This window comes from Pseudobutyrivibrio sp. JW11 (assembly GCF_900115355.1).
Classification (GTDB): Bacteria; Bacillota; Clostridia; order Lachnospirales; family Lachnospiraceae; genus Pseudobutyrivibrio; species Pseudobutyrivibrio ruminis.
On the sequence record NZ_FOWB01000014.1, the window covers coordinates 1 to 57,671 of the forward strand.

Below are 57,671 nucleotides of genomic sequence, written 5' to 3' on the forward strand. Positions count from 1 at the left end.
AATCTTCGTTTATTTGTTTTGCTCTGTGTGACTTGCTGTCCCTCAGTGCTCGATTATAATATCACCTGTATCATCACTTGTAAAGCCTTTTTTGATGATTTTTTAAAGTAAATCTATTCACCCTAAAAGCACCCTTTTGTTTGAATTGCACTAATTGTTTGTACAATATTTGTAAATACCCCACAATACCAATTATAATCCCTTTACTTGCACCTCAAATTTACTTTACAGGCACGCAATGCTTATCGTTGATATCGCAAACCTTCTGTACTCTTCTTCTATACTTTTCTTCCATCAATGGTTCAGTATTAAGCCATGTCTTAACTACTTCCATTGCCATCAAACCACCAATGATTTTTGCGCCAAGGCAAAGGATGTTTGAATCTGTATGCTGACGAGCTAATGTTGCACATAATGGATCCTGGCATACTGCTGCATAGCATCCGTTTATCTTGTTTGCAATAAGTGCGCTACCATAACCTACACCATCGCAGAATATTCCTCTGTCGCATTCACCTTTTGCTACTGCTAATGAAGCTGGATACACAAAGTCTGATAAGTCGCAGCTGTTATCATCGTATGTTCCAAAATCTTCTACTTCATATCCCTGGCTTAATAAATAAGCTTTAATTTCCTCCTTCATTTGAGTGCCAGCATGATCGTTAGCCATTGCAATCTTCATATTTATTTCCTCCTATATTTAATATACATAACAATAATCATCTTTTAGTAGATAACATGTCTAACTTAAATGATAAGAAGGTATTTACTTAATTGCAACATATTCTTAATTCCGTCACAGATTGTTCATTGGAATTAGACGATATAATAGCATACAATTATTTGTAGGGAGAGGTATAGATTTTATTTGAATGAGGGGCTTATGTGGGATTATAGTTTCGCTATACCTAGCATCTTAATACTGGCCATATTACTAATCAATTACTTTATGCTGCAAAGGTTGCCTATCCGCGTCAACAAAAACTTTGTCAGCCTTTTATTAATTGAAACTGCAGTAATTACATCTGATATATTCTCCAGCTGGGCCTGTGAGAACTATCAAGATTTGCCCAAATTCGTAGTTGTTTCCAGCAACATGTTTTACTTTATTTTCTTCATCTTACGAGCATACGCATTCTTTGTGTTCACTTGTAGCATTCTTGAGTTGGAGCCAACAGAGAATCAATTTAGAACATTTTTATGCCGCTTACCTATGATTATTACAGAGGTAGTAACGCTGTCTTCCCCATTTACAAAAGCTGTATTTTTTATAGGAAGTACAGGTTATCAGCGTGGATCTTTATATAATATTATTGTTTTAAATTTCGCTATATATCTATTCTTGAGCACACATGCTACTGTAACTTTTAAAAGCAGGCTTAAAGCTAAGAGAGATTTTTTCGGTATTCTTTTCTATTTATTAATCCTCATCGTTGGCTTAATATTTAGAATCATGTTTCCTAGATATCTACTGATGGATACTTTCTGCGTAATGACAATAATCTCTATAAATCTTCTTTTTATGAATCCAGAGTATTTTATAGAAAGAAGGACGCGTTTATTCAATAGCGAAGGACTACGAATCATTCTTCAAGATACAACTAGGCAAAAATATAACACTATATTTGCATTTGTGATTAGACATTATCAGGAAGCTATAGAAATCTATGGTGCAAAGCAGATGGATGTTGGTATCCGTCTCATCGGTTTATACCTAAGACGAATTCTCCCAAAAGAAAAGCTATTCTATTATCGATCAGGCAGATTTGTCATTATGACAAAATCCAGCGTCGATGTTTCAGCTGTAATTAAAAAAATCGAAGAACGTTTCAAGTCCCCTTGGTTATCCGACAACGTTGAACTGTATTTGGAGGCAAGATTTGTTGAAGTAAGCCCTGACTATGAAATGTATGATTCAGATATCGTCATTAATACTTTAGTAAACGCCCTGAGTAAGGCCAACAATAGTACTGACAAATCTCATATACTTGTGGGCCGAGACATGTTTGATGCAGTACAAAACAATACTGCCATCAAGCGAGCCCTTGAAAAAGCAATCGAAAACAATAAAATCGAAGTATTTTTGCAGCCTATTATGGATGCCCAGACAAATACTTTGGTAGGTGCCGAAAGTCTATGTAGAATTAGAGATGATAAAGGCGAAATAATATCTCCTAACAAGTTTATTCCAATTGCTGAAAGCAATGGTCGAATAAATCAACTAGGAGAACAGGTTTTTGAGAAAACCTGTAAATTCATCAGCGAAAATGACATGAGTGCATTGGGATTAGAGTGGATTAATGTAAATCTATCTGCTGCACAATTTATGAAAAAGGATTTAGCATCAGATTTCAGCAATCTCATTGAGAAATATAATCTTCGCCCTTCCGACATTCATCTTGAAATAACAGAGGCGGTAATCGTTGATGATGATATTACGAATAATCAAATTCAAAGTCTTCGTCAAAAAGGGTTCCTGTTTTCTCTTGATGATTATGGAACAGGCTATTCAAACATTAGTAGGCTTAAGCATTCACCATTTTCCAACGTCAAAATCGATATGAGTATTGTATGGGACTACTGTGATAATCCAAATTTACTTTTACCTATGCTGATAAAAGCATTCAAAGAAACTGGGTATAGCCTTACTGCCGAAGGAATAGAAACAAAAGAAATAGCAGATACAATGAAATCTATTGGATTTGATTATCTACAGGGAATGTACTATTCTCCTCCGATTCCAATGGATGAATTTATAAAGAAATATACTAAAAGCTCTTAGCCATGACTAAGAGCTTTTCTTGTTATCAATATTAATAATTTAGATGCATTAAAAGGCCTTCGCAACCAGCCAATACATCCCTATAACAAACATCAAACTTTCGAGTGTACCAAGGATCATCAATATCACGTGGTCTATCGGTAAAATCAAGAAGCCTGTAGATTTTATTATCCCGGTCTTCACCAAATTCATAGCGTAAGTCACGCATGTTTTCTGCATCCATTCCAATTATATAATCAAAATCTCTATACTCGTCCTTTCTAATATGACGAGCACCGTAACCACTACAATCTATCCCCTTTTCATTAAGTAATTGTCGAACAGGAGGATAAACCGGATTACCAATCTCTTCGTATGTCATGGCTGCACAATCAATATAGAAATCCGCCGCAATTCCCCGCTTGTCTACCATATCCTGCATCACATATTTGGCCATAGGCGAGCGACAAATTGAACCATGGCAAACAAAAAGTATTTTAGTCATTATTATCCTCCGCTAAGACTGTAAATCCAGAGTAGGCATAGAATCTATTACTTCTTGTAAAGGAGACCATGCCATAACATCAAAATCATCTTCTCCTATACTAGCATTTTCATCCTCGTCCTCCAAGCCCTCGCCTTTGTTTCTATTAGTTTTTCTTGCCTCTTCTATTTCATCATTATTGCTGGGCAAACTAGCATATGCATCTGTCTTTTTGAATTCCCTTACTACTTCATCCAAGGCTGCAATTATAGCTGTTTTATATTCATCTTTATCTGAAATACTGTTGTAAGCAAAGAAAATAATGTCATTAACCTCTTCTTTAGACTGAGCAGTCTTCAGCTGATGCTCCAGATTTTCAGCCATTCTTCTGATTCTGAGATATTGTAGATAGAGTTCTGGATTGTGCTCTTTTAAATATGACTCTTCCTTTTTAGTTAGCCTCTTCCCGCTTTTTATTTTTGCCTGTATTTTTTCCATCAGCTTAGGATCTTCCTTGCTATTTGAATCAGAGGCTTCCTCCTGTAGTTTTCTAACCACATTCGTCAAATGAGCTGATACCGTTTGGCCATCTATACTATTATTTTGAAAACTCATGTTTCCTAAATCAAATGATATCTGCATAGTCTTCTCCTATACCTTACAAATAAAAAGGTTCATGAATGATTGTTATTTCATCCATGAACCTTTTGATATCCTTAATATCGTTTAAAGCATCAAGCCACTCGAACTATAAGTTCCTGAGCTTAGCGCCATAGCCTTATTGACTATTGTGTCAATAGAATCAACTGTGCTGGCAATGTTTTTGTAATATGAAGAGGTACTACCAAGTAGAGCTTTGATATCCTCTGGATTTGCAGCTGCAAGCTTTTCCTGATCAATTACAAGCTTGTTATCGCTGCCCATTGAAATTCCGATATTTGCAAAATCCTCAGCCTTCGCTTTGTAAGCCTCCAAGAACTCTGATTGGAATGTGTTGTATAATGTGCCTCCACATGAAGTCAGATTTGTAATAGTGCTGTTGTAAGCAGTTACAAAATTAGTAACTCCCTTTAACAAGTCAGCATTATCATATTCTTTTCCTGACTCTGCCTCATATAAAGACTTATCATCAAGCTTTGAAAGAGCATCCAAAAGATTTGTAGCAGCCTTATCAACATTTTTGTATTTGCTGTTGGAGCTACTAGATGATAGTCCCATGGATTCCATCTTCTGCTGATATTTCAAATCATTGTTTGAGATGATTTGGTCGATAAGCGCATTTCCACTTTTTTTGCTATTTAACATTGAAAGCAGACCTTGACTACTCTGATAATACTCATAAGAATTATTAATCGTACTCATCAAAACCCTCCTTTTTCATTCTCCATGTTTTATATCGGACAGGTTTTGCCACAAATTAACAGGTTAAGTTTATTATTTTTATTCTTCTGTTTTAAGCTCGTCAAATTCAACTATTGCTTTAAACAAATCTCCATCAATCTCAAGAGTCAATGAGCCTCCCATTGATTCTGTTAAGCTCTTTGCTATGGAAAGACCTAAGCCATTTCCGTCTGTGAAACGAGACTTGTCGCCACGAACAAAACGCTCCATAAGCTCATCTGCCGAAATGTTTAACTCATTTTTTGATGTGTTTCTAAAGTTAAATCTGACTTTGCCGTCTACTCTCTTCAAATCAATATACGCTCTTGTATCCGGTTGCGCATATTTTACGATATTTGACATAAGGTTATCAAAAATTCTCCAAAGATATCGATTGTCCGCCATAAGGAAGATGTCATCTGCTGGAAAATCTGTTACCACTGTAATCTTGCCAGTTTCTAGTCTTTCGCTAAATTCACCTATTGATTGATTTAAAAGAACAACAGCATTTATTATTTCCATGGTAAATTTAATATTTCCCGTAGATGCTTTTGATGCTTCTATTAAATCTTCTATTAGCTTTTTCAGACGTGCTGACTGGCGACTAAGGACTCCTAAATATTCCTTTGCCTTTTCATTATCAATCTTTTCTTTGTCAAGCAAATCCACGTAGTTGATGATTGATGTAAGCGGAGTCTTAATGTCGTGAGAGACATTAGTTATAAGTTCAGTCTTCATTCTCTCGCTTTTGGTTCGTTCATCAAGAGCTACATTGATACCATCACCAATTTGATTCATAGCAACGGCATGCTCCTCTAAAAACAGTGGCATCCCCTTTAAATCAACCTTTGCTGATAAATCTCCTGCCGCAAGGGCTATGGCTGTCTCCTTTATTCTGGCATAGCTATATAACAATTTGCGAAGCACAACGACATAAGCTATTTTTTCAAGTACCCAGAATGGAGCAATTCCTCTAGTATCGTACGACATCATAATTACAAAATATTCAATTATCGTAATTACGATAAAGATAAACCAAATTCTTCTAGTCCATTTAATATTTTTACGAATCTTTATTGACTGCTGATGAAGGATAGCAAGCCGACCCTTCCCCCAGACGATGATTTTGTAGGCACATGTATGCTTAAAGAATCGATGTAGTTTTACATTTACCGCTAAGTTTGCAGACCACATAAGACCTACTGCCATCATAGCTGCTGTAACTATTCCAAATATAAATATAGACATGCCTAGAGACAAATTGCTATCTCTCATTGTTCTTACAATCCAGCAAAATATTGCAAAAATGATGTATTCTACAATAACGGCACACCAGAAAAATACATCAGTCCAAACTTTACCAATCCAATTAACGCTAATTTCATCGGAATCTTTTTTATGACCAATTGCGCACATAAACAGAACATAACATAGGATTGAAAGTATAAATGAAAGTACCGCTGCTATCGGAAATACGTATTTTGTATCCTCGGCAAATCCGATGAACCATTTAGCCTGTGCATAAAAATCATTTACTCCATTAAATGTATCTTTAGGGAAGCATACAAAAACATAATTTTCTGTTTCAGGATTTAAAGTTGCAACCTCAACTGTAGAAGCAGTTTCTAAATATGCTTCATAATTTATTTCTGAAAGTGTGTTATGTATAGTAGAAAAGTCAGCAATATATTCACCCATTGGTGCTTCCTCTCCGTACCCGTCCACATAAATATTAATAGCAAAATCTTCTATACTATCTGTGATTGGAGAAAACTGGGTATCTTCAATATACAAACCATCTGTATTTTCTACAGGAGCATTAGGCAGAGCACGTTCTGCCGGCAAATAATCAACTTCATATTCTTCTGTTGTTTCATCTGTTGTTTCTTCTTCTGTAGATTCATCCGAATCCTCATCTTCTATTGTATATGTTGTCTCATCACTATCTCCCTCTTCTAAAGGAGTATAATAATCTACCGCATCCGGTTTATTGGCTTCCCAAATTTTTCTGTAAATAATATTTGCAGATGAGTTCCAATAAGCATCTTCTTTTGACTCTTCATCAGCATATGTGACTGTACAAATGTCATAACATGACTCACTAAGCTTGTAAAACTCACCGTTACTATATACGTACATGTTCTGACTTATAGGATCATAACCAATACCATTGATATCATAAGTTTTCCATTCAGTAGTATTTACATCAATAATCTGATTGCCACCCCATATGTCCAGGAAATTATCACTAAGCACAAATTCTGTATCTGGATTAATACTGTAATCTCCTACATAAGCATTATCTGGAACAGTTGTGGTGAAATTTTTATATAAATACAAAGATTCATCATCAAGATCAATGTTTTCAGCATTTGTCCCTTTGATAATGCCATAATAGCAGTTCATTTTATCTAGCTTGTCTTTATGAAAATCATCCTGATTATCAGAAAGAGCTAAAGTAGCATAACTAGTGCCCGCGTATCTATAAGCAAAATCTGAAAATGCATCTTTATCATTCGAATATAACTTCCAGCTTTGGAAGAACGCGCATATCACCAACGATAAAACGCAAATAAATGCAAAAATAGTGCATCCCACTGCAAGAAGTATCTTACTTGCATTACTGTATAGTCGTTTCATAATCATCCTCCTGATGAGCTAGTCATCAATCTTATATCCGTGCCCCCAGACAGCCTTTAGGTATCTTGGATTGGCACTGTCATATTCTAATTTTTCCCTGAGATGGCGGATATGAACAGCCACAGTGCTTTCTGCACCAAGTACTGTATCATTCCAAACCTTCTCATAAATGTCGCGTGGTGAGAGAACTTCCCCCTTATGTGTCATAAGAAGTTTTAATATGTCATATTCAAGCGGAGTGAGATTTACCAGATTGCCATCAAGTGTAACCTCTTTAGATTTATCATTTAGCTCGATGCCACCAATTTGAAGAATACTGTCATTGTCAGAAGCTTCCTCTGTTGATGCACCAAGTAGCGTGTATCTTCTAATCTGAGATTTAACTCTAGCCATCAGCTCTACTGGATTAAAAGGCTTTGTTACATAATCGTCAGCGCCTATTGTTAGCCCCATAACCTTATCAGCATCTTCGCTTTTGGCAGTAAGCATGATGATTGGCACATTTGAAAATGTTCTTATTTCAGCCATGGCCGCAATACCATCCATTACAGGCATCATCACATCCATAAGAATCAACTTAATATCAGTCTGAGTTTTAAGAATATCAACTGCCTCTTTTCCATTTGAAGCACTAATCACTTCAAAACCTTCACTTACAAGATAGATTTTTAACGCTGAAATGATATCTGGTTCGTCGTCACATATTAGAATTTTGTTCATTTTATCTCCCATATTTTTGGGACCTTTCGGTCTCCTATGATTAATCACAAATATATATTATTGTATATTATCTTAAGTTCCAATGGGGTAAATTATTAAGATTTGTTTAAGAAATAGGATTAAAATAAAAAACTAGGAGCCTTTACCTAAGACTCCTAGTTGAAAATCATATTATGGCACTTCTAAATACTAATACTACAACGACAAATCAACATGGGCTACAGTTCCCGCAGCTCCTGTGCTTTCTTTTAGATATATTCCTGATTTTCTAAGAACTGCATCGGTCTGACCAGCCACATTCTTATATGAAAATTCAGTATCTATATTACCAAGGTAAATGGCTCCCACATCAGCCTGCTTCAGATTCAGAAGTTTGTCATCTCCCTCTGCATCCTTGGTCCAAACTTTAAGTTTGTTGAAGATAGAATCATTTTCGTCAATCCAGCCATTTTTGTCTTCATCATATTCTGACAAATCTCTGAAACCATCACCTGACTTAGTTCCAAACAATTCTGAACCGTCGTTAATCTTGCCATCCTCATTTTTATCCAACGCCAGAAAGCCGCTTCCCTGTCCAACAAAAGAAATGTCATCTTCCTTTCCATCTGAATCAATATCAAACTTAAACTTTTGGTCTGATATTGATGTAGCATTTGTATCCATATTTATTACAAGAGGGTCTGTTAGAATTCTTGTGTACGTCTCTTCTGATATGGAATCAATCTTTTGAGACAAGCTGCGGCCTAGCTGAACTTCCACATTAAAGTTTATGCTACGGCCATCGGAGGTTTGCACCGTTCCTGTGCTCTTAAATCCTGTATTTTCATACTCCAAATGAGAACCGGATGTTGCAGTAATGCGCTGCCATACCTGGGTGGAAGTTCTACCACCTGACGATAAATCCAGTGTATTCTGCTGCGCGCCATTTACACTAAACTTAACTCCATCCACTTCGCATTTTGAAAATACATTTCGTTGCCAATCATTAAAGGCTCGCACTTGATCAGACAACTTTTTGTCGTTAGGGCTTGTTTTTCCATTGAGAAGATCAAGAATCTTCTTCACAAGACTAATTTGCAAATCTTCTAAATCCCACTGGGACATCTGAGCATTAGCCTCTCGAATCTGCTTATCATGCTCAGCCATTTGGTTAATCATGCTTTGAAGATTCTTTTGTTGTCTTTCCTTTTCCTGTTCCTTTTCAGTTTTCTGATACTCTTCTAGTGATTCTTTTAATGATTTTTCCCCATCCTTTGATAACTCAACAATCGCACCAAGCGTATCCACATTCGCTCTCTGTTCAATTGTAACGGTTTCAATATGGGTGTAAGAATAAGAATTGTGTTGAGATGCCATGTTTACATGGCTGTTTTCAATCTTCATAGCGGACTCCTTTCCACAAATAAAGAATATAAAAGTGCCAAACGCCGAAAACTGTTGCACATCCATGTGCCTAGTCTTCGTATTTTATATCGGATAAAAAACTGACAATTTATAGCTCCAATGCTAAAAAATGTGATAAAATATTTCTATAATGTATTAAAGGGGCTCACGTTATGGACAATAAGGTAATTTCAAAATCTGGAATCGATCCAAAAAAGCAATATTCTGAATATCTAATTATTGCTTATCTGACTTACATGTCGCTGTACATCATTTTTAATTCAGCCATCGATTATTTTTATGAATCAACTTCCATCTATCGAATTGGAAACTATGTTGGTCTGATTCTAGCGATTGGCACGCTGGTGCCGCTGGTACGAAAAGTGCCTACAGACTTCCTAATCGAACCACTAAAAGTTAATAAAGCAAAAATATGGAATGCTATCACTAGAGGTTTCTTGGTTTGTGCCTTTTTCGGTGGATTAATGATTCTATTGAAGTTTGCAATACTTCAGCTGAATCCAATTATGCTTAAGCGCTGCCAGCCATTCTTTTATCTTGATAGATTGACTCCAGGAAAAATCACAACCAACACAATGTTATATCCATTCACTGCATTTTGGCAGGAATATTGTATGAATGTCATGGGTTATGACGGAATGCGTACACTGTTAGTCGGTAATCACAGAAAACATAAATCGGTTTCTGTTGTAGCACTCTTCTTTGGAGCCATGCATTACACCTACGGTTTTCCAATGATAGCGCTGACAATTCTATTTGTTTTATTTATGAATTATATTTATCGTCGTACTAAAAACCTTTGGGTTTGCATGCTGGTTCATATTATTCTTGGTCAGTTGTTATTTACTTTACAGCTGCAAAAAATAACCTTTTCTTTTTAATTGAAAATATACAAGCATTTGCCTATAATAGATTGCGTACAATTTATTTCATAAGGAGGATATTTTCATGAAAGAAGTTTGTCAGTTTTTAAAAGATGCTGGTATTTACTACCTTGCAACAGTAGAAGGTGACCAGCCAAGAGTTCGCCCATTCGGCACAATTGAAATTTTCGAAGATAAGCTTTACATCCAGACAGGAAAGTCTAAAGATGTTTCAAAGCAGATTCAGGCTAATCCAAAGGTTGAAATCTGTGCATTCAAGGATGGACAGTGGATTCGTATCTGTGGAGAGCTTGTAAGAGATGACCGTGTAGAAGCTAAGGCTCATATGCTTGATAACTATCCTGACTTAAAAGCTCAGTACTCTGCAGAAGATGACAACACCGAGGTTCTCTACTTCAAGAACGCAGTAGCTACTATCTCATCATTCACAGCAGCTCCAAAGACAATCAATTTCTAATATACTAAAAGGGAGGTTCAAACCTCCCTTTTTACATGCTTTTCTTACATTCTGGACAGATATGCTTTCTGCCATCAGCAATATATAACTTCACATCATTAAAATTCAAATAAACCTTCTTTTTGCATTTCGAGCAAACATACATATATAAAGCCATTACGCTTCTCCCTTTAATATAGTGACTTCTAGCATTCACCATAAATATACGAGAATTATAAGCGCTTTTATGTTATGTATCAAGAGGTTTCGTGAAATATTTATCGTTTTATAACTAATTTTACAACCGTCTCAGCTTGACTTCCATTTATAGTTTAGCCCACGGAATCATTCGTACACATATCTAATAATAATTTACCATTATATTGTTGTGTAATAAGTAAATTTATGTAAACTTTCTGTGAGATGTTTATGGAATGTGATAGGTTCTAAAAGGTTACTCGTTTCTTTTTTTATTTATACAATCTAATCTTAGATAATTCCTCTTCCAACTCTATTCTCGCGTTTCTAAGGTTTATATCATTTTGCATTTTCAAAAAATAATCGTCACTTACTCCAAAGAACTTTCCAAGTCTCAGTGAGGTATCAACTGTTATCTGTCTACGGTCATGAATTATATCCTGTATTCTAGAAACAGGCACAAATATTTCGTGTGCCAACCTGTATGCAGAAATACCTAATGGGTCCATGAATTCTTCTTTTAGAATCTCACCCATTGTTGGTGTCTGAATAATTACTGCCATTTTCTTTTCCTCCTAGCAACAGAAAATCCTAATGATAATCTGTTATCTCAACATCATAAAAATCTCCATCCTGTTCCTTGAAGCAGATTCTATATTGATCATTAATCCTAATGCTATATTGTCCTTCTCTATCTCCCGAAAGTTTTTCCAATCTATTTCCAGGAGGAACTCTCAAATCATTAATACAATTAGCATTATCTATCATTATAAGCTTTCGCAATGCTATTCTCGCCACGTCATTTGGTATCGATTTAACAAAATGTTGCTCATACACTCTTTTTGTGGCTATATTTTTAAATTCTAATATCATAAATCTCTATAAGCAAATTATACACGCAGCGCAGGTATATAGCAAGTATATTTATATCTGACTACCTAATCTTTACCATTAATCCTTTCTATTAGATTAGCCATATTTTCTTTTTTTATCATAATATAGTATAGTAACCATTGGATACAGATTATCATATATTATCCATTGGTTACTTGTCAACTTCGGAGGTATTAATATGGCGGACGAGATAATTGCAAAAAGAATAACTGCAGCAAGAGAAAACCTTGGCATAACCAAGGCTGAAGCATCTCGCAGATTAAATTTGTCCAAAATTGGATATTGTAGATATGAATATGGGGATAGAACCCCTTCTATGCAGACATTAGAAGTAATTGCACAGTGTTTTAACACATCAGTTGATTATCTCACAGGTAAAACTGATGATATTTCTCCAGATAGAATAGTAATAGATAAAAATGATAATCCTGAAATTTTTTCTCTTGTTCAAAAACTCTCAGGCTATGACAATAAAACTATCCGTAGAATCATTACTTATGCCTCTCAAATTCTAAAATAAATGACTGAAAATCTTATAATTAGAACTCCTTCTAATTTACTTAACACTTTTTCTTTATATGTTGAATTCAATCAAGAATTAAAATAACTACTACCTTAAATTAAGGTAGTAGTATTTTATGCCACCAATTAAAATTCTAAATCTAATTTTATAAAATGTTCTAATTCATCAGCTGGATAAGCATTTGTCCAATGATAGGGCTGTAATTCATGTAATGTAATAAATTTAAGAGTGCCATCATCAGTTGTTACACCAACTTTTACATCAGTTCCCCAATAACGCAAACGTTCTTGGCAAACGCCACAAGGCGAAAGTACTTTAAATGGCGAGTTTTCATCATCTCGTACTACACACAAACAATGGGTAACTTTTTCATTGAATTTGTGTGCTTCGCAAATCGCTCCAGTTTCAATGCATAATAAAACAGAACCATTAGCACTTTCAACAGCCACGCTAGTATAAAAATTACCTTCTTCCGTATGAATGATAGCTGCACCACCCCAATCCTCAGGGAAACGCTTTGCAACGAATTCGGTCACTCTGTCATACATTTCTTGCTCAATATTCATGTTGTTCCTCCCTTAAACAAGCCTCTTTTTTGCTGTATTGTGTAAAATTGTACTTTATTTTTTTATCATAATCAAATTAAAAATTATTGACGAAAGTTCATGCTATATGTATATAAAAAAGATGTAGCCAATCTGACTACATCCATCATAAATCTAAGTTATCATAGAAGTTCCATGTTTACAGAAAAAAATTCAAAGGCTCAACTTGTGGTGTTAATCTTAAGGTATATACTGATGAAGAGCTTAATACCTTGGTTTATTTAATTAAAAAGGGCTGTAAGCATCCTATTTTTAAGAACCCTCATAAGGGTAGAGGAAAGAGAAAATAATTTGCTATAACATTTATATAACTCTTCATTTGTCCACTAAAGTTCCCACTTCATAAGCTGATACTATACTAGCCATCTTTGGATTTATTGGCATCTGGAAGAAATCGTTGGATTCTGAAATGTTATTTGTCTTAAACGACGTCTTACCACTCAGAAAATCAATGTATGCCTGTCTCTTCTCAGCCGCTTCCTGTAGCCATTTTTCTTCCAGCTGCTTCTTTTCAGAAGCCTCTTTGTCTATCCTGTTTTGAATCTTTTTCTGTTCTGCACGTTTTGTCCAAAAGCTGTCCCTCGACTTTTCTTCCCATACCTTTTCGCCGTTTCCATTCTGATAACCATTCGACCAACTTAAACACCGACATTCCGCTTTAGATGCCCCAAAACTACAAACACAACAGAGAGGACCTGTTAATGCTCGGTTGCCACTTGAATACTCATTGCCAAGCATCCCCTTAATGCTATCCATAACCCATTTCTCATACTCAGGATCTGCCTGCATTGCCTTGAAGCCCTCATCAGAAATTGAAATAGCATAGCTGTCGCAAGAATGGGATGAATGTATGTTATATTTAGAAATCGTGTCATTAATATATTGCTTATATTCTTCCAATGTCATATCCTTTGTGGAAACAGCTGCTGTTTCCTCTAATGCACCAGCTGTTTCCACTTTTGAACTTAGCGTAGAAATGAAAGAATCCTTTTCACCGTTCACAGTTCCACTATTAATCTTCGAACCATTATTCACCGATGTCTTAGCTGTAACAGATTTGATAAAGCTGCTATAATAACTCGTCATTCCATTTACATCAATAGTATTGTTCATATCATCACCGACCTTTTTCTATAAATACAAACTATTAGGGAGTGATACTCCAGCTCCATAAGCTGTTAACACACTTTCTGGGGTATCTCCAAAAGCAAATGTCCCCAATCCAAGCATCTGCTCATTAAGAACAGCTTCTATACTTCTCCTGTGATAAATCTCTTCCTGAATACGTCTACGTTCATCTGCAGCCTCTTGGCTCTGTTCTATATTCTCACGCTCTTGCTTTGCTTTTTTCTCCCTCTTTGCTTTCTGCTCTTCTTCGAACTGTCTTAATTCTTCTTCTGAAGGACCAGATATGTGACCTCCGCCACCTGTTACTCGAAAATGTGCAATGTCTCCATTTTCGTCCAATGCAATCAAGTATGATAATACCCGTCCCGGTCTTGTAGGATGGTTTGCAATAAAACTATCAACTTTATCCATGACCTTTTGAGCCAGTTCAGGATTATTCTTCATTTTCTCTTCCAACTCTTGCGGAACAACTATCGCCTTTCCACCTAATGTAGAATCTAATCTAGCCTGAACACAAGAATCTACCATATCTGGATTTTTTCCCGTTGGTGTCCAGTTCAGAACAGATTCATCAATGTCGTCCTCAAAAAATTTTTCAAAAGGAAAATCATTACGCTCCCATATTCCCTGGGAGATTTTAGAAGCATCCATTACATGGTATTTAGCTCCGGGATATTTAGCTTTCAATGAGTCTTCAAAACTCAGTTCTATAGATACGGCATTATCCAAGGAATAGGTCTCTTTCAATGTATTCACAAAACTGGATGATGAGACCGACTTATTCATAATCTGATTTACGTAACTGTACGCACTTGCCACTCCGCTCAAACTGCTAATATCCATATTCCACCTCCAATACAAAAAAGGCATCTGAACCCAGGGTATATCAATCCCTTGATTCAGACGCCTTCATGGCTTCAATATAATACTTCATATATTATATCGGTCATATATATAATTTCTTTATTTTTTCATTCAAATTTAGCATTTGATTCAAAAAAGAGATAGGCTCGAATACCTATATGTCCATCTCTGCCAAATCTACTTTTACATCTATATAATGCTCAGCTTGTGACCAATTCTTGGACAATAACGCAACCGTTTCTGTGTGCATGGTGTGGCCAAACTGATCGCAGACAGTGTACTTCTGCAAATAATATCCATTTTCTTCTAAGTGCTTCAGGTCGCGGGCCAGTGTGGCGCTGTCGCAGCTGACGTATACGATACGGGATGGCTGCATTTTTATCATGGTATCAAGAGCAACTACATCGCAGCCTTTGCGAGGTGGGTCTACCATGATGACATCCGGATGGGACATCTTCTCATAAATCTCTGGAAGGACCACTTCTGCCTCCCCGCAATAGAACTCTGCATTATCGAGTCCATTTAGCTTTGCATTGGCCTTGGCATTTTCGATGGCCTGAGGTACTACCTCGATACCGATTACACGGCCTGCTCGCTTTGCCATAGAAAGCGAAATGGTACCGATGCCGCAGTAAAGATCCCAGACCTCCTCTGTGCCGTGCAAATCTGCATATTCAAGTGCCTTACTATAAAGTCTCTCCATCTGGTCATGGTTCACCTGATAGAAGGAATTGGCACTGATATCAAAGGCTATTGTATCACCGCTAGTGAGGGTGATTGTATCGCGAATTGCTTCTTTGCCATATAAAGCTTTTGTCTCATATCCCATGATGACATTGTCACGGCGAGTGTTTACATTAAGCACAAGTGATGCAAGCTCTGACTCTACTGTTTTGATATGAGCCACCAGTGAATCAACCTTAGGTAGTGAATCTCCATTAACTACTACACATACCATTGTCTCACCTGTGGCCTTACCCTCGCGGACCAGGACGTGACGAATCTGGCCTTTTCCAGTAGCCTCGTCATATGGCTTGATGCTACATTCATTCATATAATCGATTACCGCATATACGATATCCATGCTCTTCTTCGAGCAAATCTTACAATCATCTGATGGAACAATTCTATGGCTTCTGGCTCCGTAAAAGCCTGCAATAATATTGCCATCTTTATCAAGTCCGATTGGAACCTGGGCCTTATTGCGATAGCGAAGTGGCTCGGTCATGCCAATAATAGGCTCACGTATAGAGTCCACAAATGCTCTATCGTATCCGCCGATTTTGACAAGGTTGTTTGCTACAATATTATCCTTAATCTCAAGCTGCTTATCATAGGATACCTGCATAATCTGACACCCACCGCACTGCTTTGCATTTGGGCAGGCAGGCTGCACTCGATATGGGCTGGCCTCCACAACTTCCTTAAGAGCAGCAAAACAATAGGTCTTTTTAACCTTTGTGATGATGACGTCACATACATCCCCAACCACGGCGTCCTTCACAAAAATGGTCACACCATCAGTGTGACCAATTCCTGCTCCCTCCAAGGACATATCTTCAATTGTAAGTCTTACAATATCATTCTTATTCATTAATTCTTTCCTGTTCTACGGATGTTTGAATCCAATAAACGATTGAATCCCTGCCATGTGAGGTTGTTTTCTTCAACATTTTCGAGAGCTTCAAAGATTGTTTCCATCTTGGCATCGATATTGTCAGCAAATGAAAGGGCGATAGCCTCTGCAATAGCTGGCTTCTTTGGTGAGCCAAACTCCAGCTCGCCGTGGTGAGAAAGAATACAGTGGATAAGCTCTTTACGCTTAACCTCTGGGAAATTTGGGATGTCGTCGATAGCTCTGTCTACCATGCTGGCACCAACAAAAATGTGACCAAGGAGCTGGCCTTCGTCAGTGTAGTCATTTCTAGGGAATTCTGAGAGCTCTCTCACCTTTCCTATATCATGGAAAATAGCTGCTGTGATGAGCAAATCTCTATCTAAAAATGGATACTGATTGCTGAAGTAATCACAGTTTGTAGCAACTGAAAGAGTGTGCTCTAAAAGGCCCCCTGTGAAACCGTGATGAACAGATTTTGCAGCTGAGTGTCCCTTAAATGTCTCGATGAATTCTTTATCCTCAACGAAGTATTTGTTAAGTAATGCTTTCATATATGGTGATTTTACGGAATTGATAAGCTTGATTAAAGCACTCCACATTTCACCGATATCCTTCTTGCTAGAAGGGATATAATCAGATATTTCGAATTCGCCAGGATTAGCCTTGCGAAGTCTTTTAATATTAAACTGTAAAGCACCGTTCCAGCTTGTGATATCACCAGTAACTGTAATGAAATCAAGCTCATCATAATCGCTGATGCCTTCGGAATCTACGTCCCAAATCTTGGCATCGATAGTGCCTGTCTTATCACAAAGAGTAAGTGATTCAAATGCCTTTCCAGTCTTAGATACACCAAGTGTTTTCTTCTTACATAAGTATGTCTCTGTACCTCTGTCTCCCTCTTTGAGGGTGTTAATATATTTCATTTATTACTCCATTCTAAGGCAAATAAATTGCCACAAAAGATGTATTTAATTATAAGTGATAGCCCATCGATAATCAATGCGAATGGGATGGTCGAAAATATAAATTATTTCTCTTTTTTTTATTCATTTTTGCACTTTTCGTATGATATTATTCTTTTAAGTATAAGGAGAAGAAAATATGGAACGAAACAGGCTTTTTACAAAGATTTCTGGGATTTTACACGGGGGTGATTACAATCCAGAACAATGGCTTGATAGACCAGATATTCTGGATAAAGATATTGCCTACATGCGAGATGCCCATATTAATACTGTCACTTTAGGTGTTTTCTCTTGGGCTGTACACGAACCTACAGAAGGAAACATCAATTTAGATTGGCTTGCAGCTATCATTGAGAAACTATACAGCAACAATATCTATACTGTACTTGCAACTCCATCCGGGGCTCGCCCTGCATGGCTTGATGAAAAATATCCATCTGCTATGCGTTGCGATGAAATGGGTGTAAGAAATCATCATGGACTTCGCCATAATCATTGTATGCAGTCTCCAGAATACCGCGAGAAGGTCCGTATTATCGACACTGCCCTTGCAAAGCGTTTTGCTGGAAATCCTGCCATTCTCATGTGGCACATCTCTAATGAGTTAGGTGGATACTGCTACTGTGATACTTGCCGCAAGAAGTTCCAGGAATGGCTTGCAGATAGATATGATAACGACATTGAAAAATTGAATAAGGCCTGGTGGACCACTTTTTGGTCTCACAAATTCAATAGCTTTGATCAGATTGACCCACCTTACTCAAATGGCGAAAATTGCGTGCTCGGTCTCAATCTTGACTGGAAAAGATTTAACACCTGGTCCGCTACAGATTTCATGAAGTTTGAAATAGACACTTTAAGAGAAAACGGTGCAACCGAACCTACCACCACAAACTTTATGGAAATGTTTATGGATTACGACTATCACTATATGAGTAAATTCATAGATGTAATCAGCTGGGACAACTATCCTGAGCTCCACAATAACTGGCAGTCTGATGCAGATACTATGCTTGAGCGTAGCTTCAATCATGCTTTATTTAGAAGTATGAAGCCAGGTCAACCTTTCATGATGATGGAGTCAGCTCCTGGAGTGGTTAACTGGAGACCTTATAACAAATATCGCCGTCCTGGGGTACATAAGCTTATATCAATGCAGGCTGTTGCAACAGGTTCTGATACCGTTCAATACTTCCAGATTCGAAAAGGTAGAGGTTCTTCCGAACAATATCACGGTGCTGTTATAGACCATATTGGTACCAATGACACAAGAATTTTTAAGGAAGTAGCTTCACTTGGTGATGATTTAAATCACATATCAGAGATAACAGGATCTGTTTCAGACAATAAAGTAGCTATTCTTTTCGACTGGGACAACAGGTGGGCCATAGATGATGCTTGGGCTCTTGCAAAAGATACAAAGAACTACGACAAGACCTGTATGGAAATCTACAATGAATTTATGAGCTTTGGAATTGAGCCAGACATTATATCTTCTGATATGGACTGGTCAAATTACAAAATTATTTGTGCACCAATGCTTTATCTTCTTCATGATGGAATTGGGGATAAGATAGCTGATTTCATCGGTGAGGGTGGACAATTCATGGCAACCTACTTTACCGGCTATGTGGATAAAAGTTGTTTGAACTGGCTTGGAGGATTTCCAGGTGATGGGCTTCACAATATTTTTGGTCTTCGCTCTGAAGAAATCGATACACTTTATCCAGAAGATGTTGTAAATATTAGAATAAGACATAAAACAGGATTTACATATCACTCTGCTGCAGTTCGTGATTACCAGGAATTACTTAGAGATGTAACTGCAGATGTTTTGGCAAGATATGACAACGACTATATGGCTGGCACTCCTGCCATTACAAGAAATCAATTTGAAAAGGGATATGCATACTATGTAGCATGCCGTACTAATCAAGATGACATCGAATTCCTATATCGCGAAATGCTTGATAGAGCTGAAATTCCTTATAGCAAGCTTCCAGCAGGAATCGAAAAACACACTAGATTCGCTAATGATATTAGATATGACTTCTATCTTAACTGCACTGATAAACCAGTATGTATATCAAAGATAAATGGATTTGAACTGATTTCTTGTACATCAGTTGATGGAAAACTACACCTAGACAAATATGGCGTAGCTGTAATAAAAAATTAAAAAATGGACTGGCCCATGTGGCCAGTCCTAATTTTTACATATTTCGATTAAATGACACTACTAACACATCATCAGTTTCTTTATCCTCTACAAAGAAATCTGTAATTTCAACTCTACGAAGCTGTCCATCGTCGCCTTCCTGAATAACTCTGATTTCTACCTTATCTGCACCTTTCTCGTGCTCCTTCAGAAGGTTCTCTCTAGAAAATGTTTTCTTAAATAAATCCTTATCCATATCATGAATAGTAGAACAACCTGATTCGATTAGTTCATCGAAGGTGCCAGCAACGCTGCACTTAGTGGATGTGAAATTCTCACTAGTAAGCATGTAGTATGTGTTTTGTGTCAGATTACCCAATATTAAAAGTGGGTATTTCTTAAATACAGCCTGATTTAAAAGGCTATTTAAATGATCATCTGTTAATAATTCTTTTCTATTAGTCTCCATAATGCTCCCCTTTATTTCTCGACAACTTTATATAATATACTTCTATTGTTGAAAAATTGCAAGGATTAACATTATATAGTAAATCTTTTGAACTACTTAAACGTTACAATTGTGACACCTGCATCACCTTCGCCAAACTCTCCAAGATGGAATTCTGCTACATTTTTACACTTGCGAAGATACTGCTGCACACCTGCTCTAAGAGCTCCTGTTCCTTTACCGTGAACAACACGTACAGATGTAAGATGACTGATATATGCATCATCAAGATATTTTTCAAGCTTCGCTATACCTTCATCCACTGTACAACCAAGAAGATTGATTTCCGGTGAAATAGATGCTGCTTTGTTGAAACCACCGTAAGTCATATTCTTGACTCTGGTTCCCTTCTTTGGAACGAATTTATCTTCCTCTTCGATAAGTACCAAATCTTTGATATTTACTGTAGATTTCATAATACCCATCTGAACAGTAACATCCCCTTTGGCATTAGGCGCAGTGCATACATTACCAGTTAGATTCATAGACAATACCTTTACCTTATCTCCCACATGAAGATTTGTTGGTACATTATGATTCTCTTGAACCTCAACCTTTTCTTTTGCTTTGCTCTTTGATTTATTAATACCTTTACCAAGGGCTGCACGTTTTGCTTCCATTGCGGAAATGTTGCCGCCGCCCTTACCAAATTTATTAAAGTCACGAATAGTTTCATCCGCAATATCCTTTGCTTCCTGAAGGATTGCTGCTGCATCCTCGTGAGCCTGACGAATAAGCTCTTCGCGCTGTGATTTAATTTTTTCTTCTTTTGCTGTGGCATTAGCAAGCTTTGCTTCTGCTTCCTTTAAGTCTGCAGCTGCCTTTGCCGCATCTTCCTCCACCTGGTGACGCTTCTGCTCTAAGTCAACCATCAAATCTTCGAATGATCTATCATCCTCTGAAAGACGGCCCTGGGCGTCATCTATTAAATCCTGAGGAATTCCAAGCTTTGATGAAATTGCAAAAGCGTTGGATTTTCCCGGCACACCAATTATCAAATGATATGTAGGGCTAAGTGTTTCAAGTGAGAATTCGCATGAAGCGTTCTCTACTCCTTCTGTCGAAAGAGCATAAACCTTAAGCTCACTGTAGTGAGTAGTTGCCATTGTACGTACATCCAAGGTGTGTAATCTATCAAGAATAGACTGGGCTAATGCTGCACCTTCCTTTGGATCTGTACCAGCGCAAAGCTCATCAATAAGAATCAAGAACTGCGGAACCTTAGCTTCCTGATTAGTTCCATATATTACCTTTGAGAGATGCAAATCTTTTTGAGTCTTTGCAAGCATTTCCTCTGTCTCATGGGAATAGCTTCCACTGTTTATTGCCTCAAGAATGTGGACAATGTTTACCATATGAGATGAGAATGTTGATAAGGACTGTTCAATTGACTGCTCATCTCCAATGTCTGCGTATACATCATCAAAAACAGCAATCTGGCTTCTATCCTTTGCTGGAATGTGAAGACCAGCCTGTGCCATCAAAGTAAGAAGACCACATGTCTTTAGCGAAACTGTCTTTCCACCTGTGTTTGGACCTGTAACAAGCAAGAGATTGTAATCTTCACCAAGCTTGATATCTGTAGCTACAACCTTTTTAGGGTCCAATAGTGGATGTCTTGCACCTCTAAGATTAATGATTCCATCCTCGTTAAACTCTGGATTGCTGGCGTTAAGCTCGATTGCATAACGACCCTTAGCAAGAATGAAATCGATTTCTGTAAGAAGCTCAAAGTTTCTGATGATACCTTCTGATGATTCTGCAATTCTGTTTGAGATATTTGCAAGAATGCGGGCAATTTCATCCTGTTCACGAACCTGCAACTCTCTCAACTCATTATTTAAATCAACAGCCTGCATTGGCTCAATAAAGAATGTGGAACCTGTAGATGACTGGTCGTGTACCATTCCAGGAACTCTTGATTTAAAATCTGAGCGCACTGGTAAGCAAAATCTGCCGCCACGTACTGTAACAACTGGCTCCTGTAAATAGCCACGAGTAGTTGTATTGTTGAGAAGTGAATTCATAACTGACTTAATCTTGTCGTTTGTTCTTTTCATTCCCATACGAATGTCATACAAAGCTGTGCTGGCATCGTCGGCAATTGTCTCTTCATCAATAATACATCTTCTGATTTCATTTAAGATGGCCACCTCTGGTGAAAGGCCATTAAAATAAAATGTTAATGCATCTTCCTCTTCCATCTGCTTGCCATAGGTTGCAACTCTTTTTGTAACCTCAAGAACTGAAGCCACTGCAAGAATCTCTTCTATGGTAAGGCTTGAGCCAAGCTCCAATCTGGCAAGGGATGGACGCAAGTCTGTGGTGCCGCTAGCGCTGACATCTGAAAACTTTACAAGACGATTAAAAGCGCAAGCTGTCTCCTGCTGCATTATTTTGATTTCTTCTATATCGTTTATTGGCAATAGCTCAAGGCATCTTTTCTTTCCCGCCTCGCATGTTGCCAATTCTGCAAGTCTATTTATTATTTTGTCATATTCAAGTGTCTTTAATACTTTTAAATTCATTTAATCACTCCTGATTGGGTTAGGCTTCAAATAAGCTTTTCATATCCATTAAACTATCTAGTCGTGCATATAAAATCTTTTGCAGTTCTTCGTCTGGCTCCGATAAATCCGGAATCATTATTACATTACATCCTGCTCTATAGGCACTCATGCAACCGTTTGGAGAATCCTCAACTGCAAAAGTGTCTGCTGGATTCACCTGCAACTCTTTACACGCATAGGCGTATATATCCGGCGCAGGTTTCCCCTGCTCTACCATATCTGCGCATATAATAGCGTTGAAATAGTCGAAGAGACCAATTTTTTTAAGATATCTATGGGCACGCTCTTTATCATTTGCTGTCACAAGAGAAATAAAGATGTTATGCTCCTTAAGCCATGAAAGTGTTTCATGAACACCTGGCTTTAAAGGGATTCCTTCTTCTTTTAAAATATCCTCTACCAAAGCTTTTCGATAATCTCGAATTGCCCAATAGTCTACATCTTCGCCATACCATTCCCTAAACTTTTCGAATACGAATGGCCTTCCTAGGGAGCGAAGCTCAAGTGGCTTCTCTGGTGACATCTCATATCCAAAATGCTTAAGTGCCTCTGGCCATGCTGATTGATAGTATTTTTCTGTATCTGTAAGGGTTCCATCTAAATCAAATAGAACTGCCTTTATTTTTTTCTCCATACAAGAATCCTTCATCCTATAATCTTAACAAAAAGACTTTAACACTGCCTACCTGCAAAAGCAAGAATTACCGGGTTTAAAGCACATTAAAAGAGAGTTGCTTTGATTGCCAAAGTAACTCTCTTTAATAGTTAATCTTATCTGTTTTTAATATCGATGTATGACTTTACTACTTCGATTAATTTGTCATAATCCATAACTCCTGTATCTAAACAGAAATCATAGTTCCTAGCATCATTCCAATCATGACCTGTGTAATAACGATAGTAGTCGGCACGATGTTTGTCGATATCGTGCATACGTTTTATCAGCTCCTCATCTGTTCCACTAACCTGTTTGTGGAGTCGCTCCAAGCAATCATCCTCTGATGCATAGAAGAAAAGCGATAATACATATGGTCGATCCTTTAAAATATAATCTGCGCATCTACCAACGAAAATACAACTGCTTGTGTTAGCTATACGTTTGATAACATCCGCCGTCAGTTCGAAAAGATTGTCGTCGGAAGTAAATGCTGCATACTCAGGTGTCAATGGCATGCCTTTGTATTTGCCCTTTGCGGACATGAATATCTTTCTAACATGCTCATCAACCTGTCCGAACATCTCCTCGTTGATACCACTTTGATCTGAAGCCATACGAAGAATTTCTCTGTCGTATACAGGAATCCCCAATTCCTTTCCCAGCTTCTTTGCCAGAGTCAAGCCTCCTGAGCCATAGCTTCTGGCGATTGTGATAACTAGTTTTTTGTCATCCATGTGATGTACCCCCTACTCACCTAAATAAGCTTTCTTTATGGAGTTGTCATTTAGAAGAGTTGTTGCATCACCAGAAAGTACTATATTGCCTGTTTCAAGGACATAAGCCCTATCCGCAATAGCAAGAGCTTTTTTAGCATTCTGCTCTACTAAAAGTACTGTGGTGCCTGCCTTTGAGATAGATTCTATGATATTGAATATTTCTTCTACATAGATTGGTGAAAGTCCCATTGAAGGCTCATCCATCAAAACTATACGTGGCTGGCTCATCAAGGCGCGTCCCATAGCAAGCATCTGCTGCTCTCCGCCTGATAGTGTTCCTGCCAGCTGATTTTGACGTTCCTTAAGTCTTGGGAAGCTCTCGTAAACTCGCTCAAATGCATCTGCAATCTCACTCTTGTTACTTCTAGTATATGCTCCCATTTTCAAGTTTTCAAGTACTGTTAATCCCGCAAAAACTCTACGTCCTTCAGGCACGTGAGCCATTCCCATGGACACGATTTTATGCCCTGGAACCTTAGTAATATCTGTGCCTTCCAACAGTACTTTTCCTGAGGTAGGAGTAAGCATTCCTGAAATTGTTTGTAATGTTGTTGTCTTACCAGCGCCATTAGCTCCGATAAGGGCAATTACCTCGCCTTCATTTACTTCAAAGCTAATGCCCTTGAGTGCTTGAATAACACCGTAATTAACAACTAAATCTTCAACCTTTAACATATGTAAACCTCTAGATTTTATTCTTAATTATTCTCCTAAATATGCCTTAATTACTTCTGGGTCGTTTAGTACATCAGTTGTCTGCCCCTGTGAAAGCACACGACCAAAGTTTAAAACTGTAAGCTTCTCGCAGATACCTGAAACCAGCTTCATATCATGCTCAATCAGGAGAATTGTTACGCCGAATTCTTTTCTAATCAGCGCGATTGTGTTCATCAAGTCCTTTGTCTCGTTTGGATTCATACCAGCTGCTGGCTCATCCAATAAAAGAAGCTTTGGATTTGTAGCAAGTGCTCTGGCTATTTCAAGCTCTCTTTGCTTTCCATAAGGAAGATTTGATGCTAGTACATCTGCTTCCTTATCAAGTCCAAACACCGACAAAATTTCAAGCGCCTTTTCATCCATTGCCTTTTCCACATTGAAATATTTAGGCAATCTGAAGATTCCAGTGGCCGTTCCATAGTCAAAGGAATTGTGTAATCCGATTTTTACATTATCAAGTACTGATTGATCTCCAAAAAGACGGATGTTTTGGAATGTTCTAGCTATACCAGCTTTATTGATTTCTGCAGTTTTCTTTCCTGTAATATCTTTTCCATCAAGGAAGATTTTTCCATCTGTTGGCTGGTAAATACCTGTAAGCATGTTGAAAACTGTAGTCTTACCAGCACCATTAGGACCAATTAATCCATACAGCTCTCCCTGCTCAATTTTCAAATTGAATTCATCTACGGCTCTAAGTCCACCAAAGGAAATGCCAAGATTAGTAACTTCAAGTAAGCTCATTAGCGCACCTCCTTTGTCTTTTTAAACTTGCCAACAATTGCCGCTGTAGTAATGCCGTGTTCCTCACGCCACTTAAGAATTGCTGGAGCCCAGTTAAATAACATAAGCACAATCAAGACAATTGAGTAAATAAGCATTCTGTATGTTGAAAGTCCTCTAAGCATTTCTGGCAACATTGTAAGAACAACTGCTGCAATTACAGAACCAGAGAAATTTCCAATTCCACCAAGAACTACGTATACAAGAATCATGATAGACATGTTGTAGCCGAAGTTGTTTGTTGTAGCTGTAAGGGAGTTGATATTGTGAGCATATAAAACTCCACCTACACCTGCTATTGCTGCAGAAATTGTAAATGCAACAAGCTTATACTTTGTAACTGGAAGACCTACTGTCTCTGCTGCAATCTGATTGTCTCTGATTGCCTTTACTGCTCTACCAGTTCTTGAGTTTACAAAATTGTGTGTTACGATAAGCGCAATTATCAAAAGAAGTACTGCTATAGTAAATGTTGATTGTCTAGGTGTTCCTGTGATTCCCTGGGCACCATTTACAAGCATTTTGCCGGTAGGCTCCATACCAAGTGACATCTGGTCCTTGATTGAAAAATGAAGTCCATTTGAATCAACACCTACGTACAAAACATTGATTACGTTTTTGATAATCTCGCCAAATGCAAGTGTAACGATTGCAAGGTAATCACCGCTTAATCTAAGTACTGGAATGGCAATCAAGAATCCAAATAATGCAGCCATTATAGTTCCGATGATAAGAGCAAGGATGAAACGTGGTACATCTGGGATGGAATCCTGGAATAACTTTGAGAAAAACGCAGATGTGAATGCGCCGACGCACATAAATCCTGCATGTCCAAGTGAAAGCTCACCCAAATATCCAACACAAAGGTTAAGTCCAACAGCCACCAAAGAATATGCACATACTGGAACCAATAATCCGCTCATTAAAGAGCTTAGATTTCCAGTTCCATCCATTATTGACATTATGATGTAAAGAACAACTATTACCGCTACGGTTGTTATTAATTTTTGTGTAGATTTGTTTAGTTTCTTCATTTCTGTCACCTACACTTTCTCTTTAATCTGCTTGCCTAAAATACCAGTTGGCTTAACAAGCAATACGATGATTAACACTGCAAATACGATAGCATCTGCAAGCTGACTTGAAATATAAGCTCTAGCTAATATCTCGATTATTCCAAGTAGTAATCCACCAACAAGTGCTCCTGGAATAGAACCAATACCACCAAATACAGCAGCTGTAAATGCCTTGATACCTGGCATTGAGCCTGTGTATGGAGTAAGTGATGGATATGACGAGCAAAGCAATGCACCTGCGATTGCTGCAAGTCCAGAGCCGATTGCAAATGTAAGAGAAATAGTTGCATTTACGTTAATTCCCATCAGCACTGCAGCATCCTTATCTTCTGATACAGCTCTCATTGCCTGACCTGGCTTAGTGTTCTTTACAAACCACATCAATACAATCATGATAACAACGCAAGTGATGATTGTAACAATGGCATTTCCTGTAATCTTTAGTGCGCCGTCTGCAAATGAAAGGCCTTCCCAATTAATAACAGATGTAAAGGATACTGGATTTGAGCCAAATATCATAAGTGCCATATTCTGCAAGAAGTAGCTGACACCGATAGCTGTAATCAAGACCGCTAGGTTTGTTGCCTTTCTAAGTGGTTTGTATGCTATCTTTTCTATTATCATTCCTAAGGCTGTGCAGCATACTATTGAAATAACAATAGAAACAACAGCAGGCATGCCGGAATTGGACATGCACATAAACACCACGTATGCACCAATCATGATTACATCTCCGTGGGCAAAATTAAGCATCTTTGCAATACCATAAACCATGGTATAACCAAGTGCTATAAGGGCATAAACGCTACCAAGGCTTAACCCATTAACTAAATAAGTTAAAAAACCCATAATTACTACTCTCTTTCCCGTATAATTTAAACACGATGCGGCCTCCCCGCGGTAATGGGGAGGTTATCGCATCGTCATTGATGTACATTATTTAGATGAGGATGTGGATTACTGTACAGATACGTATCCACCATCCTGGATGATGACAGCCTTTGGTGATTTAGAAACTTCACCAGCTGCATTCCATGTCATGCCTTCTCCTGTAAGTCCATCGTAGTTTACTTCCTGGATTGCTGCGATAAGTGCTTCGCAGATTTCCTCATTTGAAGCCTCTGGAGTAAGATTTGCTGACTCAAGTGCTTCCTTAAGGATGTAGATTCCATCGTAAGCATCAGCTGCGAACTGGTTTGGTGTTCCGCCGTACTGCTCTTCATACTTAGAAACGAATGACTGTGTTGCCTCATCCTCAGCATCAGCTGCGAATGGTGTAAGAAGATATACACCTTCTGCAAGGCTTACATCGAAGTTTTCAACACCAAGTAATCCGTCGAATCCGTCTACACCAAACATTGTTGGCTCATAGCCCATCTTGTTAGCCTGTGTAAGTACGATTGAGCCTTCTGTGTAATAGAATGGAAGGAAAAGAAGATCTGCTTCTGCATCCTTACATTTCTGAAGCTGTGTTGTAAAATCTGTCTTTGAATCAGCTGTAAAAGCTTCTGTTGCTACGATTTCAAGTCCTACATTTGCTGCCTCTGTAGCGAAGTTCTGATATACACCTGTTGAATATGGATCTGAGCTATCATAGATAATACCAATTTTGCTTCCAAGACCATTTTCTGCAATGTAATCAGCTGAAACTGTACCCTGGTTAGGATCTGAGAAACAAATCTGGAATGTATTATCATGTCCCTCAGTAACACTTGTTGATGATGCAGATGGTGTAATCTGGAAGATTCTATCATTGTAAGTCTCTGCAGATACTGCTGCGCATGCGCCTGATGTTACAGTACCTTCAAGAATCTGCATTCCCCAATCCTTTAATGTGTTGTAAGCATTAACTGCCTTCTGAGGATCTGCCTCATCATCCTGGAAATTAAATGCTACCTGATATCCGTTGATACCGCCTGCTGCATTAACTTCATCTACAGCAATCTGTATTGCATTCATAACACCCTGTCCGTACTGAGCAGCTCCTCCTGTAGTTGGTCCAATACCACCAATCTTCCAAGTAAGCTCTCCTGATGTGTCAACATTCTCAGACGAACCTGTTGATGCACTATTGTCCCCACATCCTGCAAACATCGTTGCTACCATTGCACCGCAAAGAGCAAGGCTTAACATTCTTTTCTTCATACTAATCCCTCCTATGACATGAAATAGGCTTTCCCCAAAAAGCATATTCCACTTTCTTACTTCATCACTTTAAAGGCTAAAACCCCTCGTTGAAATTATATTAAACTTTGTAAATTAAATCGTCAATAAAAACTTTCACGCTTTAGTTCGATGATGTGACTTTCGGGTAGTAATTCCTCGTCCAACAAAAGTGGTCCAAACGCCGTTCTTTTCAGCTCTAGCACCTGTCTTCCAACTGCAAAAAACATTCTTTTTACTTGATGAAATTTTCCTTCATGAATTGTTATATAACATGTATTTCCACCTTCATATTTGATGGTAGAAGGTGCTGTTAAGTCTCCTTCACCAATATGAACGCCATTTTCAAGTGCATTTATATCCTCAGATGTAAGAGGGCCATCCAAAGTAACAAAATACGTTTTATCTACATGTTTTTTGGGGGATAATAATTCATGAGCCAAGGCTCCATCATTTGTGATAAGGAGCAAACCAGTAGTATCTTTATCTAATCTACCAACAGGGGCTAAGCCTTTTGGTGCATCAGGACATTCGCGGTAAAACAAATCCATTACTGTAGCTTCTTTTTTGTCCTCAGTGGCTGTAATCACTCCTTTTGGTTTATTCATCATATAGTAGTGGAACTGGGCATAAGCATAGTCTTTGCCGCCATAAGAAATAGTTACACTATTTTCATCTACCTTTGTTTCAGGTTTATTTATTTTTTCTCCGTCAACTAAAATAAGGCCCTTCTTTAGAAGAGCCTTTACTTCAGACCTGGTTCCGATATTTAATTCAACCAGTAATTTATCTAATCGCATCAATATGAAATTACCTCATAGCCTGTTTCTGTTACAAGTACCTGATATTCCCACTGAGCAGAAGGCTTACCGTCTAAAGTAGAAACCTCCCAACCGTTGTTAGGGTCAGTTTTGATTTTTTGTGTGCCCATGTTAATCATTGGCTCAATTGTAAACATGAATCCTGGAACTAATAGTAGTTCTGTGCCAGGAAGCGTGTTGTATCCAACCCATGGATCCTCATGGAACTCCAAGCCTACACCATGGCCACCGATTTCACGTACAACCTGGTATCCATTTGCATGAGCATGCTCGCAAATAGCAGCACCTACATCGCCAAGGAATCCCCATGGCTTAACCTGTGCCAAGCCTAAATCGCAGCATTCCTTTGTTACTTCAACCAGCTTCTTTGTCTCTGGATCTACATCGCCAATCATAAACATTCTTGATGAATCGGAGAAATAACCATCAAGAATTGTAGAACAGTCTACATTTACGATATCTCCACTTTTAAGAATAACATCCTTAGATGGATATCCATGACATACCTGATCATTTACAGATGTACATACGCTATATGGGAAGCCCTCGTAGTTAAGTGGTGCTGGAATACCTCCCATTTTAATTGTTGTATCGTGTACGATTCTATCGATTTCAGATGTTGGCATACCTTCGCAGATAGCCTCTGCAACTGCATCAAGACATGCCATATTAATAACTGCAGATTCTTTAATCTTAGCAACCTGCTCTGGTGTTTTGAGCATATCATGTCTTGGAACCTTGTGGCCCTTAACTGCAAAGCTTTCTATTTTTCTATCCATTGCCTCATGGCACTGCTTGTATTTACGGCCACTGCCACACCAGCAAGGGTCGTTTCTGTTTAATTTAACCATTTCTATTGCCTTTCTTCTTTTATTTCTTTTTCTTGTCCTCATCAGTTAATCCATTAATATAATTAAGTTTACCGTGGGATAGTGTAATATCACCAAGTACCAGTCTGTCCCAAAGTTTGTCATTTGTTTTGACCTGGTGTTGCTCCATTATCTGTTGATAATAGTATCCATCATACTTGTAGGCAGCCTGACTAGGGCCAAGCTCCTCTGCCAAATAGTTCTGATATTTTTCAGCTATGGCTGCAAGTCTGATTTGTTCGTTGATAGTTTCTTCTGAACATGGAAGCTTTTCCCATTGAATATCAAGCAGGTCTTCCCAAAAATCTGTAATTCGATATTCCAGTTCCTGCTCTTCCTCGTCTGTAAGGGTATCCATGCCCTCTGCCACTGCCATCTGATAAAAAAGATGGTCATGCACAGCCATCCCCAGCACAACCTCCTTCGCTTCCAATTGGATAAAGGTATCGTTTGTGTGAAGATTCCAGTAATCCTTGGTGTAATCAGGATTATAGATTCTAGCCTGCTCTTCTATCTTACCTTCTTCGTAGAGGATATAAAAAGCCAAATCTTGGAATGTGATTTCCTCTGAATCAACGGTAACCGCTGTATCCTCAAGATGCTCCTGATAGTCAAGCTTTGCTCTGTTGTTTCCCATAGTAAGAAGTGCGTAGACCATTACAGCTACGCACAGAATTAACACTATAGGTTTTACGAGTTTATTGATTCTCATAGTACCCTTCGTATAGTAATTATTGAATGGCAATTAACTGATCGGTAATTAGTAATACCTGTAGCAGTACTTTGTGCTTCCACAATTGTACCTCCACCTTGGTATATTGCTACGTGTCCTGGGTAGCAAACTATATCACCGGGTTGCATATAATTATAACTAACTTCTTGACCCACACTCCTAAATGAACCAGAAGTCATTCGCGAACCATAAGTAACGCCAAAGTTGGCTAATACCTGCTGAACAAAACCTGAACAGTCACATCCATTTGTAAGGGAATTACCTCCCCATACATAGGCATTTCCAACGAATTGGTTTGCATATGAGACAACACTGGAACCGCTAATGCCAGTAGCGTAACCAGGATTCAAGTCTCCATTAACATTGTAACTTGAACTTGCTGAAGTGTTGGCACCACCGGATGTGTTGCCATTTGCTGCCGCTGCAGCTGCTGCTCTTGCTGCTGCAAGTGCCGCTTCTCTTGCTGCTATTTCCTTTGCTTCCTTCAGCTCTTCATCCAAATCATCCATCTCACCCTGCTTTTCACTAATCATAGTTTCAAGGGCTGATTCCTGAGTTGCTAATTCTGATTTGGAAGCTTCCAAACCTGCCTTTTCCTCATCAAGGGCAGTTGCCAATTCCTCGATTTCGGCTTGTGTAGCTTCGAACTGTTCAAGCTTTTCTCTATCATAGTCGTAAACGCTGCTTGCGTATTCTAGTCTATTTAAAAACTGGCTTATGGAACCAGACTCAAGTAACATTTCAAAAACGCTAGGATCCTCAGTCTCATACATGTATTTGATTCTGAGCTTCATAGCTTCGTACTGCTCATCCCTTGCATCCTGCGCTTCCTGCAAGGCTGCTGCTGTTTCTTCTATTTCTGCTTCTGTATCTGAAATGGCTGTTTCTATTTCTGTTATCTGACTAACTAATTCGTATAAATCAGAATCCAATGTGTCGATTTCATCCTGTAAAGCATCCTGCTCCGCCTCGATTTCCGAAACAGAACGTACCGCTTTAGAAATAATTGAATCTGATGCAAGAAGACAGCCTATAAGGGCTACTCCCAAAACAGACTTAAATATTTTTTTGTATTTCATAAACACTATCTCCAAAAACCTGAGCCTTAGGCCCAATATCTAGTGCAAATTCTCATAATCTCTCTACATTATGATACAAGTTACAAGCCCAGTTTTCAATAATTTTACACAACTATTCAGATATCCTTCACAAAAAAACAAAAAAGAACCGCCGGAATAATCCGACGGTCCTACCAAATCCATATTTAGTTGTAACTAGCAAGCCAAGCTTAGCAAAGTTTCATGCGAATCTCTTTAGTAATAATATCTGTATAACTGAAAGAAAGTAACTGTGATGGGCTTGTTTCTGTGTCGTCAACTAAGATAGTGAATACACTAGGATAAGCCTCCTGTATAACACCCTGCTGGATGTCTACCTTATTACGTCCTCTGTCTAACTGAATTACAACTCTACTACCGCACTGCGATCTAACCGATTCACGTACTTTGTCAAAGTCCTCGCGTTCCATGATGTCCTCCCCCTTTTCTAGCATTTGAGTATTTAATGATATACTCTTATGTCGTTGGGGCCATTTTATCACTTTTTGTGAATTTTGTCAAAAAGTACGGCCGCTATTTTGAATAATTATTATAAAAAACTCCTGAACCACTTACTATCATCACCATTTTATGCCAAATTAAATTTAGATATAACTGATAGTTTATTAATACCATTCACTTTTTGTGAGTAATTATTCATTTTCGCTACATTGATAATTAATAGTAGCTATTCTATAATATATATATTCGGAGAAAATATCTGAATAATACATCAAAATATGGAGGACTCTATGATTAGAACCATAATAACTGTAGCTTTCGTTGTTATATTCCTAATTTGCAGTATTCCAATCTGGCTAATTCTTCTTATCTTAGGTTTGTTCAATAAACCAGCCAAGGATAAAATTGCTTACAACATTGTAGCTTGGGCATTTGGCGTAGTTGCATTCTTAGCCGGAGTAAAATACGAAGTAAAAGGACTTGAGAATATTCCAAAGGACAAAGCAGTACTTTTCATTGGTAACCATCAAAGCTTTTTCGATGTAGTACTTGGTTATCACCTTTGCCCAGCAGTCACTGGTTTCCTTTCAAAGAAAACTTTTGAAAAGGTACCACTTTTAAATGTTTGGATGTACATGAATTATTGCCTATTCCTTACACGAACAGATCCTAGACAAGATTTAAAGCTTATTATAAAAGCTCAGGAATACATTAAATCTGGCATTTCAATGTTTGTTTTCCCTGAGGGTACTCGTTCAAAGACTGGCGAGATGGCTGAATTCCACGAAGCAAGCTTTAAGATTGCTACAAAAACTGGTTGTCCTATCATACCAGTAGCTTTCACAAACACAAGAGAAGTTTTTGAGACACATCTTCCTCGTTTAAAGAAAACTCACGTTATCGTTACTTTCTGCCCTGCAATTGACACTACAGCACTTGAGGGCGACAACAAAAAGAAACCTGGCGCATACGTAAGAGGAATTCTTGAGGAACAATTAAAAAAGGACGCAACATTAATCTAAAACAAAAGGCACCTCATATGAGGTGCCTTTAATATTTATGCCAATCTTTCTTTTAACGCTTCAACTACTTTTGTAAAGTTCATAAAGTGTGATGCCTTTACTAAAATGGTATCTCCACCGCGGATGATAGGAAGTAAATCCTCAAGCATAACATCCACATCAGTATAATGATGAGCCATGCAAGAGCTATTCTTCTGAGATAATGATTTATTAATCTCTTCTGATAAATCTCCTACAGTGAATACATAGCCAATATGATTATCCTCTAAAGCCTGTCCAATTTCATAATGAAGCTCGCGCTCATCCTGTCCAAGCTCTCCCATATCACCAAGGACTGCAATTGTTCTGCCTGTAGCCTTTCCAAGGACCTCAATAGAAGCCTTCATTGATACAGGGTTTGCATTGTAACAATCATCGATGATATTGATATCACGAATAGTGATAATGTTATTTCTACCGGCAATTGTTTCAGCCTTTGATAAGCCTTTTGCAATCTCCTGAATTGTAAGACCAAGCTCTTTTCCAACAGCAGCTGCTGCAAGACCATTCATAACGTTATGGCTGCCTGGCAATGGAATTGTAACATCGATATGTTCATCATCCATATTGAGAGTAGCATCTGTTCCAGTAAGACCATTTGGCTTTACGTCAGTGGCATTGATTTGCTGACCGTTTAGACCATAGAAAATCTTTCTAAGCCCAAGTGTGTCGGCATTAATTAGCTTGTCATCATCACCATTAAGGATAACAAGACCATTCTTTGGCATGTGTTCAAATACCTCTGTCTTTGCCTGAAGAATACCGTCTCTAGACTTTAAAAACTCCAAATGACACTGGCCAATATTTGTCATAACAACAATGTCTGGCTTTGCAATATCGCCAAGTCGATGCATTTCTCCAAAATCAGATATTCCCATTTCAACAACTGCGACCTGATGATTATCTCTTATTCTGCAGATTGTAAGCGGAAGACCGATTTCGTTATTGAAGTTGCCCTCAGTCTTTAAAACAGAAAACTTTGTTTCAAGAACTGATGTAATCATTTCTTTTGTACTAGTCTTTCCTACACTACCAATAACACCAACTACTGGAATAGAAAGCTCCATTCTGTACGCTGTTGCAATTTGCTTAAGTGCAAGCTTTGTGTCCTGAACCTGAATATATGGTCCGCTAGGATTATCAAGCTCTTTTTCTGACAATGAAGCTAACGCACCCTTTGAAAATGCATCCTCTATGAAATCATGTCCATCTACACGAGCACCAACCATAGGAATGAAAAGGAAATCCTTTTCAACCTTACGATTATCATTTACAGCTCCTGCAATTTCTTGATTTTTTGCTGCTTCACAACCTGGTACTAAAACCAATTTTCCATTTGTAACTTCGGCAATCCTTGCCAATGTCATATTCTTCATAAATATCACTCTTACTTCTATATCTTAGTATTTCTTTAAAGACACCTTAATCAAATGCTCGCATAAATCTTCGAAATCCATTCCAATAACCTTTGCTTCCTGTGGAAGTAAGCTTGTTGGTGTCATTCCTGGAAGTGTGTTTGCCTCAAGACAGTAGATGTTTTCGTCTTCATCCATCATAAAGTCCATACGTGCATATGTTGTAAGTCCAAGTGCCTTGAATGCCATCTCGGCGTATTTCTTCATGGCCTGAGTAGCTTTCTCGCTAATATCTGCTGGGCATGTCTCTACTGCAGAACCAGCTGCATATTTATTCTTGTAATCGTAGAATCCCTGCTTTGGTGCGATTTCGATAACAGGAAGTGCCTTGCCTTCCATAACACCATCAGAGAACTCACGTCCCTTAATGAACTGCTCAATTACAACTTCATCTTCCCATTCAAATGCTGCATCTAAAGCTGCATCTAAATCCTCTGACTTTTCTACGATTGTAACTCCAATGGAAGAACCACCGCAGTTTGGCTTAACGATGCAAGGGAATTTATCAAACTTGAATCCCTTTCTGTTTGCCTTTTTAAGAGATGTACCAACTGGTGTTGGAACTCCTGCTCTGTTGAAGAATTCCTTTGTCATCTGCTTATCCATAGCTATGGCACTTGAAATGTAATCATTTCCTGTGTATTTAATTCCATATAAATCAAAGGCAGCCTGAACCTTACCACTTTCGCCATCTCCGCCATGAAGCGCCATAAATACAATATCAGCCTTCTGACAAATCTTTATAACGTTTGGTCCGAAAAAGCTTGGGCTTTGATCTGCTCTGCTTTTGATGATTGCATCGATATCTGGTGCCTCTGATGGGATAGTTTCAACCTTAACTGAATTGTTGATGCTGTCCTCGAAAATATCTGTGATATCACACTCTGCATCAGAATATCCCATGAAAACATCAAGTACTAATGCTCTATGTCCTCTGGCTCTAAGTGCTTCTGCTACCATTGAACCAGATTTAAAAGATACGTCACGCTCAGAGCTAAGTCCGCCTGCTAAAACTACTATATCCATAATATATCCTCTTTAAAAATGTTTTTTCCGAACCACATTATACGTTTTTTCTTTCAATATATAAAGTCACTTTTTTATTTATCTACTTTATTAGTCTGTTATGGTGTAATACTTATTAAAATAATTTATCATAGCTGCCGCCGCTTCAAAGAAGTCATTTATTATTTTCTCACCCTCAGTATTTCCCATTTCTTTAAACAATTCTTGTTGCAGACACATAACCTGGAAGAACACTCTTCCATCTATGTTTTTTATAGCTTTTGAAAAGATATATCCAATACACTTTTCCGCCTTCCTATATTCATGCTTTGCTATAAGCAGTTTAGCTAAACCAGCGGAAACAGAATTACATCTTTTTCTATAGTAATCAGTGTTGTCGTTAAAACCATTATTTAACAATAACTCATACAGCTCCTGGGCTTTTTCCAAATAGCCCGTCTCCAGAAGTGCGTTAGCTTTCAGATAAATACCAAAATGTTCTAGTTTAGTAAAATGCTGACCTGTCAGCATATCGGATTTCTCCGTCCCATTATTTGTAGGAAACAGTTCCTCTATTCGTTCAATAAATTCCTCCTTATCCATTCCGCTTTTCAGCATATAAACCAAATCACTAAGCAACACATATTTCTGATGCTCCTCGTTTTCGTGATCCATATACTTCTTAAACTTCTCTAATTTCTTCTCTATTGTCTTTTTCCCCTTAGAATTTAAGGCCAAAATCAGTTCCTCCTTAACTTTTTGGAATTCCAGGTTCTCATCCATTGTCAGTTCATGATAATCAACACCATTTACCTCGAACTCAACGCAAATTTTGTCAAATGTCTTTACACTGGGACAAGTTTTACCTGTTTCTATTCCAGAAAGGGTTGAAGGTGCACATTTCAGTTTCCACGCCATAGTCTCTTGGCTCCAACCATTAGACTTTCTGTAGCTGTGCATATTTCTTCCTAAATTCTTCAATAGCATAAAAATAACCTCCTGATATATATTTCTCGCAAAGCGGAGATTATATAATCAGGAGGTTAAAATTCCTTGAAAATTTTATTATAAAATTGCGAATTTAGAACTCTGGTTCAATTAAACCGTAAGCTCCATTTTTTCTCTTATAAACAACGTTGATTTCATCAGTATCTGCATTGCGGAACATAAAGAAGTCATGTCCTAACATTTCCATTTCAAGGCATGCATCCTCAGCATACATTGGTTTCATATCGAATGTTTTCTTACGGATAATCTGGATTGTCTCTTCGTCTGAATCCTTCTCCTCGATGAAATCCTGTGCAAATATTGTTCTAGAATCTGATTGTTTCCTATCTATAATTTTATTTCTGTGTTTCTTTAACTGAGCTTCTAATGTGTTTGTAACTGCTTCGATTGAAGCATACATATCTGAAGTAACTTCCTCTGCTCTAAGATAAGAGCCTTTCATTGGAATAGTAACCTCTATTTTCTGACGTCCTTTCTCTACGTCTAAAGTAACGATAGCTTCTGTGTCCTTATTGAAGTATTTGTCTAATTTCTTAAAACGCTCCTCCACTGCGTCCTTTAATCCCTGTGTTAACTCAATGTTCTTTCCAGTAATTGTTGTTTTCATGATGTCTACCACCTTTGCGACGTATTTGAAAAACTATAAAACAGATTAGTGACATTCACTAATTTTATATTTGCTAGGAAGTTTTTCATGTAAAAATTATACCAATAGTATTTCATTTTCTCAAGGCTTTTATCTGAAATCTTTCTTAAATAATTATTAATTGTGTATACAACAGTCTCTAGCGTATTGTGTTATACTAAGCACAGATATTACATTGGAAAGGCGTATATTTATGAAGAAAACTGCAATTATCACAGGTGCCAGCCGAGGAATCGGAAAAGCCATTGCTGTAGCCCTTGCTGCAGAAGGATATCATCTGGCATTGTTTTGTCATAACAATATAGAAATGCTGAATCAATTAGCTTCTGATTTAAAAGACCAATATAAAGTGGAAGTTTATACCTATCAAGGTGATATTTCTGATAGTAGTTTTGTAATAGATTCCTGCAATGATGCTTTGGCTAAGCTTGGCCAGGTAGATGTACTTGTCAACAATGCAGGGATTGCTCATATAGGATTATTAACAGATATGTCCGTAGACCAGTGGAACACAATGGTTAACACCAACCTTTCCCCTCTGTTCTACACTGCCAAAGTCGTAGTTCCTTCCATGGTAAACAAAAAATCTGGCAACATTATTAATATCAGCTCTATGTGGGGCACCGTTGGAGCCAGTTGTGAAGTTGCATATTCTGCCACAAAGGGCGGCGTCAATTCCTTTACAAAAGCTTTGGCCAAGGAGCTTGCGCCAAACAATATCGCCGTTAATGCCATCACATGCGGTGTGGTGGATACAGATATGAACGACATGCTTTCAGAAAATGAAAAAGCTGAACTTGCAGAAGAAATTCCTATTGGTCGATTCTGTCAACCAGATGAAATAGCCGAAACAGTTCTTGGCATAATAAAAGCCCCATCATATATGACAGGGCAAATTATTGGTGTGGACGGCGGATATATTTAATTATTCCGCCAATAATATTTCAATTTTATCCCAATCCATTCTTCGAAGTTGCTTGGTAATTTCTGCAACCCTCTTTTGAGCCTGGATTGGGAGTTTATATTTATCCAATTCCTCTAAGATCATCTCAACAGCATCGTAATCCATCAATGGACTCACTTCTTTTAATGCTGCAAAAGCTTCCTTTAATTCCTCATCAGATATAGGTTTCTTGTTTGCTTTTTGCTGCTGTTTCCAGGACATATATGGAAACAAACGTGTTTTGTAGCTAACGTAAAGCTTTATAAAATCATCTAGATTGGCCCTTATATATCCTTTGTCATTGGCCTTTCCAGCCATTTCCAATCCAAGCGCCATCTCTGATAATTGCTTAGCTCCAATCATTCTGGCAGATGTTTTTAATGCATGTGCCTTGATTGTAAAATACTCGATATCACCATTTTGAAATGCATCAAGAAGCTCCGCCTGCTTCCCGTCTATATCGTAATAGAATGCCTCCAAAAACTTATCAAATTCTCTAACACTACCGCAGAACTTCAATCCACTTTCGATTGATAGTCCTTCTACTTCCGACAGTCCCTTTAATTCTGATGGAAGACTCCCTTCAGTTATACTTCCCATTATTCTACCCCTACTTATCTATTATTGCTTTTATATAATCCTTAAACTTCCTTTCTTCCTCCTCTGGAAAGCATATCGTTGCCCCTATTCCTGTAAGCCAACCGTACAATTGAGGTGAAACTGCAACTGATATACGAGCTCTAACCAAATCTTCTCCTTCTGCTCGAATATCAATATCCGCACCAAATTTATCCAGCACAACGCCGATCAATCTTTTATCAAATCTGATGGTTACCACTCTTTCATCACCTGCAAACATACTGATGTGTTGCTTTGCGTATTCGTGAGGATTAAGAGCACCGCGCTGTTTATCACCACTTCTTTCCTCTTCAAGCATCTCGGCAGATATTATTTTATCTACGCGATAGTGCCTTATCTGCTGGCTATCATCATCGTATGCTACAAGATAGTAGTTTTCATCATTTCTAAGAAGAAATGCAGGACTTACAACATAAATTTTGCCACCGTGCCTAGGCTTCATCTCCTTCGTGAGTGTCCAGTCCTGATATTTAAAAGACATTTTTTTATTGTTATCAAGGCACTGGTAAATCACATCAATAGAATAAAAAATCTTTTCATTTCCTGTGGACCTTTTCTCTGGCACAACAACCTGACGAGTCAACTGAGTAGCTTCATCCATACTGGCCAGCGTGGTTATCTTTTCCACAAGTTCCTTTGTTTTCTTTTGAGATATGAACTTTGATGCACCTACCGCATCCACAAGTAGTTTGAGTTCCGCAAGCTCAAATACTCGTGAGCCTATGTAATAGCCCTTGTCCCCTTTTACCACATCAACACCGGCTTCCATAAGCGTAGCCATGTCTTTATAGACCGTTTTTCGCTCTGCCGAAATTCCTCTCGCCTCAAGACGTCTTGTCATTTCGATAGCGTTAATCTGGTGTTGCTCATCACTTTCATTCATGAGGATTTGGTATTCGTTTAGAATTTTATACTTCTGTCCTCCAACGTGTGGCATAACGTCTCCTTAACTATTTTTTATTAAAGTATTATGATATATTATATATTTGATTATAAAAGATTTATAGAATGTTTCAAAGGAATTATATGAGTAGAACAGATTTTTATAAAAAATGCAGATTAGATTATCCTACCTTTACTTATCAGGGATATTCGTACGATTTAAATGACGAAGGCATTAGCATGACCTTTGATTTTTCAATTGATGGCTTATCAGAGTTTCATCCAACCTGGTTCATACCTCGCATCAACGCTGTAGATTCTATTGACGAATCACTTATTGATGATATGGTATTCTCCCTTGGTATGGTTGAGCTTGTTAGCTATTGGAAAATAGCTTGCCCTCCTACCGTTATTATTAAAGATAGAAAGCTTACAGACCAGCAGATTAGCTGGTGGAAGAAGCTCTATTTTAATGGACTTGGTGAATTCTACTACACAAACGGAATTGATGAAGATTTTGACGCCTTCATGACAGTTAAATGCGAAAGCGACAAGACTACTCGCCAGTTTGCCCCAGTAGATATACCTACAGCTTCTGCTAATAAAAAGCCAAAGGTTCTTATACCTGTAGGCGGCGGCAAGGACAGTGTTGTTTCTATTGAATTACTCAAAGGACATGCCGATATCAATTGCTATGTTATTAATTCACGAGGCGCCACTGACGCCACTGTTGAAGTTGCAAATCTTACAGATAAGACAATCTACGCAAAGCGTACTTTAGATAAAAACATGCTTGATTTAAACAAGCAGGGATTCTTAAACGGTCACACACCATTTTCTGCCTTAGTTGCTTTTTCAAGCATCATCGCAGGATACCTTAACGGATTGAGCTTTGTTGCTCTTTCAAATGAGGGAAGTGCCAATGAGTCCACAGTATTGAACAGCTATGTAAACCATCAGTATTCTAAAAGCTTCGAGTTTGAAGCTGATTTCAGAAGCTACGAAAAAAATTATATCGGTTCTGGTGTATTTTATTTCAGCTTCCTTCGTCCACTTTCAGAGCTTCAGATTGCCATGCTGTTTTCTCGTTTCAAAAAATACCATGGCATTTTCAAGAGCTGTAATGTAGGAAGTAAGCAGGATATCTGGTGCGGACATTGCCCTAAGTGCTTATTTGTTTATATCATCCTTTCTCCTTATCTTTCAGTTGAGGAATTGGATGCAATATTTGGAAAGCGCTTATTTGAGGATGAAACCTTAATGGAAGATTTTGATAAGCTTTGCGGCATTCTTCCAGAAAAGCCATTTGAATGTGTCGGAAGTCGTGACGAGGTAAATGCATCTGTTACTGAAGCAATCAGCAAATACGCGGCTCGTCAAATGCCTCTTCCTGTACTACTTAAGCACTATCAGGATGAAGCTGTTGTTCCAGCTATTCCATTTGCAAAATATATAAAGCAATATTCAACAGAACATGCTTTAAATGAATACTTTGAAAAAATAATCAAGGACGCTCTTAATAATGAAAGAAACAATTAGAAATTTAATCAAAGACAAAAAAGTTTTAATTCTAGGATATGGACGAGAAGGACAATCAAGTTTTCGCATGATTAGCTCTGTAGGCGGATATCAGGTGCTTGATATTGCCGATGCAAACGCTGTTAGTTCCGATTTAACATCAAGCCACAAGGTTATTACAGGTGCTAATTATCTTGACTGCTTAGATGAATATGATGTTGTTTTCAAAAGTCCAGGAATTGTTCTTCCTAAGGATATTAAGGAATACAACTGCCATATTACCTGTCAGGCTGACCTGTTTTTACAGGTTTATGGTGCTCAGACAATAGGAATTACCGGAACTAAGGGAAAATCCACAACATCTTCACTTTTATATCATATACTTAAGGAGTGCGGTAAGGATGTTCTCTTCGGAGGAAATATCGGATTACCAATTTTCGATATCACTGATCAGATTCATCCTCGTACCATTATCGTATTTGAGCTTTCTTGCCACCAGCTTGAATATGCTCACTATTCACCATCGAAGGCAATCCTCTTAAATCTTTATGAGGACCACCTGGATCATTACGGAACAGTCGAAAAATACTGGAATGCAAAGAAAAACATTTATAGAAATCAAGGTTATTGCGATTTCCTTTTCTGCAATCCAGAGTTTTTACCAGCTCCTGGTGAATGCAAAGCTACTGTTATCAAGGTTAAATCTGCTGATTTACCATTCAATTCATTTGACGAGATTGAAGGCGTAACACTCCGCGGTACACACAATCTTTTCAATACCGCCTTTGTTTACGATATCTGCAGAAGATATGACATCACTGATGATGAGTTCAAGAAGGCATTAGCTTCTTTCAAGACTTTGGCTCATCGTTTACAGTTCCTCGGTTCTTTAGATGGAGTTGATTACTACGATGATTCAATCTCTACAACAGTAGAATCTGCTATTAGTGCAATTAAAGCCATTCCAAATGCTGGCACAATTCTTCTCGGAGGAATGGACAGAGGTATCGACTACGATCCTTTGGTTGATTTCTTACAGACACGCAGCTTAGAGCATATTATTTTAATGTATGATAGCGGAAAAGTTATTTTAGAAAAGCTTAAAGCAGCTACAAACGATGAGTTCATGACTCATGTACACTACATAGAAGAACTTGCAGATGCTTGTACCTATGTTAAAGAAAACGCATCTAAGGGTAGTGCTGTTATTCTTTCTCCAGCTTCGGCAAGCTATGGTCACTTCAAGAATTTTGAGCAGAGAGGCGATTTCTTTAAAGAACATATTGGACTATGAGGATAAAGTATGAGTAATACACGATATTCTTTTTTGAATGATGAAGGTCCTGCAGTAAAACACTGTTCTAAATGTGGTAGACGTATACCACTTAGCTCGCCTTATGACCAGTGCAAAGAATGCATGAAAAAAGAACTCTTTCCAAAGGTGAAAGAGTTCATTAATGAAAACTATGATGTCAACGAAATGATTGTTGCTCAAGAGTTTGGTATCGACCGAAGTATCATCCATGAGTGGGTCCGCGATGGTCACTTGGAATATAAAACACGTCCACAACTGTAGAATTTATATTCTACTGTCGTGGCATGTGAAATATACTGTTTGTCGTTCGTCGGCAATTTTATGAAGGAGTTTTAACGACTCCTTTATTTTTTTGTCATCAAGATTTGTAAATGGATCATCCAAAATAAGAATCGGCTTCTCATCTGGATAAAGCACGTCAACAAGAGCAAGTCTGGAACAAAGCGCTACCAAATCCTGGTATCCTTGAGATAGGTATTCCGCGCTTTTGGTGCTTCCCGAGTATGCCAGCTTTATATTTAAATCCATATCAAGCTCGAAGTCTTCAATGGCATAGCCTGACTTTGTAGCCTCTGGACCATTAATCAAGCTAAGATATTTATGAAGTCCATTTTGAAGTGGTTGCATATACTTTGACTGGAAGCTCTCCCTGGCTCTTTGAAGGAAATCCTCTGTCTTTGTAAGTAACTCTGCGTTCTTTTTGAACTCCTTTTCCTTTATCTCAAGACGTTCTATTTGCTCAGAAATATCACTTAATCTTTCAACATCCTCTAGTGCCTGCGCAAGATTATCTTTCTCCTGCATAATCTGTCTATTGAGCTCCATAATCTGCTCATCCAAAATATTCTGCTTTTGCTGAAGATCATCCACTGACTGAACCTGCTCATTCACATCGTACATTTCCTCAAATTTGGCTATTTCTTCTTTGAGGTTGTCTACACGCTCTTTTATTGCAGTGTATGCACGTTTTTTAATGCTGATGCTTTGAATCTGTTCAAGGCGCTCAAGTGATTTATCAATCGGATATCTTGAAAGAATATTGTTGATATCCTCAGTCATGGTTTTGATAGAGCTTTCATGACTGTCTATCTCTTCCTGCTCCTCAAGATATTTTGCATACTTTTCAGCATCCTTTTTGAGCTGAGCAAGGAATTCGTACTCACCACCCATTTCGTAGAGATTGATTCCATACCATGTGGCAAAAGGCTGAATCTTTGTGTATAGCTCCAGCTGCAAATCTGCAAGCTCATCAAGTGTACCTTCTGCTTCCTGATGTCTTGATTTTTCTTCTTCAAGAAGATGTCGATACTGATCCAGCTTTCTACGAATTTCGTATACATTTTCCTGCATGGTATCAGCTCTGGTAAGAAGGAAGTGAGACAGAAATTCTGAGCACTCTTCCTGTAATTCTCTAAGCTCTAATGTGCTGAGTTCAAGAGCATCCTCTTCTTCCGATACACGCTCCTCGTATTCTGCAGCCTGTTTCATTTTATTCTTGTGAGTACGTCTTCCGCTGATTGAAAGAATAACCACATCCACAATGATAGCTACAAAGCTCACTATTTCTACAATTCTTCCAACTACATCTGTCAGATAATTGCTGAACACAACCCCTGTCATAATAAAAATAGCTAAGAAGATTGTACCGATAATATGCCAAACACTAACTGTATTTTTCTTGTTGAGCTTTTCATTTGCTTCCTGCTCTGCTCTAAGGGTGATAAGTCTCTCGTTGCTTTGGCTCACCCTTGCCTCAAGGCCAGTAATCAAAGTAGTCTGGCGTTCTATATGAGAAAGCTGCTCGTCAGTAGGCTCCATTTTATCGAAGAAGAATTTAAGCTCTGTAAGCTGCTTATTTGATTCCTCTGAAAGCTTTGAATGCTCTGCCTTTGCACGAAGCTCAGAAAGATTAGATGCCATTTTATTCCACATAGCAAACTCAGAATCATCTGGTATTCGCTCTGTAAATGGCTTATCAAAAACTGGAGTCTCTCGGCTTCTATCCTCTGACAATCCTCTAAGGGCACGCTCATGAACAGCCAAATCTCGCTCTGTCTGCTCCAGCATGACTATTTCGTCATCACTTGGAATCCCTGATTTAAAGAATTCTTCTAGCTCAGACAGCTTTCCAAGCTCGCTATCAAGGTTTTCTTTATGAATCTTGTATGCGCCAAGCTCCTGCTCTTTTTTACTTTGAAGCTGGATTGTCTCAGCTAGCTTTACTTTCTCTGCATTGAGCTGATTAAGGTTGCCCTGCTTTTCTTCTACCAGGCAGCTCATAGCCTCAACGCTTTCCTCTATAGCTGGAAGTTTTTCGTATTCTTCCTTACATTTGTTTATTTCGTTTTTTACACCGTAAAGCTTGCCCGGGTTGATTTTACTATTTCTAGTGTATTCAACTCTTGCATCCTTTACGCTCTTTAGAGCTACATCAAAGTTGCTGATGTCGTCTCTAGCAGCAGTGAGATTTCCCATTTTTGCATTGAGAGAATCGGTCATTCCTGTGCCCAAAGATAGCTGTGGAATATATACACTCTTCTCGAATGAATCCCTATCTACTCGAAACAGTTCTTCACCAATATCCTCAGTGTAGTCATTTGATAAAAGCCCTGTCACATCATCGTAAAGAGCAAATGTGTCATCCTTGTCTGTCTTGCCAAAGGTACGCTCAATTCGGTATCTACGGTCTTTTGCAGTAAAGATAATATTACCTCCACAAAGACTACCATCCCATGGAAGATAATGGTTTCTTTCCAGAAGCTTTTTCTTAGTATTTGGAGAATATTCCAATCCATAAAACATAGCCTTGATGAAAACTGAAAATGTGGTTTTGCCCCATCCATTTTCCTGAAGTATTGGATTGAAACCTTCATTAAAATCGTATTTAAATTCTGTAATCTTGCCAAAGTGGGCAATATAGCATGATACTAATTTCATTCAATATCCTCCCCCATAATGGCTCTAATTCCTAGTTCGATAATCTTGGCTTTCTCCTCTTCATCCATATCCTGTGCCTGAACAAGTCGAACGAATTCCCCCTTCAAGCTCTTGTCATATTTGAAGCTGTCGTAATCAACTAATGTCTTTGTTCTGTCGTAGCATTTTACGAAGAAGTATTTATTCTCAAAGAGGCGAACGAAGCGCACAATATCAAGCTCATCATCCAGCTCACGCTCACCAATAATAACAAACTTGATAAGGTCCTGATCATCCACATCGACCAACAGCTCTTTTGCCTTTGCCACAGTATCCTGCAATGACATATCAGCTGTAACCTCTACCTGAATCTCATGAAGTCTTCTAAGAGCAAAAGGAATAAACTCTGATGTGATTTGACCATCGTTTATCTCCATCAAAACAAAACCCTTATCTCCTGTCTCATCGAAGCCACGGCCCTCCAGACATCCTGGATAACAATACACTCCTCTATCATCCAACTGCTCGTAAATGTATTTATGCACATGACCAAGAGCAAGATAATCAATAAACTTGCCCTTTAACGCAGTGGTATTGATAATTTCAGCACCATCCCTGCCATCATAATCAGACTGCTGCCCGTGCAACATAACGATATTAGTATTAGCAGAATCAAGCACCAAACGCTGAGCCATAGTTGCAACGTTTGTGGAATTAATTTCCATACCAGTAATCACAACATCATCAAGCTCATAGCTGGTCCATCCATCATCTGTAAACATATGGAAATTAGAAGGTATCTCATCTATACCCTCTTCCATAAAATCGCATCTATCATGGTTGCCCTTCAGATAATAAAACTCAATCTGAGGATTATTTACTATCTGCTCAACAACTCTTCTTTTAACTTCTTTTCTAATGTGGATTTTATCGAATAAATCTCCGGCAATAAGAATAGCACGCACCTGATTATCAAGAGCGTACTCTACCATACGTTCAAATGTCTCAATCAACTCTGAACGTCTAAGAAGCGCCTGGTCTTTATCAAGATTGCTTTCCATCTTGGAGTCTAAGTGCAGGTCTGCACAATGAATAATTCGCATACAATCTCCCTAACAATTTCTCCCTTATTCTTGCCTATAATTCTAGCACATCTCCCGCCCCCGTAACATCTTCTTTTTTCACCAAAAAGTAACGGCACCCACTATTCACTTTTTCATAGGGCCGGGCTCCCCCACCGTGGTACGGGCGCTGGCACTGCAAGGGAGTGACATTGCATGAATATTATGTTTTTCTAAGGTACAAGGAGAACACACTAATTTGTGGTGTCTTTTGCAGGTCTGTACATTTTCTGAATCTGTATGTCTATGGACGGACACACAGTTCTTGATTAGGATATGGATTTCAAAAACTATGGATACCTTTGAGTGATTTTGGAATGAGCATAGTAGAACAAAAAGAGATATTTGATATGGATGAGCAGCTGCCGCTAGGACGGCGGCAGCAGTGGTCACTTGAAACACGACGTTGAATGTGCCACGGTGCTCATACATACAAATATCTCTTTTTTAGTTCTACTTAGCGAATGTAATATGAACCCAAGGTACCATAGCTTTGGAAATCCATATTAATAATATAAAGTGTCCGTCCTAGCCTATACAGACGGCCATTTTACTAGTCTAAGTGGGTGCCGTTACTTTCGATGACTTTCTTGTACCAGAAGAAGGAGTCTTTGCGGCTGCGGGCCATGGTTCCGTTGCCTTCGTCGTCCATGTCTACGTAGATGAATCCGTAGCGCTTGCGCATTTCACCTGTGCCGGCAGATACTACGTCGATGCAGCCCCAGGTTGTGTAGCCGATTAGGTCTACGCCGTTGTCGATGGCGTTTGACATTGCCTGGATGTGTGGACGATAGTAGTCGATTCGGTAGTCATCGTGGATGCTTCCGTCAGCTTCTACTGTATCGAATGCTCCTAGTCCGTTCTCTACAACCATGAGTGGAATCTGATATCTGTCGTAGATTGTTTCAAGGTAGTACTGTAAGCCTGTAGCGTCGGTAGCCCAGCCCCAGTCGCTGTACTGAAGGTACTCATTTTTTGCACCAGCTGAGAAGTTACCGCCTACCTTTTCCTTTACCTCATGTGTAGTTACAAGCTGTGACATGTAGTAAGAGAATGTGTACATATCAACAGTGCCTCTCTTGAGGTCAGCCAAATCTTCTTCTGTGATATCGAGGTTTACATTGTGCTCTTTCCAAAGACGTTTTGCATATGTGCCGTATTCGCCTTTGCATTGAACATCTCCACAGTAGAATATATTTCTCTCCCATGCATGACGATTTGCAAGTATGTCGTTTGGGTCGCATGTTGCAGGATACCATGTGATACCACAAATCATGCAGCCGATTCTGTTTGTTGGATCGATGGCGTGTCCTATCTGAACTGCTTTTGCAGATGCAACAAACTGATAGTGTAAGTGCTGATATGAATCCTGGAAGTCCTTGTCCGATGGGTTGCCCATCATATCAAGGAACTGGATTGTATTGTTGATTTCGTTGAATGTAAGCCAGTTGTGAACTAAGCCTTTGAATTCTGTGAAACAGGTTGTTACATAGCGAACAAAAAGCTCGATTGTATCACGATTCTTCCAGTCACCTAGGTTTTGCTCTATATATAAAGGTGTATCAAAATGCCATAATGTAACCAGCGGTTCAATACCGTGATTCTTCAGTTCTGTAAAGAGATTTCTGTAGAATTCCACTCCTTCTTTATTTGGCTCTTTTTCCAAACCTGTAGGATAAAGTCTTGACCATGAAATGGAAGTTCTAAACTGCTTAAATCCCATTTCTGCCATAAGTGCAACATCCTCTTTGTAGTGATGGTATCCATCAACTGCGTTATGATTTGGATAGTGATAGTCCTCAAGAACTGCAAATTTTGCACCTTCTGGAATCTTGCCAAATTGCATTACCTTTCCAGGATTGCCATCCTTGTCTATGTATGTGATATATCTAGGTGTGTTTACTGTACCGCCTGTGGTCACGTCTGTTTTTGCTGGGCCTCTTCCATCTACATCCCAGGCACCTTCCCACTGGTTTGCTGCTACAGCACCGCCCCATAAAAAGTCTTTTGGAAATGACATAATAAATCCTCCACGTTTTAATCCATGTTTCTAATTGCTTCCCTAACTGGAAGTACCATTGCAGGGCTGACTGATAATTCGTCAAACCCCATTTCAACAAAAGTTTTTGTAAGTTCCAAGTCGGCACCTAGTTCTCCACAAATGCCAACCCAACAATCACTCTTATGCCCATTATCCACAATCATTTTCAACATCTTCAAAATTGCTGGATGATGTGGATCATAGAAGTTTTCCAAGCGCTGATTCTGTCTGTCAATGGCAAGTGTATACTGAGTTAAGTCATTGGTTCCTATAGAGAAGAAATCAACCTCTTTTCCAATTTCCTCACTCATCATTACAGCTGCTGGTGTTTCAATCATTACACCAAGCTCTACATCCTTGTACTGAATGCCATCTTCATCCAGCTCACACTTTACCTCTGCTACTATTTCCTTTATTCGCTTAACTTCATCAACAGAGATAATCATTGGAAACATAATCGAGATATTTCCATAGTAGCTTGCTCTGTACAAAGCTCTAAGCTGAGTCTTGAAAACATCTGGTCGCTCTAAACAAATTCTTATAGCTCTAAAGCCAAGAGCAGGATTATCCTCATGACCTAAATCAAAATAATCTACCTGCTTGTCAGCACCAATGTCTAGCGTTCGGATTATAACCTTTTTACCGGCCATTGTTTCTGCTACTTGACGATAGATTTTAAACTGCTCTTCCTCTGTAGGATAGCTATCTGATTTCAAATAAATAAACTCACTTCTGAAAAGACCAATACCTTCTGCGCCATTTACAAGAACAGAATTCAAATCTCCAATGCTTCCAATGTTTGCATAAAGATTTACTTTTCTGCCACTCTTAGTAACAGTGTCTTTATTCCTCAGCTCTTTAAGCAATTCCTTCTGACGTCTGTTCTGCTCGCGAACCTTTTCGTAGTTTTCCAATGTCTCCTTATCAGGTTCAACAATCATTAAGCCTTCAGTACCATCAACTATTGCCTCTTTGCCATTTATATCTTCAGATACATCTGCTGCGCCAACCAATGCAGGTATTCCCATTGTTCTTGCGAGAATAGCTGTATGAGAATTTTCAGATCCAAGCTTTGTTACAAAAGCTAGAATTTTGTCCTTATCCATCTGAACAGTTTCACTTGGAGATAAATCCTCTGCAACAACAATTACAGGCTCATCAAAGTTTGTCTCACCTGATTGATTTCCAAGCAGAATTGAGATTACTCGCTCTGCAATATCTTTTACATCTGCAGCTCTCGCCTTGAAATAATCATCATCCATATTTGCAAACATATCCGCAAAGTTATCACCAGTCTGAGCTGTTGCATACTCCGCATTTACGTTTTGAGTTTTTATCATGTTCTCAATTGAATCGCTAAACTCGTCCTCAAGCATCATGATATGAACATTGAAAATTTCAGCTTCTTCCTCTGATGCAATCTTTTTTGTTTTCTCGTACAAAGCAGTAAGCTGGGAAATTGCCTCTTCCCTTGCATCCAAATATCTTTGCCACTCTGCATCTGTATCTGTGATTTTTGTTCTTGTTACTATATTTTCTTTTTTTGCGTAAAAATATATCTTTCCAATGGCAACACCATTGAAGACTTTCTTTCCAGTGAGTTTTTTCATAATCATTACTTCCTACAAATTGTTTTTGAAATATTCTTCAAGCTTAACCAAGGTGTCAGCCTCTGTCTCTCCCTCAACCTGTACAGTAACTTCCTCCCCTTGCTTTGCACCAAGTGACAATAATCCCATTAATTTCTTTGCGTCGGCGCTCTTTTCGCCTTTAACTATTGTGATTTTATCTGCATGGCTCTTTGCCTCTGTAACCAAAAGGCTAGCTGGTCTTGCATGAATTCCTACTTCATCTGTGATTGTATAATTGAAACTTACCATTTTCTCTTTCCCCTTTAATCTAAATCTTCGCCATCTGAGGCAATTACTTTTTTGTACCACTCAAAGCTGTCCTTCTTAGAACGCTCTAGTGTACCATTTCCTTCATCGTCCATATCTACATATACAAAACCATAGCGTTTCTTCATCTCGCCTGTACCTGCAGATACTAAATCAATGCAACCCCACATTGTGTAGCCCATCAAATCTACACCATCTAGATTGATTGCATCTGACATAGATTTAATGTTCTTTCTCAAGTAATCTATACGATAATCATCGTGAACACTTCCATCAGCTTCCTTAACATCACTCCAGCCTATACCATTTTCTACAATCCAAATTGGTTTGCGATAGCGGTAATAAAGTGTATTACATGCAAGTCTTAAGCAAGCTGGATCAGTTGCCCATCCCCATGCATTTGTCTCCATGTATGGATTCTTAACTCCCATAAAGAAGTTGCCACCTGAGCCTTCCACATCTTCATGAGTTGTGAGTGTGTGTCCCCCATAGCAAGAGAAGCTAAGGAAATCTGATGAATAGTTTTTGATTAACTCATAATCCTCTGGAGTGTCATCTAATACTATTCCTTTTCTTTCATATTCCTTCAGTCTGTACTCTGGATAAAATCCTCCAGTCTGTACATCAGAATAGAATAATGTGTGCTGTGACATTTCAAGCTGAAGAATCTGATCAGCAGGATCACATGTGTATGGATAAAGTGGTGCATATGCAAGCATCTGTCCCACCTTAATTTCTGGATCAATTTCATGAGCTGCTTTTACAGCAAGAGCACTGGCAACAAATTGATTGTGTGCACCTTGGGCTTTTGCCTGGTCAGAATTATCCATCATTCCGCCGCCCATGTATGGAGCCATGTCCATAATGTTAATTTCATTAAATGTAAGGTAATATTTAACTTTTCCTTTGTATCTTTCAAATACTGTTCTTGCGTATTTTTCAAAAAAGCCTATAAGCTTTCTATTTTTCCAGCCCCCGTAGTTGATAAGAAGCTGAAGTGGGGTTTCATAATGTGAAAGTGTAACTAGTGGCTCGATACCATATTTTTTACACTCGTCGAAAACCTCATCATAAAACTTGAGACCTTCTTCATTTGCCTGATCATCATCTCCATTTGGAAAGATTCGAGCCCAGTTCATAGAAAGACGAAATGTTTTAAATCCCATCTCCCCCATGTATGCAATATCTTCTTTAAAATGATGGTAGAAATCTGTCGCAACATGACTAGGATAATATGTGTTTTCTAGTACTGCTGGAACAGCTCCCTCTGGAAATGTCATATCACTTCCAAAACCCATTCCTGTGTAACCTGTCTCACCTGTCTTTTCATTTTTCCATGTAATTCTACGTGGAACAGTGTGACTTCCGGCTGTCATAACATCAGATGTATTAAGGCCCTTGCCCCCCTCAAGGTAGCCTCCTTCATACTGATTGGCTGCTGTAGCGCCTCCCCATAAAAAACCTTTTGGAAATTTACTCATGTCTCCTCCTAAAAAGAGAACTGCCATTGATATTTATTCAACGGCAGTTCAATAGCTTTACTGATTTTCTGCTGCCTTAGCTTCTGCTTCCTTAACTGCAAGCTGGTTGTCATATACCTTGAAGAATGGATACCAAACAAGGCCAGCTGGGATAATCATAAGATAATCCCAAAGAGCATTCTGCCAACGGAATGTTCCAAGGAACTGTGCAAAGCCCATAGGCATCAATGCACCGATGTATACATGTGCTGGTCTTAAGAATCCAAACTTATATGCAAAGTATGTAAGCACCATGATTACTAAGCAGTTTAAGATGTATGGAATGCAAAGGATTGGATTGTACATTACTGGCATACCGAATGTTACAGGCTCGTTAATTCCGAACCATCCAGGAACAACACCAACCTTTGATACGGCACGAATCTGCTCTGACTTTGCCTTAAGTCCGAACAAGCAAAGTGGAAGAGTGTTACCAGTACCACCACAAATTGCGATGCAAGCAAAGAGTGCAACTGGATAGAATGTAAGAGCTGCCTGTGCCTCTGCTACTGTTCCGCCTGCTGCAATTACTGCCTCATAAGCAGCTGCATTCTCAGATGTTGCCATAATGATTGGAGCCATAAGAACTGAAATCATAAGCATTGTTCCGTGAATACCGAAGCACCACATAAAGCAAGCAAATGCACAAAGTACAAAGATACCAGCTGTTGATGTAAGTGCTGCAAGAGGAGCTGAAAGAACAGCCATAAATCCTGATGCAAGGTTGTATGCTCCGCCTGTTGCAGAGATAACAATTGCTGAAATGCCAAGCCAAATTGTTGCATTGAAGAATGATGGGATGATTGCTGCCATAGCGTTTACAAGTGATGGTGGGCAAACATCTGGCATCTTGATCTGTACGTGATTCTTCTGGCAGAAGTAATCAACATTTACACAGCAGAATGCAACTACAAATCCAAGGAACATTCCCTGTGAACCAAGATATGTAACTGAAAGATTTGCAATTGAAGAGCCCTGTGTAAGATCAAAGCAAGCTACCATTGCAAATACTGCTGATGCTTCAATTGTTGAAAGAAGTGGAGATTTAACACCTCTTGTTTTTGCATAATTGAATGCGATCATACCTGTAATCCAAAGAGCTACCAAACCCATTGTAAAATTATATGGCTGATAGAGTATTGTGTAGATTGTTGAATCCGATGATACCCCAAGCATCGACAATACTGCACATATAATCTGAAATACCGAACCAGTCATGATGAGTGACATTGAACCCATCATTGCTGCCTGTAAAGAGCTGAGGAATTTGTTCTGTCCCAATTTCTGCCCAAATTCCTGCAAGGCAATCATGCCCTTTGAGTTAAAAATACCTTCCATAAAATTTTTCTCCTTCTAGATATGTAAATAGTTTTATATTAAGAAGCCAGCATACCCTTTACTTGCTTCATAATATTTGGACAGTTAGCAACTGCATAATCAAGTGAATTTACAACGTCTGCTGGAAGACCTGTATCTTTCTTGATATCCTCTAACTTATATCTAACCTGTGGTCCTACAAGAACGCATTCATAATCCTGGAATACATCCTTATATTCAGCCAAACCAACAGCGTCGATTGTAAGTTCCTCGCCCTGCTGCTCCCAATACTCTTTCATCTTCTTCATAAGAAGACCTGTTGACATTCCACCTGCACATACTAATAAGATTTTCATAGTTTTACCTCTCCTTTTCTTAAACCCTTAAGTTTTATTTTTCGTCCAGTCTTTTATAGAGCTGGATTATTTCCCTGATTAACTCTTCTGCTAACATGCTTGTCATGAAATGATCCTGAGCATGTACTAAAAGCACATCCATTTCAGGAGCATTGCCATTTGCCTGAGCTGTAAGTAAATCCATCTGACTCTGGTGTGCCCCAACACCAGCTTCCTTGCATTTTTCTAACAGCTTATCTGCTTCCTCGTAATTCCCTTTCTTTGCTTCCTCGAGTGCTGCGAAAGCATATGAACGAGCATCACCTGCACTGGCAATTATCCCCATTGCAATCATCTCGCCATCAATTGGCTCTTGCACCTCTGCCATAGCTAATACCTCCTTGCTAGTTGTTATGTGACTACTTTACATTCTTTGTGCAATAGTGTCAATATATCAATATTTTCGTTATATTTATTTAGTGCATAATGCACAATCTTTCTTTCCTTAGTGTATAAATTCACATTTTGGACACACTTTATTTTTTATACACTAGCTGTATTCTATGGTTTGTGTATAGGTTTTTTGCCTTATTTTATTTGTGTATAAATTCTTCTGTACTTATTCCGTTTTTGTATAAATTCTGTCTAAAAAATCCGGATTTTAGTGACCTTGTTTGTATAAAATTACTGTGCTAATATGCCCCTATGAAGATATCAAGAACACTTACTATTACAACAGATGAGTTCTTTGACTACCTGGAAAACCAGCTACTGAAAATCGCTAACGATAATTTGGATGAGGAGCAGGAGGCCTATACCAATTCAGATATTCAGGAAGGTTTTCGCATTATTCAGAATCGTGATACCGATATCAATAAGGTCGAATTACTTATCAACAAGTACAAAAAAGGGGAATTTTACGAAGCGACTGCTTCTTCATTGACTGATTCATATAGGATGAGTTATCTGATTACTCCGAAAGACGATAATATCCTTGTAGATTATGAGCAAGTTAATTTAAACAATTTCCAAGCCGAAAGCAAAGGGTTCTTTGCCAAGCTCGGTGAAGCCTTATATCTCTCTCGCATGTCTAACTCTCTTTACGATGTTGAAAGAGCCGTATTGAAAGCTAGAGCAAACTAATTTTTCGCACTGAAAAAGAGTGGACACCGGTTCCACTCTTTTTTAGTTTTATCTTTCTTTTTTCAGAATGCGCATTAAGGTCGCCACCTCTTCATCGCTAATTATCACATGGAAGTTCTTTTCCAGCGCTTTTAGATAATTAGATATTACCTTATAGTCCGTAGGGTTATCTGCAAAATACTTTGAATTGTTTATTCCCTTGATTTTATAGTTTGGCGAGCTAAGAACATCCAGCATATAGACAATGTGAGCACACAATCCTACTCGCTCATCAGCATCCAAATCATAAGCCACAGCCAGCTTTTCAACTGTATCCGGTACGTATTTACGAAGCTTTTCAGCAGTAAGATATTTTGCTTCTCTGCCATAATTATCAATTACTTTTTCATAGCCCATATATTTTCTTTGAACTGTTTCAAACATCAACACATGGTCCAAATCTTCCTTGCTGCACTCAAACACATCTGCAATAGAAATAAATGGAATACCAAAAATCTCAGGATCAAATGTACCTACAAAGGCATGTATTCTGTAGCTTTTCTTGATTTCGATAACCTCTTTTATAAGCTTATCTTTATTTCCCATTGAAAGGGCAAATATCGGCATTTCAAGCTTTGAATATCTGCTGATGTAATTCTTTAGCTGCTCAGCCCCACCTTCAGATGTATGACATAAGGTTACAATTGCCATTGGACGTTTATATTCGTAGTACATATGATTCATGGATTTTCTGATTCCATGATATGCCTTATCAATATCATTTTCTTTTTTGCAATTTCGTGAGGCCACCACTCCGATGGTTGTAATCGGTATATTCATACCACGTATTTTTATATTACAACGCTCTGCTATGCTATCTAACATTACCTCCATGGAAGACGAGTCGTATATTACAACCACTCCACCACCTTGATTCACTTCTTTAATCCTCTGTTCCAAAGCTAGGTTAGTTGCAGAGGAATCTTCATTGACATCAAGTTCCAAGGCATATGCATTGTTTTCCTTTGTGGTTGTGTTGGCAACCTCCGCCAAGCCAGAAGCCACCCCTTTTCCGTGCATAGCATAAAGCAATACCGGACTATCATCAGATTCCTTGGTATCTATCAGATACATTGTAAGGATAGCCACTTCCTCTATTGAAAACTTTAAGAAGAATCGCTCATACAAAACATGAGTAAAATCCAACATAGTGGCATATTCTTTAGGATAATGAGTGATAATTGCTCTAACCTGATCATCATCAATTCTCTTTGGACTGATTTTATCCTTTTTCAGAATGCTATTAATATGCAAGCAAAGACCGCAAAACATGCTATCAGACAGCTCTTTTCCATAGTCATGCTTGTATCTTTCAGCAAATAGACTGACATAGTTTATTACATTTGTATCAACAATCTGAGCCAGCTGGCCTATATTTATGTTTGAGCCTGAAATCAGATTTTTAGGCATATCAAAGCAAATATTATCCAGATATGAGCCAATAACCTTTTTGATTGCATCAGCTGATATTCCCTTGTCTATCATTCCCTGATACTGATTCTTTAACTGACCGTAAACTTCAGTGGCCTCTATTTCACCTTCATCGCTAGACTTATCTCCAAAAGAAAAATAGTTTGCAGTACCAATAATACTGTCTATCTGTGCACCAATGGCTCCAATTGGTCTGAAATTAGCCTGGACTTCTTCTGGTAAATCCTGTCCTGTTACATACATAGTCTTTCCTTCTTCATCCAAAAGCTTTATGTATGCATTAGCACAGGCACCTTTTATTCCATTTACCATCGTTTTTATTCCATGAGGGTATTCCACATTCATCAATATCCTCACGGCATCCACGTCTACCTTAATCTGGCATCCTGAGTTTTCAGCTTCCTTTTCAAAGAAGTTTTTAATAAGCTTAAAAATCTCCTTCATTGGTCTGTCATTAAGCCGTGGTAAAGGTATAGAAACAGTATTTCTCCAGTCAACCTGTTCATCATCCCAGGATGTCATGGTAAATACAAATACAAGATTCTTTATATATTCCGTTCTTTTATCAACCGCACTGTCG

The 57,671-nt window shown here is 38.4% G+C and carries 56 protein-coding genes (1 of these 56 running past the window's edge); 11 read left to right on the plus strand and 45 right to left on the minus strand.

What is annotated here, in order from left to right:
* Positions 1 to 220: 220 nt before the first annotated feature.
* Positions 221 to 682 (minus strand): RpiB/LacA/LacB family sugar-phosphate isomerase, encoded by a 462-nt coding sequence (locus BM102_RS11210; RefSeq protein ID WP_074792266.1) that lies wholly within the window; start codon positions 680 to 682, stop codon positions 221 to 223.
* 201 nt (positions 683 to 883) lie between these two features.
* Here BM102_RS11210 and BM102_RS11215 point away from each other — a divergent pair, with 201 nt between their 5' ends.
* The gene (locus BM102_RS11215) at positions 884 to 2,782 is read left to right on the plus strand and encodes an EAL domain-containing protein (protein WP_090482043.1); all 1,899 of its coding nucleotides are present in this window, start codon (positions 884 to 886) and stop codon (positions 2,780 to 2,782) included.
* A 31-nt stretch (positions 2,783 to 2,813) separates the two neighbouring features.
* Here the strand turns inward: BM102_RS11215 and BM102_RS11220 are convergent, their stop codons facing one another.
* The 6 genes from BM102_RS11220 to BM102_RS11245 form a co-directional block, all read right to left on the minus strand.
* Positions 2,814 to 3,266, minus strand: coding sequence for a low molecular weight protein-tyrosine-phosphatase (locus BM102_RS11220; RefSeq protein ID WP_090482046.1), 453 nt, complete (start codon positions 3,264 to 3,266; stop codon positions 2,814 to 2,816).
* 12 nt (positions 3,267 to 3,278) lie between these two features.
* Entirely contained in the window at positions 3,279 to 3,887 is a 609-nt protein-coding gene (locus tag BM102_RS11225; RefSeq protein ID WP_049960313.1) for a hypothetical protein, read from the minus strand.
* An 84-nt stretch (positions 3,888 to 3,971) separates the two neighbouring features.
* Entirely contained in the window at positions 3,972 to 4,607 is a 636-nt protein-coding gene (locus BM102_RS11230) for a hypothetical protein (protein WP_044936253.1), read from the minus strand.
* A gap of 78 nt (positions 4,608 to 4,685) precedes the next feature.
* Complete coding sequence (locus BM102_RS11235; RefSeq protein WP_177194961.1) at positions 4,686 to 7,265, minus strand: sensor histidine kinase; 2,580 nt, start codon at positions 7,263 to 7,265, stop codon at positions 4,686 to 4,688.
* A gap of 18 nt (positions 7,266 to 7,283) precedes the next feature.
* Complete coding sequence (locus BM102_RS11240; protein WP_090482148.1) at positions 7,284 to 7,985, minus strand: response regulator transcription factor; 702 nt, start codon at positions 7,983 to 7,985, stop codon at positions 7,284 to 7,286.
* Between the two features lie 195 nt (positions 7,986 to 8,180).
* Positions 8,181 to 9,368, minus strand: a complete 1,188-nt coding sequence (locus BM102_RS11245; protein WP_090482051.1) for a hypothetical protein — start codon at positions 9,366 to 9,368, stop codon at positions 8,181 to 8,183.
* A gap of 173 nt (positions 9,369 to 9,541) precedes the next feature.
* Between BM102_RS11245 and BM102_RS11250 the strand changes: the two genes are divergently transcribed.
* Positions 9,542 to 10,270, plus strand: a complete 729-nt coding sequence (locus BM102_RS11250; protein WP_090482054.1) for a CPBP family intramembrane glutamic endopeptidase — start codon at positions 9,542 to 9,544, stop codon at positions 10,268 to 10,270.
* A 67-nt stretch (positions 10,271 to 10,337) separates the two neighbouring features.
* Positions 10,338 to 10,730 (plus strand): pyridoxamine 5'-phosphate oxidase family protein, encoded by a 393-nt coding sequence (locus BM102_RS11255; RefSeq protein ID WP_074792252.1) that lies wholly within the window; start codon positions 10,338 to 10,340, stop codon positions 10,728 to 10,730.
* Between the two features lie 31 nt (positions 10,731 to 10,761).
* On the opposite strand, the gene BM102_RS14595 is transcribed toward BM102_RS11255, so the two are convergent.
* The 3 genes from BM102_RS14595 to BM102_RS11265 form a co-directional block, all read right to left on the minus strand.
* Positions 10,762 to 10,887 (minus strand): hypothetical protein, encoded by a 126-nt coding sequence (locus BM102_RS14595; protein ID WP_256377526.1) that lies wholly within the window; start codon positions 10,885 to 10,887, stop codon positions 10,762 to 10,764.
* 292 nt (positions 10,888 to 11,179) lie between these two features.
* A complete protein-coding gene (locus BM102_RS11260; RefSeq protein ID WP_028234703.1) occupies positions 11,180 to 11,470 on the minus strand; it encodes a HigA family addiction module antitoxin in 291 nt (96 codons plus the stop codon).
* Between the two features lie 28 nt (positions 11,471 to 11,498).
* Entirely contained in the window at positions 11,499 to 11,780 is a 282-nt protein-coding gene (locus BM102_RS11265) for a type II toxin-antitoxin system RelE/ParE family toxin (RefSeq protein WP_028234702.1), read from the minus strand.
* A gap of 199 nt (positions 11,781 to 11,979) precedes the next feature.
* Here BM102_RS11265 and BM102_RS11270 point away from each other — a divergent pair, with 199 nt between their 5' ends.
* Positions 11,980 to 12,321 carry a helix-turn-helix domain-containing protein gene (locus tag BM102_RS11270; RefSeq protein WP_090482057.1) on the plus strand — a complete coding sequence of 114 codons (342 nt, stop codon included), beginning with the start codon at positions 11,980 to 11,982 and terminating at the stop codon, positions 12,319 to 12,321.
* 128 nt (positions 12,322 to 12,449) lie between these two features.
* On the opposite strand, the gene BM102_RS11275 is transcribed toward BM102_RS11270, so the two are convergent.
* The 5 genes from BM102_RS11275 to BM102_RS11295 all read right to left on the minus strand — a co-directional run bounded on the left by BM102_RS11275 (position 12,450) and on the right by BM102_RS11295 (position 17,465).
* A complete protein-coding gene (locus tag BM102_RS11275) occupies positions 12,450 to 12,890 on the minus strand; it encodes a cytidine deaminase (protein WP_090482060.1) in 441 nt (146 codons plus the stop codon).
* A gap of 354 nt (positions 12,891 to 13,244) precedes the next feature.
* Positions 13,245 to 14,042 carry a hypothetical protein gene (locus BM102_RS11280; RefSeq protein WP_090482063.1) on the minus strand — a complete coding sequence of 266 codons (798 nt, stop codon included), beginning with the start codon at positions 14,040 to 14,042 and terminating at the stop codon, positions 13,245 to 13,247.
* Positions 14,043 to 14,060: 18 nt separating this feature from the next.
* Positions 14,061 to 14,900, minus strand: coding sequence for a hypothetical protein (locus BM102_RS11285; protein WP_090482066.1), 840 nt, complete (start codon positions 14,898 to 14,900; stop codon positions 14,061 to 14,063).
* Between the two features lie 175 nt (positions 14,901 to 15,075).
* Complete coding sequence (rlmD, locus tag BM102_RS11290) at positions 15,076 to 16,515, minus strand: 23S rRNA (uracil(1939)-C(5))-methyltransferase RlmD (RefSeq protein ID WP_090482068.1); 1,440 nt, start codon at positions 16,513 to 16,515, stop codon at positions 15,076 to 15,078.
* Entirely contained in the window at positions 16,515 to 17,465 is a 951-nt protein-coding gene (locus BM102_RS11295; protein WP_044936258.1) for a 3'-5' exoribonuclease YhaM family protein, read from the minus strand. Before BM102_RS11295 ends, rlmD begins: the two co-directional genes overlap by 1 nt.
* 178 nt (positions 17,466 to 17,643) lie before the next feature.
* Here BM102_RS11295 and BM102_RS11300 point away from each other — a divergent pair, with 178 nt between their 5' ends.
* Complete coding sequence (locus BM102_RS11300; protein WP_090482071.1) at positions 17,644 to 19,686, plus strand: beta-galactosidase; 2,043 nt, start codon at positions 17,644 to 17,646, stop codon at positions 19,684 to 19,686.
* A 34-nt stretch (positions 19,687 to 19,720) separates the two neighbouring features.
* Here the strand turns inward: BM102_RS11300 and BM102_RS11305 are convergent, their stop codons facing one another.
* From BM102_RS11305 to BM102_RS11370, 14 genes are all read right to left on the minus strand, one after another.
* Positions 19,721 to 20,134, minus strand: a complete 414-nt coding sequence (locus tag BM102_RS11305) for a hypothetical protein (RefSeq protein WP_090395465.1) — start codon at positions 20,132 to 20,134, stop codon at positions 19,721 to 19,723.
* A 92-nt stretch (positions 20,135 to 20,226) separates the two neighbouring features.
* Positions 20,227 to 22,701: an endonuclease MutS2 gene (locus BM102_RS11310; RefSeq protein ID WP_090482074.1), complete on the minus strand. Its 2,475-nt coding sequence runs from the start codon at positions 22,699 to 22,701 to the stop codon at positions 20,227 to 20,229.
* A 19-nt stretch (positions 22,702 to 22,720) separates the two neighbouring features.
* Entirely contained in the window at positions 22,721 to 23,377 is a 657-nt protein-coding gene (locus BM102_RS11315; protein WP_044936263.1) for an HAD family hydrolase, read from the minus strand.
* A gap of 137 nt (positions 23,378 to 23,514) precedes the next feature.
* Positions 23,515 to 24,135 carry a cytidylate kinase-like family protein gene (locus BM102_RS11320; RefSeq protein WP_033152996.1) on the minus strand — a complete coding sequence of 207 codons (621 nt, stop codon included), beginning with the start codon at positions 24,133 to 24,135 and terminating at the stop codon, positions 23,515 to 23,517.
* Between the two features lie 12 nt (positions 24,136 to 24,147).
* Positions 24,148 to 24,852, minus strand: coding sequence for an ABC transporter ATP-binding protein (locus BM102_RS11325; RefSeq protein WP_033152994.1), 705 nt, complete (start codon positions 24,850 to 24,852; stop codon positions 24,148 to 24,150).
* 27 nt (positions 24,853 to 24,879) lie between these two features.
* A complete protein-coding gene (locus BM102_RS11330; RefSeq protein WP_044936266.1) occupies positions 24,880 to 25,638 on the minus strand; it encodes an ABC transporter ATP-binding protein in 759 nt (252 codons plus the stop codon).
* On the minus strand, positions 25,638 to 26,711 hold the full coding sequence (locus BM102_RS11335; RefSeq protein ID WP_177194962.1) for a branched-chain amino acid ABC transporter permease: 1,074 nt from the start codon (positions 26,709 to 26,711) through the stop codon (positions 25,638 to 25,640). The genes BM102_RS11330 and BM102_RS11335 overlap by 1 nt, the downstream gene beginning before the upstream one ends.
* 9 nt (positions 26,712 to 26,720) lie before the next feature.
* Positions 26,721 to 27,602 (minus strand): branched-chain amino acid ABC transporter permease, encoded by an 882-nt coding sequence (locus BM102_RS11340; protein WP_044936268.1) that lies wholly within the window; start codon positions 27,600 to 27,602, stop codon positions 26,721 to 26,723.
* Positions 27,603 to 27,710: 108 nt separating this feature from the next.
* On the minus strand, positions 27,711 to 28,898 hold the full coding sequence (locus tag BM102_RS11345; RefSeq protein WP_090482081.1) for an ABC transporter substrate-binding protein: 1,188 nt from the start codon (positions 28,896 to 28,898) through the stop codon (positions 27,711 to 27,713).
* Positions 28,899 to 29,020: 122 nt separating this feature from the next.
* Positions 29,021 to 29,716 (minus strand): pseudouridine synthase, encoded by a 696-nt coding sequence (locus tag BM102_RS11350; protein WP_090482084.1) that lies wholly within the window; start codon positions 29,714 to 29,716, stop codon positions 29,021 to 29,023.
* Positions 29,716 to 30,588, minus strand: a complete 873-nt coding sequence (locus tag BM102_RS11355) for a methionyl aminopeptidase (RefSeq protein WP_044936754.1) — start codon at positions 30,586 to 30,588, stop codon at positions 29,716 to 29,718. Before BM102_RS11355 ends, BM102_RS11350 begins: the two co-directional genes overlap by 1 nt.
* A gap of 19 nt (positions 30,589 to 30,607) precedes the next feature.
* Positions 30,608 to 31,318, minus strand: coding sequence for a hypothetical protein (locus BM102_RS11360; RefSeq protein ID WP_074792272.1), 711 nt, complete (start codon positions 31,316 to 31,318; stop codon positions 30,608 to 30,610).
* Positions 31,315 to 32,418, minus strand: a complete 1,104-nt coding sequence (locus BM102_RS11365; RefSeq protein ID WP_049960316.1) for a coiled-coil domain-containing protein — start codon at positions 32,416 to 32,418, stop codon at positions 31,315 to 31,317. The genes BM102_RS11360 and BM102_RS11365 overlap by 4 nt, the downstream gene beginning before the upstream one ends.
* A 209-nt stretch (positions 32,419 to 32,627) precedes the next feature.
* Entirely contained in the window at positions 32,628 to 32,867 is a 240-nt protein-coding gene (locus BM102_RS11370) for a Veg family protein (RefSeq protein ID WP_033152984.1), read from the minus strand.
* 321 nt (positions 32,868 to 33,188) lie between these two features.
* Between BM102_RS11370 and BM102_RS11375 the strand changes: the two genes are divergently transcribed.
* Positions 33,189 to 33,920, plus strand: coding sequence for a lysophospholipid acyltransferase family protein (locus BM102_RS11375; RefSeq protein WP_177194963.1), 732 nt, complete (start codon positions 33,189 to 33,191; stop codon positions 33,918 to 33,920).
* A 35-nt stretch (positions 33,921 to 33,955) separates the two neighbouring features.
* On the opposite strand, the gene BM102_RS11380 is transcribed toward BM102_RS11375, so the two are convergent.
* From BM102_RS11380 to hpf, 4 genes are all read right to left on the minus strand, one after another.
* Positions 33,956 to 35,335 (minus strand): UDP-N-acetylmuramoyl-tripeptide--D-alanyl-D-alanine ligase, encoded by a 1,380-nt coding sequence (locus BM102_RS11380; protein ID WP_090482090.1) that lies wholly within the window; start codon positions 35,333 to 35,335, stop codon positions 33,956 to 33,958.
* A gap of 24 nt (positions 35,336 to 35,359) precedes the next feature.
* Positions 35,360 to 36,400, minus strand: a complete 1,041-nt coding sequence (locus tag BM102_RS11385; protein WP_044936279.1) for a D-alanine--D-alanine ligase family protein — start codon at positions 36,398 to 36,400, stop codon at positions 35,360 to 35,362.
* 90 nt (positions 36,401 to 36,490) lie between these two features.
* Positions 36,491 to 37,366: a helix-turn-helix domain-containing protein gene (locus BM102_RS11390; protein WP_090482093.1), complete on the minus strand. Its 876-nt coding sequence runs from the start codon at positions 37,364 to 37,366 to the stop codon at positions 36,491 to 36,493.
* A 94-nt stretch (positions 37,367 to 37,460) separates the two neighbouring features.
* Entirely contained in the window at positions 37,461 to 37,994 is a 534-nt protein-coding gene (gene hpf, locus BM102_RS11395; protein ID WP_044936281.1) for a ribosome hibernation-promoting factor, HPF/YfiA family, read from the minus strand.
* Positions 37,995 to 38,226: 232 nt separating this feature from the next.
* On the opposite strand from hpf, the gene ymfI reads away from it, so the two are divergent.
* A complete protein-coding gene (gene ymfI / locus BM102_RS11400; protein WP_090482095.1) occupies positions 38,227 to 38,958 on the plus strand; it encodes an elongation factor P 5-aminopentanone reductase in 732 nt (243 codons plus the stop codon).
* Here ymfI and BM102_RS11405 read toward each other — a convergent pair whose 3' ends face one another.
* Together BM102_RS11405 and BM102_RS11410 are read right to left on the minus strand one after the other, a co-directional pair.
* Positions 38,959 to 39,576: an Hpt domain-containing protein gene (locus BM102_RS11405; protein WP_090482098.1), complete on the minus strand. Its 618-nt coding sequence runs from the start codon at positions 39,574 to 39,576 to the stop codon at positions 38,959 to 38,961.
* 10 nt (positions 39,577 to 39,586) lie between these two features.
* Positions 39,587 to 40,552 (minus strand): helix-turn-helix transcriptional regulator, encoded by a 966-nt coding sequence (locus BM102_RS11410; RefSeq protein WP_044936285.1) that lies wholly within the window; start codon positions 40,550 to 40,552, stop codon positions 39,587 to 39,589.
* Between the two features lie 89 nt (positions 40,553 to 40,641).
* Here BM102_RS11410 and BM102_RS11415 point away from each other — a divergent pair, with 89 nt between their 5' ends.
* The 3 genes from BM102_RS11415 to BM102_RS11425 are packed head-to-tail and all read left to right on the plus strand — an operon-like array spanning position 40,642 to position 43,591.
* Positions 40,642 to 42,036: a MurL-like N-terminal domain-containing gene (locus tag BM102_RS11415; protein WP_090482101.1), complete on the plus strand. Its 1,395-nt coding sequence runs from the start codon at positions 40,642 to 40,644 to the stop codon at positions 42,034 to 42,036.
* On the plus strand, positions 42,020 to 43,309 hold the full coding sequence (gene murD / locus BM102_RS11420; protein WP_090482104.1) for a UDP-N-acetylmuramoyl-L-alanine--D-glutamate ligase: 1,290 nt from the start codon (positions 42,020 to 42,022) through the stop codon (positions 43,307 to 43,309). Before BM102_RS11415 ends, murD begins: the two co-directional genes overlap by 17 nt.
* A gap of 9 nt (positions 43,310 to 43,318) precedes the next feature.
* The gene (locus tag BM102_RS11425) at positions 43,319 to 43,591 is read left to right on the plus strand and encodes a hypothetical protein (protein WP_049960317.1); all 273 of its coding nucleotides are present in this window, start codon (positions 43,319 to 43,321) and stop codon (positions 43,589 to 43,591) included.
* 3 nt (positions 43,592 to 43,594) lie between these two features.
* Here BM102_RS11425 and BM102_RS11430 read toward each other — a convergent pair whose 3' ends face one another.
* From BM102_RS11430 to BM102_RS11470, 9 genes are all read right to left on the minus strand, one after another.
* Positions 43,595 to 46,267: an AAA family ATPase gene (locus tag BM102_RS11430; RefSeq protein WP_090482106.1), complete on the minus strand. Its 2,673-nt coding sequence runs from the start codon at positions 46,265 to 46,267 to the stop codon at positions 43,595 to 43,597.
* The gene (locus tag BM102_RS11435; RefSeq protein WP_090482109.1) at positions 46,264 to 47,349 is read right to left on the minus strand and encodes a metallophosphoesterase family protein; all 1,086 of its coding nucleotides are present in this window, start codon (positions 47,347 to 47,349) and stop codon (positions 46,264 to 46,266) included. Before BM102_RS11435 ends, BM102_RS11430 begins: the two co-directional genes overlap by 4 nt.
* A 571-nt stretch (positions 47,350 to 47,920) precedes the next feature.
* Positions 47,921 to 49,387: a glycoside hydrolase family 1 protein gene (locus tag BM102_RS11440; protein WP_090482112.1), complete on the minus strand. Its 1,467-nt coding sequence runs from the start codon at positions 49,385 to 49,387 to the stop codon at positions 47,921 to 47,923.
* A gap of 17 nt (positions 49,388 to 49,404) precedes the next feature.
* Positions 49,405 to 51,018: a phosphoenolpyruvate--protein phosphotransferase gene (gene ptsP, locus BM102_RS11445; protein ID WP_090482115.1), complete on the minus strand. Its 1,614-nt coding sequence runs from the start codon at positions 51,016 to 51,018 to the stop codon at positions 49,405 to 49,407.
* 12 nt (positions 51,019 to 51,030) lie between these two features.
* On the minus strand, positions 51,031 to 51,288 hold the full coding sequence (locus tag BM102_RS11450; RefSeq protein WP_090395445.1) for an HPr family phosphocarrier protein: 258 nt from the start codon (positions 51,286 to 51,288) through the stop codon (positions 51,031 to 51,033).
* Positions 51,289 to 51,302: 14 nt separating this feature from the next.
* A complete protein-coding gene (locus BM102_RS11455; protein WP_090482117.1) occupies positions 51,303 to 52,787 on the minus strand; it encodes a family 1 glycosylhydrolase in 1,485 nt (494 codons plus the stop codon).
* A gap of 57 nt (positions 52,788 to 52,844) precedes the next feature.
* Complete coding sequence (locus BM102_RS11460; protein WP_090482120.1) at positions 52,845 to 54,164, minus strand: PTS sugar transporter subunit IIC; 1,320 nt, start codon at positions 54,162 to 54,164, stop codon at positions 52,845 to 52,847.
* Positions 54,165 to 54,202: 38 nt separating this feature from the next.
* Entirely contained in the window at positions 54,203 to 54,499 is a 297-nt protein-coding gene (locus BM102_RS11465; RefSeq protein WP_090395442.1) for a PTS sugar transporter subunit IIB, read from the minus strand.
* A 34-nt stretch (positions 54,500 to 54,533) separates the two neighbouring features.
* On the minus strand, positions 54,534 to 54,866 hold the full coding sequence (locus BM102_RS11470) for a PTS lactose/cellobiose transporter subunit IIA (protein WP_090395441.1): 333 nt from the start codon (positions 54,864 to 54,866) through the stop codon (positions 54,534 to 54,536).
* Positions 54,867 to 55,183: 317 nt separating this feature from the next.
* Here BM102_RS11470 and BM102_RS11475 point away from each other — a divergent pair, with 317 nt between their 5' ends.
* A complete protein-coding gene (locus BM102_RS11475; RefSeq protein ID WP_090482122.1) occupies positions 55,184 to 55,621 on the plus strand; it encodes a DUF3284 domain-containing protein in 438 nt (145 codons plus the stop codon).
* Between the two features lie 48 nt (positions 55,622 to 55,669).
* On the opposite strand, the gene BM102_RS11480 is transcribed toward BM102_RS11475, so the two are convergent.
* Positions 55,670 to 57,671: the 3' portion of a PRD domain-containing protein gene (locus BM102_RS11480; RefSeq protein ID WP_090395439.1), read on the minus strand. The gene runs 614 nt beyond the window's last position; 2,002 of the gene's 2,616 nt are visible here — the last part of the coding sequence; the start codon falls outside the window, past its right edge — the gene reads right to left on this strand; the stop codon is at positions 55,670 to 55,672.

Coding starts and splice junctions, on each gene's coding strand:
- BM102_RS11275 (WP_090482060.1), bottom strand. CDS start 12,890: ATGAATATTGAGCAAGAAATGTATGACAGAGTGACCGAATTCGTTGCA.
- BM102_RS11335 (WP_177194962.1), bottom strand. CDS start 26,711: ATGAAGAAACTAAACAAATCTACACAAAAATTAATAACAACCGTAGCG.
- BM102_RS11430 (WP_090482106.1), bottom strand. CDS start 46,267: ATGAAATTAGTATCATGCTATATTGCCCACTTTGGCAAGATTACAGAA.
- BM102_RS11280 (WP_090482063.1), bottom strand. CDS start 14,042: ATGAACAATACTATTGATGTAAATGGAATGACGAGTTATTATAGCAGC.
- BM102_RS14595 (WP_256377526.1), bottom strand. CDS start 10,887: ATGGCTTTATATATGTATGTTTGCTCGAAATGCAAAAAGAAGGTTTAT.
- BM102_RS11215 (WP_090482043.1), top strand. CDS start 884: ATGTGGGATTATAGTTTCGCTATACCTAGCATCTTAATACTGGCCATA.
- BM102_RS11250 (WP_090482054.1), top strand. CDS start 9,542: ATGGACAATAAGGTAATTTCAAAATCTGGAATCGATCCAAAAAAGCAA.
- BM102_RS11295 (WP_044936258.1), bottom strand. CDS start 17,465: ATGAAATATATTAACACCCTCAAAGAGGGAGACAGAGGTACAGAGACA.
- BM102_RS11470 (WP_090395441.1), bottom strand. CDS start 54,866: ATGGCAGAGGTGCAAGAGCCAATTGATGGCGAGATGATTGCAATGGGG.
- BM102_RS11370 (WP_033152984.1), bottom strand. CDS start 32,867: ATGGAACGCGAGGACTTTGACAAAGTACGTGAATCGGTTAGATCGCAG.
- BM102_RS11475 (WP_090482122.1), top strand. CDS start 55,184: ATGAAGATATCAAGAACACTTACTATTACAACAGATGAGTTCTTTGAC.
- BM102_RS11460 (WP_090482120.1), bottom strand. CDS start 54,164: ATGGAAGGTATTTTTAACTCAAAGGGCATGATTGCCTTGCAGGAATTT.
- BM102_RS11440 (WP_090482112.1), bottom strand. CDS start 49,387: ATGTCATTTCCAAAAGACTTTTTATGGGGCGGTGCTGTAGCAGCAAAC.
- BM102_RS11425 (WP_049960317.1), top strand. CDS start 43,319: ATGAGTAATACACGATATTCTTTTTTGAATGATGAAGGTCCTGCAGTA.
- BM102_RS11390 (WP_090482093.1), bottom strand. CDS start 37,366: ATGCTATTGAAGAATTTAGGAAGAAATATGCACAGCTACAGAAAGTCT.
- BM102_RS11300 (WP_090482071.1), top strand. CDS start 17,644: ATGGAACGAAACAGGCTTTTTACAAAGATTTCTGGGATTTTACACGGG.
- BM102_RS11225 (WP_049960313.1), bottom strand. CDS start 3,887: ATGCAGATATCATTTGATTTAGGAAACATGAGTTTTCAAAATAATAGT.
- BM102_RS11330 (WP_044936266.1), bottom strand. CDS start 25,638: ATGAGCTTACTTGAAGTTACTAATCTTGGCATTTCCTTTGGTGGACTT.
- murD (WP_090482104.1), top strand. CDS start 42,020: ATGAAAGAAACAATTAGAAATTTAATCAAAGACAAAAAAGTTTTAATT.
- BM102_RS11435 (WP_090482109.1), bottom strand. CDS start 47,349: ATGCGAATTATTCATTGTGCAGACCTGCACTTAGACTCCAAGATGGAA.
- BM102_RS11260 (WP_028234703.1), bottom strand. CDS start 11,470: ATGGCAGTAATTATTCAGACACCAACAATGGGTGAGATTCTAAAAGAA.
- BM102_RS11310 (WP_090482074.1), bottom strand. CDS start 22,701: ATGAATTTAAAAGTATTAAAGACACTTGAATATGACAAAATAATAAAT.
- BM102_RS11255 (WP_074792252.1), top strand. CDS start 10,338: ATGAAAGAAGTTTGTCAGTTTTTAAAAGATGCTGGTATTTACTACCTT.
- BM102_RS11375 (WP_177194963.1), top strand. CDS start 33,189: ATGATTAGAACCATAATAACTGTAGCTTTCGTTGTTATATTCCTAATT.
- ymfI (WP_090482095.1), top strand. CDS start 38,227: ATGAAGAAAACTGCAATTATCACAGGTGCCAGCCGAGGAATCGGAAAA.
- BM102_RS11235 (WP_177194961.1), bottom strand. CDS start 7,265: ATGAAACGACTATACAGTAATGCAAGTAAGATACTTCTTGCAGTGGGA.
- BM102_RS11325 (WP_033152994.1), bottom strand. CDS start 24,852: ATGTTAAAGGTTGAAGATTTAGTTGTTAATTACGGTGTTATTCAAGCA.
- BM102_RS11230 (WP_044936253.1), bottom strand. CDS start 4,607: ATGAGTACGATTAATAATTCTTATGAGTATTATCAGAGTAGTCAAGGT.
- ptsP (WP_090482115.1), bottom strand. CDS start 51,018: ATGAAAAAACTCACTGGAAAGAAAGTCTTCAATGGTGTTGCCATTGGA.
- BM102_RS11320 (WP_033152996.1), bottom strand. CDS start 24,135: ATGGATGACAAAAAACTAGTTATCACAATCGCCAGAAGCTATGGCTCA.
- BM102_RS11450 (WP_090395445.1), bottom strand. CDS start 51,288: ATGGTAAGTTTCAATTATACAATCACAGATGAAGTAGGAATTCATGCA.
- BM102_RS11245 (WP_090482051.1), bottom strand. CDS start 9,368: ATGAAGATTGAAAACAGCCATGTAAACATGGCATCTCAACACAATTCT.
- BM102_RS11405 (WP_090482098.1), bottom strand. CDS start 39,576: ATGGGAAGTATAACTGAAGGGAGTCTTCCATCAGAATTAAAGGGACTG.
- BM102_RS11210 (WP_074792266.1), bottom strand. CDS start 682: ATGAAGATTGCAATGGCTAACGATCATGCTGGCACTCAAATGAAGGAG.
- BM102_RS11285 (WP_090482066.1), bottom strand. CDS start 14,900: ATGGATATTAGCAGTTTGAGCGGAGTGGCAAGTGCGTACAGTTACGTA.
- BM102_RS11455 (WP_090482117.1), bottom strand. CDS start 52,787: ATGAGTAAATTTCCAAAAGGTTTTTTATGGGGAGGCGCTACAGCAGCC.
- BM102_RS11305 (WP_090395465.1), bottom strand. CDS start 20,134: ATGGAGACTAATAGAAAAGAATTATTAACAGATGATCATTTAAATAGC.
- BM102_RS11345 (WP_090482081.1), bottom strand. CDS start 28,898: ATGAAGAAAAGAATGTTAAGCCTTGCTCTTTGCGGTGCAATGGTAGCA.
- BM102_RS11220 (WP_090482046.1), bottom strand. CDS start 3,266: ATGACTAAAATACTTTTTGTTTGCCATGGTTCAATTTGTCGCTCGCCT.
- BM102_RS11315 (WP_044936263.1), bottom strand. CDS start 23,377: ATGGAGAAAAAAATAAAGGCAGTTCTATTTGATTTAGATGGAACCCTT.
- BM102_RS11360 (WP_074792272.1), bottom strand. CDS start 31,318: ATGAGAATCAATAAACTCGTAAAACCTATAGTGTTAATTCTGTGCGTA.
- BM102_RS11355 (WP_044936754.1), bottom strand. CDS start 30,588: ATGGTTAAATTAAACAGAAACGACCCTTGCTGGTGTGGCAGTGGCCGT.
- BM102_RS11265 (WP_028234702.1), bottom strand. CDS start 11,780: ATGATATTAGAATTTAAAAATATAGCCACAAAAAGAGTGTATGAGCAA.
- BM102_RS11270 (WP_090482057.1), top strand. CDS start 11,980: ATGGCGGACGAGATAATTGCAAAAAGAATAACTGCAGCAAGAGAAAAC.
- BM102_RS11465 (WP_090395442.1), bottom strand. CDS start 54,499: ATGAAAATCTTATTAGTATGTGCAGGTGGAATGTCAACAGGTCTTCTT.
- BM102_RS11415 (WP_090482101.1), top strand. CDS start 40,642: ATGAGTAGAACAGATTTTTATAAAAAATGCAGATTAGATTATCCTACC.
- BM102_RS11380 (WP_090482090.1), bottom strand. CDS start 35,335: ATGAAGAATATGACATTGGCAAGGATTGCCGAAGTTACAAATGGAAAA.
- BM102_RS11410 (WP_044936285.1), bottom strand. CDS start 40,552: ATGCCACACGTTGGAGGACAGAAGTATAAAATTCTAAACGAATACCAA.
- BM102_RS11385 (WP_044936279.1), bottom strand. CDS start 36,400: ATGGATATAGTAGTTTTAGCAGGCGGACTTAGCTCTGAGCGTGACGTA.
- BM102_RS11240 (WP_090482148.1), bottom strand. CDS start 7,985: ATGAACAAAATTCTAATATGTGACGACGAACCAGATATCATTTCAGCG.
- BM102_RS11350 (WP_090482084.1), bottom strand. CDS start 29,716: ATGCGATTAGATAAATTACTGGTTGAATTAAATATCGGAACCAGGTCT.
- hpf (WP_044936281.1), bottom strand. CDS start 37,994: ATGAAAACAACAATTACTGGAAAGAACATTGAGTTAACACAGGGATTA.
- rlmD (WP_090482068.1), bottom strand. CDS start 16,515: ATGAATAAGAATGATATTGTAAGACTTACAATTGAAGATATGTCCTTG.
- BM102_RS11365 (WP_049960316.1), bottom strand. CDS start 32,418: ATGAAATACAAAAAAATATTTAAGTCTGTTTTGGGAGTAGCCCTTATA.
- BM102_RS11340 (WP_044936268.1), bottom strand. CDS start 27,602: ATGGGTTTTTTAACTTATTTAGTTAATGGGTTAAGCCTTGGTAGCGTT.